Source organism: Pseudomonas cuatrocienegasensis (genome assembly GCF_900110925.1).
GTDB lineage: Bacteria > Pseudomonadota > Gammaproteobacteria > Pseudomonadales > Pseudomonadaceae > Aquipseudomonas > Aquipseudomonas cuatrocienegasensis.
Map to the genome: position 1 here is coordinate 275197 of NZ_FOFP01000004.1, position 57252 is coordinate 332448.

General features: G+C 63.6%; 51 protein-coding genes (2 of these 51 cut by a window edge). 31 read left to right on the top strand and 20 right to left on the bottom strand.

The features are described 5' to 3' along the window. From BMW49_RS08220 to BMW49_RS08245, 6 genes are all read right to left on the bottom strand, one after another. A protein-coding gene (locus BMW49_RS08220; RefSeq protein WP_069520756.1) for a DUF6279 family lipoprotein crosses the window boundary here: on the bottom strand, positions 1-89 show its 5' portion. Its footprint begins 808 nt before the window's first position; 89 of the gene's 897 nt are visible here — the first part of the coding sequence; it begins with the start codon at positions 87-89; the stop codon falls past the left edge of the window. A gap of 235 nt (positions 90-324) precedes the next feature. After that, positions 325-1344, bottom strand: coding sequence for an AbrB family transcriptional regulator (locus tag BMW49_RS08225; protein WP_069520755.1), 1020 nt, complete (start codon positions 1342-1344; stop codon positions 325-327). Then, on the bottom strand, positions 1337-2845 hold the full coding sequence (locus tag BMW49_RS08230) for a tripartite tricarboxylate transporter permease (RefSeq protein ID WP_069520753.1): 1509 nt from the start codon (positions 2843-2845) through the stop codon (positions 1337-1339). The genes BMW49_RS08225 and BMW49_RS08230 overlap by 8 nt, the downstream gene beginning before the upstream one ends. A 1-nt stretch (position 2846) precedes the next feature. After that, positions 2847-3290, bottom strand: a complete 444-nt coding sequence (locus BMW49_RS08235; RefSeq protein ID WP_069520751.1) for a tripartite tricarboxylate transporter TctB family protein — start codon at positions 3288-3290, stop codon at positions 2847-2849. Positions 3291-3380: 90 nt separating this feature from the next. Then, the gene (locus BMW49_RS08240) at positions 3381-4361 is read right to left on the bottom strand and encodes a Bug family tripartite tricarboxylate transporter substrate binding protein (protein WP_069520748.1); all 981 of its coding nucleotides are present in this window, start codon (positions 4359-4361) and stop codon (positions 3381-3383) included. Positions 4362-4390: 29 nt separating this feature from the next. Next, positions 4391-5656: an OprD family porin gene (locus BMW49_RS08245; RefSeq protein WP_069520746.1), complete on the bottom strand. Its 1266-nt coding sequence runs from the start codon at positions 5654-5656 to the stop codon at positions 4391-4393. Positions 5657-5907: 251 nt separating this feature from the next. Between BMW49_RS08245 and BMW49_RS08250 the strand changes: the two genes are divergently transcribed. Beyond that, complete coding sequence (locus BMW49_RS08250) at positions 5908-6576, top strand: response regulator (protein WP_069520744.1); 669 nt, start codon at positions 5908-5910, stop codon at positions 6574-6576. Then, positions 6569-7975 (top strand): sensor histidine kinase, encoded by a 1407-nt coding sequence (locus BMW49_RS08255; RefSeq protein ID WP_069520742.1) that lies wholly within the window; start codon positions 6569-6571, stop codon positions 7973-7975. Before BMW49_RS08250 ends, BMW49_RS08255 begins: the two co-directional genes overlap by 8 nt. Positions 7976-8004: 29 nt before the next feature. Here BMW49_RS08255 and BMW49_RS08260 read toward each other — a convergent pair whose 3' ends face one another. Continuing rightward, the gene (locus tag BMW49_RS08260) at positions 8005-8841 is read right to left on the bottom strand and encodes an HDOD domain-containing protein (protein WP_069520740.1); all 837 of its coding nucleotides are present in this window, start codon (positions 8839-8841) and stop codon (positions 8005-8007) included. Positions 8842-8877: 36 nt separating this feature from the next. Next, on the bottom strand, positions 8878-9819 hold the full coding sequence (ygfZ, locus tag BMW49_RS08265; protein ID WP_069520737.1) for a CAF17-like 4Fe-4S cluster assembly/insertion protein YgfZ: 942 nt from the start codon (positions 9817-9819) through the stop codon (positions 8878-8880). Between the two features lie 144 nt (positions 9820-9963). Here ygfZ and BMW49_RS08270 point away from each other — a divergent pair, with 144 nt between their 5' ends. Then, positions 9964-10227, top strand: a complete 264-nt coding sequence (locus BMW49_RS08270; protein ID WP_069520735.1) for an FAD assembly factor SdhE — start codon at positions 9964-9966, stop codon at positions 10225-10227. Then, complete coding sequence (locus BMW49_RS08275) at positions 10211-10663, top strand: protein YgfX (RefSeq protein ID WP_069520733.1); 453 nt, start codon at positions 10211-10213, stop codon at positions 10661-10663. Before BMW49_RS08270 ends, BMW49_RS08275 begins: the two co-directional genes overlap by 17 nt. On the opposite strand, the gene nadB is transcribed toward BMW49_RS08275, so the two are convergent. After that, positions 10632-12248 carry an L-aspartate oxidase gene (nadB, locus tag BMW49_RS08280; protein ID WP_069520730.1) on the bottom strand — a complete coding sequence of 539 codons (1617 nt, stop codon included), beginning with the start codon at positions 12246-12248 and terminating at the stop codon, positions 10632-10634. The genes BMW49_RS08275 and nadB overlap by 32 nt on opposite strands. A gap of 374 nt (positions 12249-12622) precedes the next feature. Between nadB and rpoE the strand changes: the two genes are divergently transcribed. The 12 genes from rpoE (at position 12623) to pdxJ (ending at position 23136) form a co-directional block, all read left to right on the top strand. Continuing rightward, positions 12623-13204, top strand: a complete 582-nt coding sequence (gene rpoE / locus BMW49_RS08285; protein ID WP_069520728.1) for an RNA polymerase sigma factor RpoE/AlgU — start codon at positions 12623-12625, stop codon at positions 13202-13204. Positions 13205-13239: 35 nt separating this feature from the next. Next, on the top strand, positions 13240-13821 hold the full coding sequence (locus tag BMW49_RS08290; RefSeq protein WP_069520726.1) for a sigma-E factor negative regulatory protein: 582 nt from the start codon (positions 13240-13242) through the stop codon (positions 13819-13821). Positions 13822-13854: 33 nt separating this feature from the next. Continuing rightward, positions 13855-14811 (top strand): MucB/RseB C-terminal domain-containing protein, encoded by a 957-nt coding sequence (locus tag BMW49_RS08295; protein WP_069520724.1) that lies wholly within the window; start codon positions 13855-13857, stop codon positions 14809-14811. Continuing rightward, entirely contained in the window at positions 14808-15263 is a 456-nt protein-coding gene (locus tag BMW49_RS08300) for a SoxR reducing system RseC family protein (protein WP_069520722.1), read from the top strand. The genes BMW49_RS08295 and BMW49_RS08300 overlap by 4 nt, the downstream gene beginning before the upstream one ends. An 80-nt stretch (positions 15264-15343) precedes the next feature. Further along, positions 15344-16726, top strand: a complete 1383-nt coding sequence (locus tag BMW49_RS08305) for a DegQ family serine endoprotease (protein WP_371850890.1) — start codon at positions 15344-15346, stop codon at positions 16724-16726. A gap of 194 nt (positions 16727-16920) precedes the next feature. Continuing rightward, positions 16921-18720: a translation elongation factor 4 gene (gene lepA, locus BMW49_RS08310; RefSeq protein WP_069520717.1), complete on the top strand. Its 1800-nt coding sequence runs from the start codon at positions 16921-16923 to the stop codon at positions 18718-18720. Between the two features lie 5 nt (positions 18721-18725). Further along, on the top strand, positions 18726-19580 hold the full coding sequence (gene lepB, locus BMW49_RS08315) for a signal peptidase I (RefSeq protein WP_069520715.1): 855 nt from the start codon (positions 18726-18728) through the stop codon (positions 19578-19580). Positions 19581-19690: 110 nt separating this feature from the next. Beyond that, positions 19691-20068: a DUF4845 domain-containing protein gene (locus BMW49_RS08320; protein ID WP_069520713.1), complete on the top strand. Its 378-nt coding sequence runs from the start codon at positions 19691-19693 to the stop codon at positions 20066-20068. After that, positions 20065-20754, top strand: coding sequence for a ribonuclease III (gene rnc, locus BMW49_RS08325; protein ID WP_069520711.1), 690 nt, complete (start codon positions 20065-20067; stop codon positions 20752-20754). Before BMW49_RS08320 ends, rnc begins: the two co-directional genes overlap by 4 nt. Then, on the top strand, positions 20747-21649 hold the full coding sequence (gene era, locus BMW49_RS08330) for a GTPase Era (protein WP_069520709.1): 903 nt from the start codon (positions 20747-20749) through the stop codon (positions 21647-21649). Before rnc ends, era begins: the two co-directional genes overlap by 8 nt. Before the next feature lie 55 nt (positions 21650-21704). Further along, entirely contained in the window at positions 21705-22397 is a 693-nt protein-coding gene (recO, locus tag BMW49_RS08335) for a DNA repair protein RecO (RefSeq protein WP_069520707.1), read from the top strand. Beyond that, positions 22390-23136: a pyridoxine 5'-phosphate synthase gene (pdxJ, locus tag BMW49_RS08340; protein WP_069520705.1), complete on the top strand. Its 747-nt coding sequence runs from the start codon at positions 22390-22392 to the stop codon at positions 23134-23136. Before recO ends, pdxJ begins: the two co-directional genes overlap by 8 nt. Positions 23137-23187: 51 nt before the next feature. On the opposite strand, the gene BMW49_RS08345 is transcribed toward pdxJ, so the two are convergent. Further along, entirely contained in the window at positions 23188-24078 is an 891-nt protein-coding gene (locus BMW49_RS08345) for a LysR substrate-binding domain-containing protein (protein ID WP_069520703.1), read from the bottom strand. Positions 24079-24194: 116 nt separating this feature from the next. On the opposite strand from BMW49_RS08345, the gene BMW49_RS08350 reads away from it, so the two are divergent. Beyond that, positions 24195-24458 (top strand): hypothetical protein, encoded by a 264-nt coding sequence (locus BMW49_RS08350; protein WP_069520701.1) that lies wholly within the window; start codon positions 24195-24197, stop codon positions 24456-24458. A 61-nt stretch (positions 24459-24519) separates the two neighbouring features. Here BMW49_RS08350 and cmoB read toward each other — a convergent pair whose 3' ends face one another. The 4 genes from cmoB to lon all read right to left on the bottom strand — a co-directional run bounded on the left by cmoB (position 24520) and on the right by lon (position 29381). Further along, positions 24520-25488, bottom strand: coding sequence for a tRNA 5-methoxyuridine(34)/uridine 5-oxyacetic acid(34) synthase CmoB (cmoB, locus tag BMW49_RS08355; RefSeq protein WP_069520699.1), 969 nt, complete (start codon positions 25486-25488; stop codon positions 24520-24522). Beyond that, entirely contained in the window at positions 25485-26261 is a 777-nt protein-coding gene (gene cmoA, locus BMW49_RS08360; RefSeq protein ID WP_069520697.1) for a carboxy-S-adenosyl-L-methionine synthase CmoA, read from the bottom strand. Before cmoA ends, cmoB begins: the two co-directional genes overlap by 4 nt. A 229-nt stretch (positions 26262-26490) precedes the next feature. Further along, complete coding sequence (locus BMW49_RS08365; protein ID WP_069520695.1) at positions 26491-26883, bottom strand: protease inhibitor I42 family protein; 393 nt, start codon at positions 26881-26883, stop codon at positions 26491-26493. 101 nt (positions 26884-26984) lie between these two features. After that, positions 26985-29381, bottom strand: coding sequence for an endopeptidase La (gene lon, locus BMW49_RS08370; RefSeq protein WP_069520693.1), 2397 nt, complete (start codon positions 29379-29381; stop codon positions 26985-26987). Positions 29382-29569: 188 nt separating this feature from the next. Between lon and BMW49_RS08375 the strand changes: the two genes are divergently transcribed. From BMW49_RS08375 to BMW49_RS08395, 5 genes are all read left to right on the top strand, one after another. Next, the gene (locus BMW49_RS08375) at positions 29570-30322 is read left to right on the top strand and encodes a helix-turn-helix domain-containing protein (protein ID WP_069520691.1); all 753 of its coding nucleotides are present in this window, start codon (positions 29570-29572) and stop codon (positions 30320-30322) included. 162 nt (positions 30323-30484) lie between these two features. Further along, on the top strand, positions 30485-31168 hold the full coding sequence (locus BMW49_RS08380) for a methylamine utilization protein (protein ID WP_069520689.1): 684 nt from the start codon (positions 30485-30487) through the stop codon (positions 31166-31168). Further along, positions 31158-33497, top strand: a complete 2340-nt coding sequence (locus tag BMW49_RS08385) for a putative bifunctional diguanylate cyclase/phosphodiesterase (protein WP_244168320.1) — start codon at positions 31158-31160, stop codon at positions 33495-33497. The genes BMW49_RS08380 and BMW49_RS08385 overlap by 11 nt, the downstream gene beginning before the upstream one ends. Positions 33498-33500: 3 nt before the next feature. Next, positions 33501-34361 carry a DUF3034 family protein gene (locus BMW49_RS08390; protein WP_069520685.1) on the top strand — a complete coding sequence of 287 codons (861 nt, stop codon included), beginning with the start codon at positions 33501-33503 and terminating at the stop codon, positions 34359-34361. Position 34362: 1 nt separating this feature from the next. Beyond that, the gene (locus BMW49_RS08395) at positions 34363-34782 is read left to right on the top strand and encodes a group I truncated hemoglobin (RefSeq protein WP_069520683.1); all 420 of its coding nucleotides are present in this window, start codon (positions 34363-34365) and stop codon (positions 34780-34782) included. A 1-nt stretch (position 34783) separates the two neighbouring features. Here the strand turns inward: BMW49_RS08395 and BMW49_RS08400 are convergent, their stop codons facing one another. Beyond that, positions 34784-36694, bottom strand: a complete 1911-nt coding sequence (locus BMW49_RS08400; protein WP_069520681.1) for a DEAD/DEAH box helicase — start codon at positions 36692-36694, stop codon at positions 34784-34786. A gap of 199 nt (positions 36695-36893) precedes the next feature. Between BMW49_RS08400 and BMW49_RS08405 the strand changes: the two genes are divergently transcribed. From BMW49_RS08405 to BMW49_RS08440, 8 genes are all read left to right on the top strand, one after another. After that, complete coding sequence (locus BMW49_RS08405; RefSeq protein ID WP_069520679.1) at positions 36894-37559, top strand: ABC transporter ATP-binding protein; 666 nt, start codon at positions 36894-36896, stop codon at positions 37557-37559. Further along, the gene (locus BMW49_RS08410; RefSeq protein ID WP_069520677.1) at positions 37559-40018 is read left to right on the top strand and encodes an ABC transporter permease; all 2460 of its coding nucleotides are present in this window, start codon (positions 37559-37561) and stop codon (positions 40016-40018) included. Before BMW49_RS08405 ends, BMW49_RS08410 begins: the two co-directional genes overlap by 1 nt. Then, the gene (locus BMW49_RS08415) at positions 40008-41078 is read left to right on the top strand and encodes a lipocalin-like domain-containing protein (RefSeq protein ID WP_069520675.1); all 1071 of its coding nucleotides are present in this window, start codon (positions 40008-40010) and stop codon (positions 41076-41078) included. Before BMW49_RS08410 ends, BMW49_RS08415 begins: the two co-directional genes overlap by 11 nt. 276 nt (positions 41079-41354) lie before the next feature. After that, a complete protein-coding gene (locus tag BMW49_RS08420; RefSeq protein ID WP_069520673.1) occupies positions 41355-42305 on the top strand; it encodes a class I SAM-dependent methyltransferase in 951 nt (316 codons plus the stop codon). A gap of 450 nt (positions 42306-42755) precedes the next feature. Beyond that, complete coding sequence (gene putA / locus BMW49_RS08425) at positions 42756-45935, top strand: bifunctional proline dehydrogenase/L-glutamate gamma-semialdehyde dehydrogenase PutA (protein ID WP_069520762.1); 3180 nt, start codon at positions 42756-42758, stop codon at positions 45933-45935. A gap of 238 nt (positions 45936-46173) precedes the next feature. Further along, positions 46174-47661: a sodium/proline symporter PutP gene (putP, locus tag BMW49_RS08430; RefSeq protein ID WP_069520671.1), complete on the top strand. Its 1488-nt coding sequence runs from the start codon at positions 46174-46176 to the stop codon at positions 47659-47661. A gap of 437 nt (positions 47662-48098) precedes the next feature. Continuing rightward, the gene (locus BMW49_RS08435; protein ID WP_069520669.1) at positions 48099-48317 is read left to right on the top strand and encodes a VF530 family protein; all 219 of its coding nucleotides are present in this window, start codon (positions 48099-48101) and stop codon (positions 48315-48317) included. A gap of 58 nt (positions 48318-48375) precedes the next feature. Then, the gene (locus BMW49_RS08440; RefSeq protein ID WP_069520667.1) at positions 48376-49197 is read left to right on the top strand and encodes an aldo/keto reductase; all 822 of its coding nucleotides are present in this window, start codon (positions 48376-48378) and stop codon (positions 49195-49197) included. Positions 49198-49380: 183 nt separating this feature from the next. Here the strand turns inward: BMW49_RS08440 and BMW49_RS08445 are convergent, their stop codons facing one another. The 5 genes from BMW49_RS08445 to metR form a co-directional block, all read right to left on the bottom strand. After that, positions 49381-49710 (bottom strand): DHCW motif cupin fold protein, encoded by a 330-nt coding sequence (locus BMW49_RS08445; protein WP_069520665.1) that lies wholly within the window; start codon positions 49708-49710, stop codon positions 49381-49383. 2 nt (positions 49711-49712) lie between these two features. Beyond that, a complete protein-coding gene (locus tag BMW49_RS08450; RefSeq protein ID WP_069520663.1) occupies positions 49713-52856 on the bottom strand; it encodes an efflux RND transporter permease subunit in 3144 nt (1047 codons plus the stop codon). A 1-nt stretch (position 52857) separates the two neighbouring features. Next, on the bottom strand, positions 52858-53940 hold the full coding sequence (locus BMW49_RS08455) for an efflux RND transporter periplasmic adaptor subunit (RefSeq protein ID WP_069520660.1): 1083 nt from the start codon (positions 53938-53940) through the stop codon (positions 52858-52860). 6 nt (positions 53941-53946) lie between these two features. After that, positions 53947-54603, bottom strand: coding sequence for a TetR/AcrR family transcriptional regulator (locus tag BMW49_RS08460; RefSeq protein ID WP_069520658.1), 657 nt, complete (start codon positions 54601-54603; stop codon positions 53947-53949). A 138-nt stretch (positions 54604-54741) separates the two neighbouring features. Continuing rightward, the gene (gene metR / locus BMW49_RS08465) at positions 54742-55659 is read right to left on the bottom strand and encodes a transcriptional regulator MetR (RefSeq protein ID WP_069520656.1); all 918 of its coding nucleotides are present in this window, start codon (positions 55657-55659) and stop codon (positions 54742-54744) included. A gap of 150 nt (positions 55660-55809) precedes the next feature. Here metR and metE point away from each other — a divergent pair, with 150 nt between their 5' ends. Continuing rightward, a protein-coding gene (gene metE / locus BMW49_RS08470; RefSeq protein WP_069520654.1) for a 5-methyltetrahydropteroyltriglutamate--homocysteine S-methyltransferase crosses the window boundary here: on the top strand, positions 55810-57252 show its 5' portion. 849 nt of this gene lie beyond the right edge of the window; only the first 1443 of its 2292 coding nucleotides appear in the window; the start codon lies at positions 55810-55812; the stop codon falls past the right edge of the window.

The window sequence follows — 57252 nt, forward strand, 5'->3', positions numbered from 1 at the left end:
CTGACGAGCACTGGCAGCAACACCAGCAGTGCCAGGCTGCGTAGGCGCAAGCAGGCGGCGAGACAATCCAGGTGGCGTAACAACCTCATGACATGCACCTCTGCACAATAGAGTGCCGAGGGTACGCCAGCCCCGTCGGTCTGCGGGGCGGTGGACACATTTGCTAAAAATCACATGAGTGTTGCATGGGGCAAGCGCCACTGCTTAGCAAGTAGGGTGCGCCGCGCGCACCAAGTGTCTGCAGCCAGCGCTGTCCATGTCAGGTTCCCAGAGACAAAAAAAGACCCGCACAGGGCGGGCCAAAAGTTGCCGTAATGAGTCTGCTCAGCCGCGCTGTATCCATAGCCGGAACAGCGGTTCGGCGAGGAACATCACCATAAACAGGCGCAGCACCTGCAGTGCCGTGACCAGCGCCACCGACAGGTGCAGGGCCTCGGCGGTCAGGCACAGTTCGGTGATGCCGCCGGGCATCATGCCGAGCATCAGCGAGGTCTGGTCTTCGCCGGCGAGCCAGCCGAGACCGCTTGCCAGGAGCGCTGCCGCCAACATGGCGAGCAGGGTGAACAGCAGAATGCGCGCGAGAAACCCCGGTGCACTACGAAAGAACGCCCTGTCGAAATGACAGCCCAGGGCACAGCCGATCAGCCACTGACCCACCTGGCCGAGGCCATTCGGCAAGCCGATGTGCAAATCGAAGGTGACGCTGGCGATGGCGCAGGCCGTGAGCGGCCCTAGCATCCACGGGTTGGGTTGCCCAAGGCGGCGCCAGAGCAAGGCCAGCAGGGCGCCGGCAGGCAGCAGCAGCGCCAGCCACAACCAGTCGACCTGGGCAGGTGTGGGGGCTGGCCGGTCCGGCAGGCCCCAGGTGAACAGTGCCGGCACGATCAGCACCACCGACAGCAGGCGCAGGCTGTGCGCAGCTGCGACACGGGCCACCTGGGCATCGTGGCGCTGCGCCAGATTGACCATTTCGCTGGCACCACCGGGCATGCTGGAGAAGAACGCCGTGGCCCGGTCCACACCGCTACGGCGCAGAACCAGGATGCCGATCAGGCTGAGCAGCAGGGTGCCGAAAGCACCTGCCAGGATGACGCCGAAATGGCTGATCAGTTGCGCCATGACTTCGCTGGTGAAGTGCAGACCGATGGCGCTGGAAACGATCCACTGACCGGTTTGCCGGCCAGCAGGGATCTCGCCGATGGTCCAACCGCTGCAACGTACCGCGATGACGGCCAGCAGCGAACCGATGATCCAGGGCAGGGGCCAGCCGATCAGGCTGGCCAGAGCGCCGCCGGCCAGGCCGACCAGCGGAGTGGCCCACCAGCTGCGCCAGTGGTTAGGCACCGGTAACCTGGGCTTTGCGGCGTGCGCGCATCCAGCGGATGCCTGGCAGGGCCAGCATCAGAAATGCCAGGGCCCACAGTATCAGCGTGATCGGGCTGCCCCAGAGGATGCCCAGGTCGCCGGCCGAGATCGACAGGGCGCGGCGCAGGTTGTCTTCCATCATTTCACCGAGGACGAAGCCCAGGATCACTGCAGACAACGGGAAGTCCAGCTTGCGCAGGATATAGCCGAACACGCCGAGACCGATCATCAACACCAGGTCGAAGGTGGTGCTGTGCACCGCATAGACGCCGACCATGCTGATCACGGTGATCGCGGGTACCAGCACCCAGTTCGGCACGCTGAGCATGCGCGAGAACAGGCCGACCAGCGGGATGTTCATCACCAGCAGGATCACGTTACCGATAAACAGCGAGGCGATCAGGCCCCAGACCACGTCCGGTTGCTGCTCGAACAACAACGGACCGGGGGTGATGTTGTACAGCGTCAGGGCGCCGATCATCACAGCGGTGGTACCCGAACCCGGTACACCGAGGGTCAGCATCGGGATCAGCGAGCCGCAGGCCGAGGCATTGTTGGCCGACTCGGGAGCGGCCAAGCCGCGCAGGTCGCCTTCACCGAACTTGCCACTGTCACCGGCCAGACGTTTTTCAGTCATGTAGGTCATGGCACTGGCAATGGTCGCGCCGGCGCCCGGCAGTACGCCGATGATGAAACCGGCGATCGAGCTGCGAATCATGGTCCAGAAGGTGAAGCAGTATTCCTTGAAGTTGAACAGCACGCGGCCGCTGGCCTTGACTGCCTTCTGCCCGTTGTGAGTGTTTTCCAGCATCAGGAGGATTTCGCTGACACTGAAGAAACCGATCACCACGATGACGAACTGGATGCCATCAGACAGGCTGACGCTGTCGAACGTGAAGCGGTAAACCCCGGTGGTGGAGTCGACCCCAACGGTAGCCAGGGCCAGGCCGATCAGCGCCGAGAGCAGGGTCTTGACCGGTTTGTCACCGACCATGCCACCCAGGCAGGCAATCGCGAAAACCATCAGCACGAAGTATTCGGCAGGGCCGAAGGCCACCGCCCATTTCGCCAGGATCGGCGCGAACAGCACTACGCCGCAGGTGGCGATCATGCTGCCGGTGAAGGAACTGACTGCCGACAACGACAGGGCGATGCCTGCTTTGCCCTGGCGGGCCAGCGGGTAGCCGTCGAGGGTGGTCATGACCGCAGCGGCATCACCGGGGACGTTGAGCAGAATGGCGGAAATACGCCCGCCGTACTCGCAGCCCAGGTATACGGCAGCGAGCAGAATCAGCGCGGTTTCCGGCGGCAGGCCAAGGGCGAAGGCCAGCGGCAGCAGCAGAGCAACGCCGTTGATTGGGCCCAGACCCGGCAGCAAACCGACGATGGTGCCGACGAAGGCACCGAACAGCGCGACCAGCAGGTTGGTTGGCCGGGTGGCAACGTCAAAGCCCTGCATCAGAAAATGTAAAGTTTCCATCTCAGCTCTCCACCAACGCTTCGAACACGCCCAAAGGCAGTGGTACGTCGAGCGCATAATCGAACAGGGCATACAGCAGCACGCCCATCAGTACACCGCTGACCAGGCAAGGCAGCACGCGGCCAGTGAACAGCAGGCCGAGAACGAAGGTCGCCAGCGCAGTGCTCAGAATGAAGCCCAGAGGCTCGAACAGTACGGCGTAGGCCAGCAGGGTGAGAATGCACAGGCCTGCACGCTGCAGCGCGCGGCGGCTGAGCATTTCCACAGCCTCACCGGGCTTGAAGACCAACCAGGCGGAGCCAACTGCCATCAGTGCGAGCAGCAGCAGCGGGTAAGCCCGTGGGCCGACCGGGTCATAGGCGAAGGGAGCTTGGAACCCCCAGGCGATGACTGCGAGGCAGGCGCAAAACAGCAGCCAGATCGCAGCGAACAGGCGAACGTACATAGCAATGGTCTCTTGCGTAGGGACAGGGTCGAGCGGCAGGCCGCCCGCAGGGCAGGTCAGACGTCGAGTGACGACTGACCTGCGATGCACTTATTGCTGCATCAGGCCAAATTCTGCGGCCAGGGTCTTGTACTCAGCGACCTGCTTAAACACCAGGGCATTGAGGTCATCACCGGTGACTGACAATGGCAGCAGGTCACGTTGCTCACGCATCTTGGCGAAATCCTCGCTGGCCAGCATCGTGTCGAACTGCTGCTTCCACCAGTTGAACTGCTCGTCGCTGACTTCCGGGCCCATATAGAAACCGCGGATCACCGGCCAGTTGATGTCGTAACCCTGTTCCTTGGCAGTGGGGATTTCTGCCAGTTTGCCGGGCAGCCGCTCCTCGGAAAGTACGGCGAGGATGCGTACTTTTTTTGCTTCCAGTTGCGGGGTGACTTCGCCCAGACCGCTGCTGGTGACCTGTACGTGGCCGCCGAGCATGGCGGTGAGGGTTTCGCCGCCGCCTTCAAAGGCGACATAACGCAGGTTTTTCGGGTCGATACCGGCGAGGCGGGCGATCAGCGCGGTCTGCATCCAGTCCTGACCGCCGATGGTGGCGCCAGCGCCGAAGACGATGCTCGACGGGTCTTTCTTCAGCGCCTGGATCAGGTCGTCGAGGTTCTGGTACGGCGAGTCGGCACGCACGGTAATCGCGCCGTAGTCGGTACCCACGGCGGCCAGCCAGCGTACGGCGTTTTCGTCGTAGCGGCCGAACTTGCCCTGGGCCAGGTTCAGCAGTGAGCCGCTGGAGAACGCGGTGATGGTGCCCGGGTCATCTGCGCGCTGGGCGACCACGGCGTTGTAGGCCACTGCGCCGACACCGCCGGGCATGTAGGTGACGCGCATCGGGGCTTTGAGCAGGCCTTCATCTTTCAGGCCGCTCTGGGCCAGTTTGCAGGTCAGGTCGAAGCCACCGCCTGGCTTGGCCGGGGCGATGCATTCGGGACGCTTGGGCTCGGCTGCCAGCAACTGACCCGCGAAGGCGAGGCAGGCAGTAGCCAGGGCTATACGGCTGAAAGCAATGTGCATGGTTGATTCCTCTGGGTTCTTATTGTGGGTTACCAGATCGCCAGGCTGTAGCCGACGATGACGCGGTTTTCGTCCGCATCGCGGGCGAAGTCGGAGCGCAGGCTGGCGTTACGTAGACGCACGTACACATCTTTGAGCGGGCCGCTCTGTACCACGTACTTGACCTCAATGTTGCGTTCCCATTCACCGCCGGTGCGCGTGCTGTTGGCAATTTCAGCGTCGTCACCGCGGATATAGCGGGTCATGAAGCTCAAGCCGGGCACACCGACCTTGGCAAAGTCGAAGTCGTAACGCGCCTGCCAGGAGCGCTCGTCGGCGTTGGCGAAGTCGTTGATCTGCACGAAGTTGACCAGGAACGGGTCGCTGCCGTCGATGTAGGCATAGCCGGTATCACCGCTCATGCGCTGGTAGCCCAGGCCGAATTTGTGCCCGCTGATGGCATAGCTGACCATGCCGTTGAGGGCGCGGTTGTCGATCTTGCCGGCATTGGCTGCGCCGCTGTCATTGCTGATCATCAGGCGCAGGTCGGAGGACAGGGTACCGGCGCCCAGAGCGTGGCTGGTTTGCAGGCCGAAGAAATGCTGGCGGTAGATATCGTCCAGATCGGCGAAGTAGTAGCGCCCGGTCAGGCCCTTGGCAATCTTGTAGTCGAAGCCTGCCAGGTCGAGGTGGTCGGCTGTGATACCGCCTGCGAAGCGACCATTCTTACTGTTGAGCACGAGGTCTTCGGAGTTGGTCGAGGCGCGGTCGATTACCTTGTCCAGGCGTCCGCCAGTCAAGGTAAGACCTTCCAGCTCGGCGGAGCTCAGCAGCCCGCCCTCGAATACTTGCGGCATAAGACGGCTGTCGCTGGCTTTGACGACCGGCAGCTCGGGTACGTGCGAGCCATAACGCAGTTCGGTATTGGAAACCTTGACCTTGGCGGTCATGCCCAGGCGACTGAACTCGTCGGCGGAGCGATCATCATCCTGCACGGGCAGCAGGTCAGTGCCTGTGCGACCCTTGCCCGAGTCGAGCTTGAGACCGAGCATGCCCATGGCATCGAGGCCGAAACCGACGGTGCCTTCGGTGTAGCCGGATTTAAGGTCGAGCAGAAAACCCTGACCCCATTCTTCGCGCTTGTTCTGGCCGTCGAACTGACGAAAGTCGCGATTGAGGTAGATATTGGTGGCAGTCAGGTTGGCCGAGCTGTCTTCGATGAAGGCGGCGTGTGCCGAGGGTGCGAGCAGGGCAGTCGATACAGCGAGGCTGAGCAGGTGAGCAGGCGACAGCGCCTGACGAGATGCGATAGGCATCGTGTGGTCTCCAATTGTTGTTTTTGTCACGGCTGCACACCACTGTACGAGCCGTTTTGGTGGATGGATCGAGCCATCCTGTTGAGGATGCTAGAGGGGCAAGCTTTCGCCAAGCTTTCAGGTGGTGAAAGTTTTTACAGCGCCCTGCAGCAATATCAGCGCATCTGCCTGGCTCGCTGTAAACTTCCCCGCGCGCAGCATGGGCGGCGCCTGGGGCCTGATCCGGTCCCGCTGTTCAAGTGGAGGTGGCAGTGCGAGTTCTGCTGGTCGAAGATCATCCGCAACTGGCGGAAAGTGTGGCGCAAGCCTTGCGCGCGTCGGGCCTGACGGTCGATGTGCTGCACGATGGAGTGGCCGCGGATCTGGCCTTGAGTAGCGAGGAGTACGCCCTGGCCGTTCTCGATATCGGCCTGCCGCGCATGGATGGTTTCCAGGTGTTGGCGCGGCTGCGTGAGCGTGGCAAGACTCTCCCGGTGTTGATGCTCACCGCCCGCGGCGAGGTCAAGGACCGTGTGCATGGCCTTAACCTGGGGGCCGACGATTACCTGGCCAAACCCTTCGAACTGAGTGAGCTGGAAGCGCGGGTCAAGGCGTTGCTGCGGCGCAGTGTGCTGGGCGGTGAGCAGCAACAGCGCTGTGGTCCGTTGGTTTATGACCTGGGTACGCGACGCTTCAGCCTGGACGGCGAAGCGCTCAACCTGACCTCGCGCGAGCAGGCAGTGCTGGAGGCGATGATCGCCCGGCCTGGGCGCGTGATGAGCAAGGAGCAACTGGCCGCTCAGGTATTCGGCCTTGATGAGAATGCCAGCTCCGACGCCATCGAAATCTATATTCACCGCCTGCGCAAGAAGCTCGAAGGGGGTGTGCGCATCGTCACCTTCCGCGGCCTGGGTTATCTGTTGGAAGCCAGCGATGGCTGAGCCGGGCAGCCTGCGCGGACGCCTGCTGCGGCGCCTGGCACTGTTGTTGACGGTGATTCTGGTGGTCAGCAGTCTCAGCGCTTACTGGAGCGCGCGCCGCGCCGCCGATACCGCTTACGATCGAACCCTGTTGGCGTCCGCACGGGCCATTGCCGATGGCCTCTATGCCACGGGCGAGCGGCTGAGCGCCAACGTGCCTTATGTGGCCCTCGATACCTTCGCCTATGACAGTGCCGGGCGCATCTACTACCAGGTGCTGGATCTCAAGGGCGCGCTGGTGTCCGGCTATGAAGACCTGCCCGCACCCCCACCCGATACGCCGCGCACCAATGATTACCCGGCGCTGGCGCATTTTTACGATGCCGAGTACCGCGATCAGGGCGTGCGAGTGGTCAACCTGCTGCAGCCGGTCAGCGAGCCGCAGCTCAATGGCATCGCGCAGATTCGCGTGGCCGAAACCCAGGGCGCTCGTGAGCGCATGGCGCGTGAGCTATTGCTGGGTACGCTGTGGCGCATGGGCTTTCTTTCGCTCAGTGCGCTTGGCTTGGTGTGGCTGGCAGTCAGCGCTGGCTTGCGACCACTGGAGCGCCTGCGCCGCAGTGTGGTCGAGCGCACCAGTGATGATCTGCAGCCATTGCCCGACGAAGGCCTGCCGCGCGAATTGCGCCCGCTGGTGGACGCCTTGAATCAGTTCAATGCGCGCTTGCGACGCCTGTTCGAGCGGCAGTCGCAATTTATTGCCGATGCCTCCCATGAGCTGCGCACGCCCCTGGCTGCGCTCAAGGCGCGGATAGAATTGGGGCGGCGCGATCAGCAACCGGCGGTCTGGCTCAGCACCCTGGAAAGCGCGGCCCAGCAGACCGATCGACTGACTCATCTGGCCAATCAGTTGCTTTCGCTGGCGCGTATCGAGAGTGGAGCACGGGCAATTGCCGAGGGCGGAGCGCAACCGCTGGACCTCAGCCAATTGGCGCGGGAGTTGGGGCTGGCGCTGGCGCCTCTGGCCCATGCCCGTGGTATCGCCCTGGCCCTGGAAGCCGATGCGCCGGTGTGGCTGCATGGCGAACCGACGCTGCTCAACGAGCTGCTGTGCAACCTGCTGGACAATGCTTTGGCGCATACCCCAGCGGGGGGCAATGTGGTGCTGAGGGTGCTCGCACCGGCGGTGCTCGAGGTGCAGGACGACGGCCCCGGCATTCCGCTGGAGGATCATGAGAAGGTTTTCGAGCGCTTTTATCGGCGCAGTGCCCAGGGCAACGGCGCGGGGCTGGGGCTGGCCATCGTCGGCGAGATCTGCCGTGCCCATCAGGCGCTGATCACCCTGCACCAGCCCGTGCCCAGTGGACTGCTGGTGCGGGTGGCGTTTACTGCACTGGACAGGCCGGCCGCGCTGCCCTGAGCCGGTCGCCCTCAGGCGTCTACGTGCGGTTACTGCAGCATATTCATGGCCGCTTCCATGGCGCTGGACAGGTCTTCATCGGCCTGCATGTCCACGTTCGGGTCCAGGCCCAGTTTGCTGAACGCCGGGATGCTCGACCAGTCCAGCTGGGTATAGGGGTGTTCGCTGCCGAGGAAGCTCTGCAGTGTGGCGACCTGGACGATATCCACGTAGTCGACCTTGGCGCTGTCGCGCTGGAAGTCGAGGTACTGGCTCGGCACTATGGCGATCAGTTCGGGGAATTCCCAGGCGCGCAGAATTCGATCGCCGATGATCGGGTGAATCTGCTCGATCACGTGGTTGAGGCTGATCGAGTCGGCCAGTAACTCGTTGTGCTCTTCGGCGTAAGTCAGGATCGGCAACACGCCAATCTGGTGCACCAGGCCGGCGAGGGTGGCCTGGTCGGGCATCAGGCGGGTGTAGTGCTTGCACAGGACGTGGCAGATGCCAGCGATTTCCGTGCTCTTGTTCCACACTTCACGCATCTTGCGATCCACTACATCGCTGGTGGCCTGGAACATCTGCTCCATGGCCAGGCCAGTGGCCAGGTTGCAGGTGTAGTTGATGCCCAGACGGGCAACGGCCATCTGCAAATCGGTGATTTCCTTGTTGGTGCGCAGCAGTGGGCTGTTGACCACCTTGATGATGCGCGCGGTCAGGGCGGCGTCGTTGCCGATCACTTTGCTGATCTGGGGAATGCCGATATCCGGGTCTTCCGCCGCTTCGCGGACCCGCAACGCCACTTCGGGCAGCGTTGGCAGCACCAGGTCATCGTTTTCGATAGCCTGGATCAGTTCCTGTTGGACTTTTTCGGCAAGCTTGCTCATTGGGCTTCTCTGCTGAGGTGCGTGCGTTGAGTGTAGTCAGCGCTGAATTTCACGGTTGGAGTCGAGGGTGTAGGGCAGGTCAAGCAGGCTCAGGCTCGGACCGTCGAGCGTGCTCAGGTGCAAGCGGCCGTCATTGACGGCATCTTCCTGGAGGACGGCCAGCAGTTCGACCGTGTTTCCAGCTTGGGCTGCCAGCACCACTTCGCCGACCGCGCTGCCATGTACCGGCGAGTATAGGGGCGTGCCGGGCGTCGGGCATATCTCGGCCGCCAGGTGCAGGCGGTAGAGGCGGCGCTTGAGTTTGCCCAGGTACTGCATGCGCGCGACGATTTCCTGGCCGGTGTAGCAGCCTTTCTTGAAGCTGACCCCATCCAATGCCTGCAAATTGAGCATTTGCGGGATGAACAGCTCGCGGGTCGGCTCGAATACTTGACCGACCCCGGCGCGAACCTGGGCCAGTAGCCAATCGTTGAGCGGGTCTTGCTTGAGCAGGCTGGCCAGTTGCGTTTGCACGGCTGCACCGCGTTCGGCAGCTACCCAAAGCTCGCAGCGACCATCGTCCAGGCGTATGGCGCGTATGCCGTCGGCCAGCACCACGCTCCCCGTCGCCTGGGGCAATGGCAGACCCAGGGTTGCCAGCGCTTCATCGGCCTGGTTCAGGCCAAAGCGCACATAGTCGGCACTGGCGTCGGTCAAGGTGGACTTGGAGAACACCGCGTATTTCTTCAGGTCTGCCAACTGGCTGGCCACAAGCCCGGCATCCATGGCCAGCAGGTAGCCATCCTCTATCGCGACGATACGAAAGCTCGACTGCATGCGGCCCTTGGGCGTGCAGCGGGCGCCCAGGCTGCTGTAGCTGGCGCTCAAGTAATTGAGGTTGCAGGTCACCTGACCCTGGAGGAATTTGCTCGCATCGACGCCGCGGACGGCAAGGATGCCCTCGTGGCTGAGGGGGCAGAAAAAGGCGCTATCGACCATGGCAGTGCGGTTTACCGGAGGAAAGTCAGGCGCCCATCATAGAGCCCGGCTCCCTGCTTGTCAGCGCCGCTGTGTTCGCGCAGGCAGAAGTCAACAGGGACGCTGTTCGCCGCTATACTGGCGGCCCTTTCGCAGGAGCCGGTCATGGTCGATAACGTCGAAACAACAGAACTCAATCGCCTTTTCTGGCACAGCCGTCGCGGCATGCTGGAACTGGACGTGCTTTTGGTGCCCTTCGTCCGTGAGGTCTACCCGACCCTGGATGCCGAGGACCGTGAACGCTACCGCAAGCTGCTCGAGTGTGAAGACCAGGACATGTTCGGCTGGTTCATGCAGCGCGATGAGCCTGAGGATGCCGATCTAAAACGCATGGTTCGCATGATTTTGGACCGTGTCCAGCCCAAGTAAGCCGTTCGAGTGTCGCTGGCGGCCGTCAGTCATTCTCTTGGTGCTTTACCTGACTGCCCTGGGGTTGGCGTTGCTGAGTGTGGCGCTCATCGATATTGCGCCAGGCTGGCGTCTTATGGCGTGGGCGGCGTGCTTCGCTCATGCGCTTTGGGTGCTGCCGCGCTACGTGCTGCTCAGCCATCACCAGGCCTTTCTCGGTCTGCGTCGCAATGAGGCGGGCTGGGCGCTCTGGCGTCAGGGAGAGGGTTGGCTAGCGGTGCAACTGCGTCCCGACAGCCTGGCACTGCCCTGGGTTGTGGTGCTGCGCTTTCGTATTCCCGGTGAGCGCTTTAGTCGTGGCCTGTGCATCGCACGCGATGCCTTGCCGGCCGAGCAGCACCGGCGCTTGCGCGTGCAGCTGAAGTTCAGTCGCCGAAGGTGGGCGGCAGCAGAATAGTGTCGAGCGCCTCGGGCAGCATGTCCGGATAATCCAGGGTGTAATGCAGGCCGCGGCTTTCGCGGCGCAGCATGGCTGAGCGAATCATCAGCTCGGCAACCTGGGCCAGGTTGCGCAGCTCGATCAGGTCACGGCTGACACGGTAGTTGCTGTAGAACTCATCGATTTCGTCCAGCAGCAGGCGCACGCGGTGTTCGGCGCGCTGCAGGCGCTTGTTGGTGCGCACGATGCCCACGTAGTCCCACATGAAGCGCCGTAACTCATCCCAATTGTGCGCGATGATCACATCCTCGTCGGAGTCGGTCACCTGGCTGGCGTCCCAGACGGGCAGGTCAGTCGGCACCTGGATCTGCTCTAATTGCGCGACGATGTCGGCAGCCGCCGAGCGGGCGTAGACGAAGCATTCAAGCAGGGAATTGCTGGCCATACGGTTGGCGCCATGCAGGCCGGTGAAACTGGTCTCGCCGATCGCATAGAGGCCCGGCACATCGGTGTGACCGTTCTGATCGACGACCACGCCGCCGCAGGTGTAGTGCGCAGCTGGCACCACGGGTATGGGTTGGCGGGTGATGTCGATGCCGAAGTCGAGGCAGCGTTCATAAACCGTGGGGAAGTGGCCTTTGACGAAGTCGGCCGGCTTGTGGCTGATGTCCAGGTAGACGCAGTCGATCCCCAGGCGTTTCATCTCGTGGTCGATGGCACGGGCGACGATATCGCGCGGTGCCAGCTCTGCACGGCTGTCGAAGCGCGGCATAAAGCGCTCGCCGTTGGGTAGCTTGAGTAGGGCGCCTTCGCCGCGCAGGGCTTCGGTCACCAGGAAGCTTTTGGCCTGCGGGTGATACAGGCATGTTGGGTGGAACTGGTTGAACTCCAGGTTGCCCACCCGGCATCCGGCGCGCCAGGCCATGGCGATGCCGTCACCGCAGGCACCGTCGGGGTTGCTGGTGTACAGGTACACTTTGGCGGCGCCCCCGGTGGCGAGAATCACGAAGCGCGCGGCGTAGGTGTCGACCTCGCCGCTGTTGCGGTTCAAGACGTACGCGCCCAGACAGCGCTGGCCGTCGAGGCCCAGCTTGCGCTCGGTGATCAGGTCGACTGCAACGCACTGCTCAAGCAGTTCGATGTTGCTGCGCTGTTGCGCCTGTTCGAGCAGTGTGCGAAAAATCGCGGCCCCGGTGGCGTCCGCTGCATGAATGATGCGGCGGTGGCTATGACCGCCTTCGCGGGTCAGGTGAAACTCGAAGCCGCCATCTTCCCGGCTGGTCTGGTCGTCACGGGTGAAAGGCACGCCCTGATCGATCAGCCACTGGATCGCTTCGCGGCTGTGCTCAACAGTAAAACGCACGGCATCTTCACGGCACAGACCGCCCCCTGCATTAAGGGTGTCTTCGACGTGGGATTCAATCGTGTCGGTGTCGTCCAGCACCGCCGCCACGCCGCCCTGGGCCCAGTAGGTCGAGCCGTTGGCCAGGGTGCCCTTGCTCAGTACGGCGATACGCAGGTGCGTGGGCAGGGTGAGCGCCAGGGTCAGGCCGGCAGCACCGCTGCCGATCACCAGGACATCGTATTGAAACTGTTGGCTCATTTCCGGATTCCGCTTAAATGCGGCCACTAGTATATAGAGGGGCCGAGCGGCACAATAGCGTGCTTATGACCTGCTTGGATCATCCGGAACTTTCTTAGTCTGCCGGGTTCCATAGAAGGTTGCCCAAGATAGGGACGAGGCTCGCATGCCGTCCGCTTTGTCGGTTTTCCGGCAGGGGCAGGCAAGCGGGCAATCTAATGACGATAGGCGCAGCAGGCGATATGCGATTGCTGCGTCATTTCCGTGCGAAGCGAAAAGACGCTTTGTGGGAAGTTTGCTTGGAGGGTAGAACTTTTGCGCAACGCCCGAGTCTATGTTGGCAAGCCGATTCACTGGCTGGCGCAATGCTCCTCCAGGCTCTACGAGGAGTGTCCATGCTAACCCAGGAAGAAGATCAGCAGCTGGTCGAGCGCGTACAGCGTGGTGACAAGCGAGCATTCGATCTATTGGTACTGAAGTATCAACACAAGATTCTCGGGTTGATCGTGCGTTTTGTGCACGACACTCACGAGGCTCAGGATGTCGCTCAGGAGGCCTTTGTGAAGGCTTACCGAGCGCTCGGGAATTTTCGCGGTGATAGTGCGTTCTATACGTGGCTATACCGAATCGCCATCAACACGGCAAAGAATTATCTGGTGTCGCGAGGTCGGCGGCCGCCAGACAACGATGTAAGCGCTGAGGATGCAGAATTCTACGATGGCGATCATGCCCTCAAGGATATCGAGTCACCAGAGCGAGCGTTGTTGCGGGATGAGATCGAGGCCACCGTGCATCGCTGCATCCAGCAACTGCCAGAAGATTTACGAACGGCGCTAACGTTACGTGAATTTGATGGTCTGAGTTATGAGGACATTGCGAGCGTCATGCAGTGCCCCGTTGGTACCGTGCGTTCCCGGATCTTTCGGGCTCGTGAGGCCATTGATAAATCCCTGCAGCCCTTGTTGCAGGATGCCTAGCTAAGACAGCGGCGACAGCCAAGAGAGGAACCGCCATGAGTCGTGAAGCCCTGCAGGAATCGCTGTCCGCGGTGATGGATAACGAAGCGGATGAACTTGAACTACGACGTGTGCTCGGTGCGAGCGATGCGACTGAGATGCGTGCCACCTGGGCGCGTTATCAGGTAGCACGTGCAGCGATGCACAAAGAGTTGCTTGAGCCGCGTCTGGACATCGCTGCGGCCGTTTCTGCCGCATTGGCCGATGAAGCGACTCCGGTTGCCGACAAGGTCGTACGTGGCCCATGGAAGATGGTTGGACGTTTTGCCGTTGCTGCTTCGGTCACGGTAGCGGTTCTCGCCGGTGTGCGCCTCTACAACCAGGACGAAGTGACAGGTGCGCAGATGGCGCAGCAGTCGCCTCAGCCTTCATTGGTAACCCCGCAGTTGCAGGGCCCGGCTATGCTGGCTGGCTTCAATGCTTCCGGCGAGCAGGAAACTGCACCGCAAAAGGCTGAGCCGACCTGGCACGAGCAGCGTCTGCCAGACTACCTGCGTCAGCATGCTCAGCAAGCGACCATGAACACTGAAGGGGCGCTGCCGTATGCTCGCTCTGCAAGTATGGAAGAAGATCGTTAAGTCTTTGCGTTCATGTTAAGGAGCAGGAGGCGCATGCGTTTTATTCCCTTGGCCTCCGTCGTACTCGGCAGCTGGCTGGCGCTGCCGGTCGCGGCTGCCGATGCGCAGCCATGGCTGCAGCGTCTTGCTGCAGCGGAGCAGTCGCAAAGCTTTCAAGGCCATTTCGTTTACGAGCGTAATGGCAGTTTCTCCACCCACCGTATCTGGCATCAGGTTGGCGCTGATGGCGTCGTCCGTGAGCGTCTATTGCAGCTTGACGGTCCAGTGCAGGAAGTTGTTCGCGTTGGTGGTCAGGTGCAGTGCTCCAGCAGTGCGTTTGCCGATCAAGCCGCCGATACCCAGATTTGGCCGGTGCGGCCTCTGAATATTGCGCAAGTTGGCGAGTCCTATGATGTGCGTGTGGTTGGCGCTTCGCGTGTAGCCGGGCGTGAAGCTGTGGTCCTGGGTTTGATCCCGCGTGATCAGCATCGCTATGCGGTGGAAATGCACCTCGACGAGGCGACTGCGCTGCCGCTCAAATCGCTGTTGCTCAATGCCGAGGGGCAGTTGCTGGAGCGCCTTCAGTTTTCCGATCTGCAATTGGTTGAGAGCGCCGAAGCTGATTTGCATGCCAGTGGCGAATGCAAACCCATGCAGGTCGTGGAGGCCAGGTCGTCTGTGGCTGACGCCTGGCGAGCAGACTGGTTGCCGGCAGGTTTCGTGCTAAAGGCTGTCACCGTTCGGCCCAGCTCCATCTCTGCTGAGTCGGTCGCCAGCCTGGTGTATGGCGATGGATTGGCCAGCTTTTCCGTATTCCTCGAGCCTTTGGGCGGCGCTGCTGTTGAAGAGGCGCGCAGCCAGTTGGGCCCTACCGTAGCCGTTTCGCGGCGGTTGTCCACGGTCGAAGGGGATGTGATGGTCACGGTCGTGGGCGAGGTTCCTCTAGGCACTGCCGAGCGTGTAGCCCTTTCTATCCGCAGTACAGTGGGTGAGGCGAGCGCAGTTCAATGATCGAAGAGTCGGGGCGGGTGGTAGCGGTCGAGCCCGGCGCGGTCTGGGTTGAAACGCTGCGTAAAAGCACTTGTTCCTCTTGTTCTGCACGTGCCGGTTGTGGTCAGGGGTTGCTCGGCGAATTAGGCCTGGGGCAGCGTCGCGGCCACATGCGCGCGCTGTCTGATCTTTCTCTTTGCATAGGTGATGCTGTGGTCATCGGGGTTCGTGAAGACCTGTTGGTGCGCGGCTCGCTGTTGGTTTATCTCATGCCCTTGCTTGGCTTGTTCGCCGGCGCTCTGCTGATGCAGAGTACCGGTGCTGCCGAGCCGTGGGTGATAGTCAGTGGTTTTGCCGGGATGCTCCTGGCTTGGTACGGTGTACGCAGGCGCAGTGCTCTCACGGCGCATGATCCGGCCTTGCAGCCGGTTGTGGTGCGCAGGGTGCAGGCGGCTGCAATCGCTGCAGTTTGAGTCTTTGCCTTATCTGGATGGGGAGTCGTATGTCTTTGCCTAGCCTGAAATTATCGTTAACCGCCTTGTTGGGCGTCTTGATGCTGGGGCAGGCCGCTATTGCCAGCGCCGAGCTTCCGGACTTCACTGATCTGGTCGAGCAGGCCTCGCCTGCCGTGGTCAATATCAGCACGCGCCAGCATCTGCCCGAGCGTGCCGTGGCTGGCAGTGGTCAGCCGAATATGCCGGATCTCGAAGGTTTGCCGCCGATGTTTCGCGAGTTTTTCGAGCGCAGCATTCCGCAGGCTCCTCGAGCGCCAGGCGGGCGTCAGCGTGAAGCGCAGTCGCTGGGGTCGGGTTTCATCATTTCCGCAGACGGCTATGTGCTGACTAACAACCACGTTGTGGCCGATGCCGATGAAATCATCGTGCGCCTGTCCGATCGCAGCGAGTTGGAAGCCAAGCTGATTGGCGCCGATCCGCGCAGCGATGTGGCATTGCTGAAGGTCGAGGGCGAGAACCTGCCGACCGTCAAGCTGGGCAAGTCCGAAGACCTCAAGGTGGGTGAGTGGGTGTTGGCCATCGGCTCGCCATTCGGTTTTGACCATTCGGTGACCGCCGGCATCGTCAGCGCCAAGGGGCGCAGCTTGCCGAACGAGAGCTATGTGCCCTTTATCCAGACCGATGTGGCGATCAACCCGGGCAACTCCGGCGGGCCGCTGTTCAACCTGGCGGGCGAGGTTGTGGGCATAAACTCGCAGATTTTCACGCGTTCCGGTGGCTTTATGGGCCTGTCCTTCGCCATCCCGATGAGTGTGGCGATGGATGTTGCTGACCAGCTCAAGGCCACTGGCAAGGTTAGCCGCGGCTGGTTGGGTGTGGTGATTCAGGAAGTGAACAAGGATCTGGCGGAGTCTTTTGGCCTGGATCGTCCTGCCGGTGCCCTGGTGGCGCAAGTGCTTGACGATGGCCCGGCAGCCAAGGGTGGTCTGCAGGTGGGCGACGTGATCCTCAGCCTCAATGGTCAGCCGATCGTCATGTCGGCGGACTTGCCACACCTGGTCGGTACGCTCAAGGCGGGCAGCAAGGCCGAACTCGATGTTGTGCGTGAAGGTGCCCGGCGCAAGCTGTCGTTGACCATTGGTGCTTTGCCGGAAGATGGTGATGAAGTGGCCAGTGCCGGCTCGTCTGGTGCAGAGCGCAGCAGCAACCGCTTGGGTGTAAAAGTGGCCGAGCTGACCGCTGAACAGAAGAAGAATCTCGATCTGCGCGGTGGTGTGGTGATTTCCGAAGTGCAGGGCGGTCCGGCGGCGCTGATTGGCCTGCGTCCTGGCGATGTCGTGACTCACCTGAACAACCAGGCGATTGATTCGGCCAAGACTTTCACCCAGGTGGCAGAGTCGCTGCCGAAGAATCGTTCGGTCTCGATGCGTGTGCTGCGTCAGGGGCGTGCGAGCTTCATCACGTTCAAGCTGGCTGAGTAAGTTTGGCTGGCCAGGCCTGAACACGTAGCTCAGGCCTATTTGGCAGAGGTTGTTGCACTGAAAAGGGGCGATCAAGATCGCCCCTTTTCATGTCCGGCTATCCTGCTCAGGCGTGACGGGTGCGCCGCCGATCAGGTACACTTTGCGGCTATTTTCGGCGGGCAGTCGCCTGCGACTTTTTAGAGTGTTGTCCTGTGAGTGACCTGAGTCATATCCGCAATTTCTCCATCATTGCCCACATCGATCACGGCAAATCCACCCTGGCTGATCGGTTTATTCAGATGTGTGGCGGCCTGGCCGATCGTGAAATGGAAGCCCAGGTTCTGGACTCCATGGATCTTGAGCGTGAGCGCGGGATTACCATCAAGGCTCATAGCGTGACCCTGTATTACAAGGCGCGCGACGGCAAGACCTACCAGTTGAATTTCATCGATACCCCTGGGCACGTCGACTTCACCTATGAAGTCAGTCGCTCCCTGGCGGCCTGTGAAGGCGCGCTGCTGGTGGTCGATGCGGGTCAGGGCGTCGAGGCGCAATCGGTCGCCAACTGCTACACCGCCATCGAGCAAGGCCTCGAGGTCATGCCGGTACTCAACAAGATCGACCTGCCCCAGGCCGATCCGGACCGGGTCAAGGAAGAAATCGAGAAAATCATCGGTATCGATGCTACTGACGCCGTCACCTGCAGTGCCAAGACTGGCCTGGGTGTCGACGAAGTGCTCGAGCGTCTGGTGCACACCATTCCTGCGCCGACCGGCGATATCGAGGCGCCTTTGCAGGCGTTGATCATCGACTCCTGGTTTGACAACTACCTGGGCGTGGTTTCCCTGGTCCGTGTGCGTCATGGACGGATCAAGAAGGGTGACAAGGTGCTGGTGAAATCCACCGGCAAGATTCACCTGGTCGACAGCGTCGGCGTGTTCAACCCGAAGCACAGCGCTACGGTTGATCTTAAAGCGGGCGAAGTGGGCTTTATCATCGCCGGCATCAAGGATATTCACGGTGCGCCAGTGGGTGACACCCTGACCCTGAGCTCGACCCCCGATGTTGATGTGCTGCCAGGTTTCAAGCGCATCCAGCCGCAGGTCTATGCCGGTCTGTTCCCGGTGAGTTCCGATGACTTCGAAGACTTCCGCGAAGCCCTGCAGAAGCTCACGCTGAATGACTCATCCTTGCAGTACACCCCGGAAAGCTCCGATGCCCTGGGCTTTGGTTTCCGCTGTGGCTTCCTCGGCATGCTGCACATGGAGATCATTCAGGAGCGCCTGGAGCGCGAATACGACCTGGATCTGATCACCACCGCACCGACAGTAATTTTCGAGTTGCTGCTCAAGACAGGTGAAACGATTTACGTCGATAACCCGTCAAAGCTGCCGGATTTGTCGTCGATTGAAGACATGCGCGAGCCCATCGTACGCGCCAATATCCTGGTGCCGCAGGAGCATCTGGGTAACGTGATTACCCTGTGCATCGAGAAGCGTGGCGTGCAGCACGACATGCTGTTCCTCGGTTCGCAGGTTCAGGTTACCTACGACCTGCCGATGAATGAGGTGGTCCTGGATTTCTTCGACCGCTTGAAGTCGACCAGCCGCGGTTATGCGTCGCTGGACTATCATTTTGATCGTTACCAGTCGGCCAACCTGGTCAAGCTGGACGTATTGATCAACAGTGAGAAAGTCGACGCCCTGGCGTTGATCGTGCATCGCGACAACGCGCACTACAAAGGCCGTGCGTTGACCGAGAAGATGAAAGAGCTGATTCCGCGACAGATGTTCGATGTGGCAATCCAGGCCGCCATTGGCGGGCAGATTGTGGCGCGCACCACTGTCAAGGCGCTGAGAAAGAACGTACTGGCCAAGTGTTACGGCGGCGATGTAAGCCGTAAGCGCAAACTGCTGGAGAAGCAGAAGGCCGGTAAGAAACGCATGAAGCAGGTCGGTAACGTGGAAATTCCACAAGAAGCCTTCCTCGCTGTGCTCAGGTTGGATAGTTAGGTCCTATGTCGCTAAATTTCCCGCTGTTGCTGGTAATCGCTGTCGCCGTCTGTGGTGCGCTGGCGCTGTTCGATCTGGTCTTTTTGGCACCGCGCCGGCGCGCGGCTATTGCCAACTACCATGGCCAGGTCAACCAGCCTGACGAAGCGGTGGTCGAGCGCCTGAACAAAGAGCCCTTGCTGGTTGAGTACGGCAAGTCGTTCTTTCCGGTGCTGGCGATTGTCCTGGTGCTGCGCTCGTTTCTGGTCGAGCCGTTCCAGATTCCGTCGGGGTCGATGAAGCCGACGCTGGAAGTGGGCGACTTCATTCTGGTCAACAAGTTTGCCTATGGCATTCGCCTGCCGGTGCTGGATACCAAGGTGATCGACGTGGGTGATCCGGCGCGTGGCGATGTGATGGTGTTCCGCTACCCGAGCGACCCGAACATCAACTACATCAAGCGTGTGGTTGGCCTGGCCGGCGACCATATCCGCTACACCAGCGACAAGCAGCTGTTTATCAATGATCAGCCGGTGGCTCAGCAACTGCTGGGCGAAGAACCAGGCAGCCTGGGCAGCGTCACCCTCTACAACGAAAAACTGGGTGAAGTGGAGCACCAGATCCGCAAGGAAATGAATCGCTACCGCGTCGAGCCGGGCAAGGAGTGGGTGGTGCCGCAAGGCTACTACTTCATGATGGGCGACAACCGCGACAACTCCAACGACAGCCGCTATTGGAATGACCCTGCCATCCCCAAAGCTCTGCATGGCATGGTTCCCGACCAGAATATCGTCGGCAAGGCCTTTGCAGTTTGGATGAGCTGGCCGGACCCGAAAGTACGCAATCTGCCTAATTTTTCTCGTGTTGGTCTGATTCACTGAGGCAAAACGGGCACCCTGGCACTGTGTAACTCAGTGCCATGGGCTATAACGAGTCGGGTCAGGCCGCAGGCCGACGACGACACAACAACATTGCATGCTGGGGTTCTCCAATGACATTCGCGCGTTCGCAAAAGGGCTTGTCGATACTGAGCTGGTTGGTGGTGTTGGCCGTGGTGGCGTTTCTCGCCAGTACCGCGTTCAAGGTCATCCCGCATTACCTCGACTATATGTCGATGGAAAAAATCATCACCTCGGTCGAGACCGACCGCGCACTGCAGGTGCGTACCGTGGGTGACTTCTATGGGCACGTCAGCAAAGGCATGCAGGTCAACAGCATCCGTGAACTGAACATGCGCGATGCGCTGACCGTGACCGTGGAAAACAATGAGTTTCTCGCCCACCTCAAGTACGAGAAGCGCGAGCCGCTGATCGAGAACCTCGACCTTGTGGTGCATTTCGACAAAGAATTCCGTGTGCGTATGCCGTGACTGCTTCGTTATCCCGCCTCGAGCGTCAGCTCGGTTACACCTTCAAAGACCAGGACCTGATGGTCCTGGCGCTCACCCACCGCAGCTTCGCCGGTCGTAACAACGAACGGCTGGAATTTCTCGGTGACGCCATCCTTAATTTTGTCGCAGGTGAGGCGCTTTTCGAGCGCTTCCCCCAGGCGCGTGAGGGCCAGCTGTCACGCCTGCGTGCGCGTCTGGTCAAGGGCGAGACATTGGCCGTGCTGGCCCGTGGTTTCGACCTCGGTGATTACCTGCGGCTGGGCTCCGGTGAGCTGAAAAGCGGCGGCTTTCGCCGCGAATCCATCCTCGCCGATGCGCTTGAAGCGCTGATCGGTGCGATCTACCTGGATGCCGGCATGGAGGCCGCGCGCACCCGCGTACTGGCCTGGCTGACCACCGAGCTGGATAGCCTGACCCTGGTCGACACCAATAAGGATCCGAAAACCCGCCTGCAGGAGTTTCTGCAGTCGCGGGCCTGTGACCTGCCGCGATACGACGTGGCGGATATTCAGGGCGATCCGCACTGCCGGACATTCGTCGTTGAGTGTCAGGTTTCTTTACTGAATGAAAAAACCCTGGGGCAGGGTGCCAGCCGGCGTATCGCCGAGCAGGTTGCGGCCGCTGCCGCGCTGATCGCCCTGGGTGTGGAGAATGGCAATGACTGATGCACCTGTTACACGCTGTGGCTATGTCGCCATCGTCGGCCGGCCCAACGTGGGCAAGTCGACGCTGCTCAACCATATCCTCGGGCAAAAACTGGCGATCACCTCGCGCAAGCCGCAGACCACTCGCCACAACATGCTCGGCATCAAGACCGAGGGCGAGGTTCAGGCGATCTACGTCGACACCCCCGGCCTGCACAAGAACAACGAGAAAGCGCTGAACCGCTACATGAACAAGAACGCCTCGTCGGCCCTCAAGGACGTCGACGTGGTGATCTTCGTGGTCGACCGCACCCGTTGGACCGACGAAGACCAGATGGTCCTTGAGCGTATTCAATACGTCGAAGGCCCGGTGATCCTGGCGATCAACAAGACCGATCGCCTGGAAGACAAAGCCGAGCTGATGCCGCACCTGGAGTGGTTGGCCACCCAATTGCCAAACGCCGAGATCGTGCCGGTATCGGCGCAGCAGGGTCACAACCTCGATGCGCTGGAAAAGCTGGTGGGCGAGCGTTTGCCGGAAGGTGTGCACTTCTTCCCGGAAGACCAGGTTACCGACCGTTCCAGCCGCTTCTTCGCTGCCGAACTGGTACGCGAGAAGATCATGCGCCAGCTCGGTGCCGAACTGCCGTACCAGATCACTGTGGAGATCGAGGAATTCAAGCGTGATGGGCGCATTCTGCACATCCACGCGCTGATCCTGGTCGAGCGTGATGGGCAGAAGAAGATCATCATCGGCGACAAGGGTGAGCGCATCAAACGCATTGGTCAGGATGCGCGCAAGGACATGGAGGTGATGTTCGACTCCAAGGTCATGCTCAACCTCTGGGTCAAGGTGAAAAGTGGTTGGTCAGACGACGAACGGGCCCTGCGTTCGCTGGGTTACGACAACATCTGATGCATCAGCGCGCCGGCTCCGGCGCGTTGCCTGATTCGCCCGCGAGTAGCCTGCCATGAGCGCTCAAGCCGCCTACGTCCTGCACAGCCGCGCTTATCGCGAGAGCAGTGCGCTGGTCGATATCTTTACCCCGGCGGGTCGCTCACGGGCTGTGTTGCGCGGCGCCCGTGGCCGTGCCGGCACCTTGGCGCGGCCGTTTATCCCGCTGGAAATCGCTTTGCGTGGGCGCGGCGAGCTGAAAACCGTGAGCCACCTGGAAGCGGTTGGCATCCCCAACCTGCTCAGCGGTGAGGCGCTGTTCAGCGGTCTCTACCTCAATGAATTGCTGATTCGTCTGCTGCCGGCCGAAGACCCGCAGCCGGCAGTGTTCGAACATTACGCCATGACTGTGCTGGCGCTGGCCCAGGGCCGAGCGATTGAGCCGCTTTTACGCTCATTTGAATGGCGCCTGCTCGATCAGCTGGGCTATGGTTTTGCCCTGGACCACGACTGCCAGGGGCAACCGGTGGCGGCCAGTGGTATCTATCGCCTGGAAGCCGAGCGTGGGCTGGTGCCGATCGGCCACCTGCAACCTGGAGTCTTTCACGGCGCCGAGCTGCTTTCCATGGCCGAAGCCGACTGGTCTGCACCTGGCGCCCTGGCTGCTGCCAAGCGCCTGATGCGCCAGGCCCTGGCCCCTCATCTGGGCGGCCGACCACTGGTCAGCCGCGAACTGTTTATGACGCTCAAGGAGCCAACGCGTGACTGATGCCAATCGTATTCTGCTGGGTGTGAACATCGACCATGTAGCGACCCTGCGCCAGGCCCGCGGGACGCGTTACCCCGACCCGGTCAAGGCGGCGCTGGACGCTGAAGAGGCGGGCGCCGACGGTATTACCGTGCACCTGCGCGAAGACCGCCGACATATCCAGGACCGCGACGTGCGCGTGCTGGCCGAGGTGCTGCAGACGCGGATGAATTTCGAGATGGGGGTGACGGATTTTATGCTCGGTTTCGCCGAGCAGATCAGCCCCGCCCATGTCTGCCTGGTGCCGGAAACCCGCCAGGAGCTGACCACCGAAGGTGGTCTGGATGTCGCCGGCCAGGAGGCCCGCATTGGTGCGGCGGTCGAGCGCCTGCGTCGTGCCGGCTGCGAGGTGTCGCTGTTTATCGACGCCGAGGAGCGGCAGATCGAAGCCGCGCGGCGCATCGGTGCCCCGGCCATTGAGCTGCACACCGGGCGCTACGCCGATGCTCATACGCCCGAAGAAGCTGCCCGCGAGCTGACGCGTATTAGCGATGGTGTGATCTGTGGTTTGCAACATGGCTTGATCGTCAACGCCGGGCACGGCCTGCACTACCACAACGTTGAGGCCGTAGCGGCGATCATGGGGATCAATGAGCTGAACATCGGCCATGCCTTGGTCGCCCACGCCCTGTTTGTCGGCTTCAAGCAGGCGGTGGCGGAGATGAAGGCGCTGATCGTGGCGGCAGCTAATCGGGGCTAGTGCCACCTCTACCGCGCTTACAGAGAGCGGCAGATGATTCGTGTTGGGACCCTAATGTTGGCTGCCAAAGGCCTGCACCATTTGCGCGGCGAGGACCTCGATGGCGTCATTGCGCTGATGGCCGTAGATCAGTTTGATGTGGTATTCGCCCAGGGCCGGCAGGCCCTGCTCTGCGCCGAGCCGGCGTAGTGGCGGCTTGACCAGGCTGCGTGGGAAGGGGGCGATGGCCAGGTCGGCGATCATCGCCGCCTCCTGGCCGGCGCACTGTTCGCAGGAGTAGGCGATGCGGTAGTCGGTGCCCTGGCGGCCCAATGCGTCGAGGGCTGTGCGGCGCCAGGCGCAACCGGAGTTGGCCAAGGCCAGTGGCAGGGGTGTGCGCTGCACCGCCAGGCCACCTTCACGGCCCGCCCACACCAGTTCCTCTGAGTAGATGATCTCCCCTCGGGAGTCGTCCATACCGTCATTGCCGGCGTTGATCAGGGTCAGGTCGAGTTCGCCGGCATCCAGCTTCGCCACCAAATCCGCACTGCGTCCAACGTTGACCTCGACCTCCACGGCCGGGTGGCTACGGGCGAACAGGGTGAGCACGCCAGGCAGTACGCGGTCGCCAATGTCGTTCGGTGTGCCGAAACGTACCTTGCCGGTCAGGGTCGGCGCCAGAAAGTGCGCCACCGCTTCTTCGTTGAGCCTGAGCAGGCGCCGCGCGTAACCCAGCAGCAATTCACCTTCGGCGGTCAGTTCCACGCGCCGGGCTTCGCGGCGAAACAGCCGCTGGCCGAGGATTTCTTCCAGGCGTTTGATCTGCAGGCTGACGGCGGCTGTGGTGCGGTGAACCTGGCTGGCAGTGCGCGTGAAGCTGCCGCTCTCGGCGATGCCGACAAAGGTGCGCAGCACATCGCTTTCAAGCAATGGCAAGGCGGAGGAAGGGGCTGAAATGTGCATTTATCGTTAAATATTACTTAATCGGTTATTGAGTATTTGTCGTTTGTTTGAACGATAGGCGCCCTTCATCCTCAACGCAAGCCGATAAACAGTCGGTCAAGCAAGGAGAAGATGCGATGCCTCGTACCCAGCGTGATGACCGGCCCCGTCCGCCAATGCCTGCGTTCTATATGCCGGCGATGTGGCCGCTGGATCTGCAGAACGCCATCGTTGACTGGCTGGGCGCCTGGTGGTGGCGCCGGCGCATGCGCCGTCTGCTGCGCCAGGACGCACTGGGGGTGATCCGCCTGGGCAGCGCCCGCGGCGTGGTGGCCCAGGGCGCCAGCGAGCCGCTGCGGCTGATTGCGCAGCGACGCGCGTGCTGGTTACGTCGTCAGTAGTGGCTAGCGCATCGGCTTGAGGGTTGGGCGGTGCGCATGGCGCACCCTACAGTGGCGTGTTTTAAGGCTTGCGCGCCACCAGTACGGCGCGGCTGGGCGCTGGCAGGCCTTCGAGCGTGCGGCTGTGGTCGGCTGGGTCGAGGAACTCGGGTAGGGACTGGAAGCGCATCCACTCGGTGGCGCGCTGCTCCTCCAGTGAGGTGGTGTTGACGTCCACACAGCGCACATCCTCGAAGCCGGCGCGGCGCAGCCAGAGCTCCAGGGCCGGCACCGAGGGCAAAAACCAGACATTGCGCATCTGCGCGTAGCGGTCTTCCGGCACCAGCACCTGCTGGGCATCGCCTTCGACCACCAGGGTTTCCAGCACCAGCTCGCCGCCCTTGACCAGGCAATCCTTGAGGTCGAGCAGGTGGTCAATGGGTGAGCGGCGGTGGTAGAGCACACCCATGGAAAATACCGTATCGAAGCCCTGCAGCTTGCCGGGCAGCTCCTCGAACGCCAGCGGCAGGTGCCAGGCCGGTAGCTCCGGCAGGTAGTTTTTCATCGCCAGGAACTGGCAGAGAAACAGCCAGTTGGGGTCGATACCGACCACGCTGTCGGCGCCGGCGCCGAGCATGCGCCACATGTAGTAGCCGTTGCCGCAGCCGACATCCAGCACGCGCTTGCCGCGCAGGTCGAGGTGCGGTGCGACGCGCTGCCATTTCCAGTCCGAACGCCATTCGGTATCGATGTGCACGCCGAATAGATGAAACGGCCCCTTGCGCCATGGGATCAGGCCGCGCAGGGCGCTGTCCAGTGCGCTACGGCTCGCCTCGTCAGTGTGCCCGTCGAGGGTAAAACTGTGCAGCAGCTCGACCTGGCTGGCCGTGAGGGGCGGCAGAGCTTCGACGGCGCCGTACCAGCGCGGCAGGTCGCCGTGGCCGATGGCCAGTTTGCGGTCGATCTGCGCCGGCAGGTCGGCGCTCCAGTCCTGCAGCGGGGTGCCGGCCAGCTGTGCCTGCAGGGCGTCGAGGTCCAGGCGGTGGATCATGGCAGGGCCACCAGCGAGGCGAAATTCAGGCACTGGAACCAGGGCACCACTTGGCTGAAACCCGCTTCAAGCAAGCGCTCGCGGTGCTGCTCAAGGCTGTCGGGGAGCATGACTTTTTCGATGGCGCTGCGCTTCTGCGCGATCTCCAGTTCGCTGTAGCCGTTGGCCCGCTTGAAGGCGATATGCAACTCGTTGAGCAAGTTGTGCTGCGCTTGATCGGCAAAGCGCAGCTTCTCCGAGAGAATCAGCGCACCACCCGGCAGCAGGGCCTGGCGGATGCGCGTGAGCAAAGTCAGGCGCTGTTCCGGCTGGATGAACTGCAGGGTGAAGTTCAGCGCCACCAGCGAGGTGGGCTGCAGGTCGAGGCTGAGAATGTCGGCCTCGATCACCTCAACCGGCAGCAACTCCTGGAACATCGAGTCCTGGGCATGCAGGTACTCGCGGCTGCGCTCGACCATGGCAGGCGAGTTGTCTACGGCGATCACCCGGCAATCGGCAATCTGTACATGGCGGCGCAGGGCCTGGGTCACCGCGCCGAGGGAGCTGCCCAGGTCGTAGAGGATGCTGTGTGGCTGGGCGAACTGCCCGGCCAGTACGCCGATGTTCTCGACGATGGTGGGGTAGCCGGGTACCGACCGTTTGATCATGTCCGGGAAGACCCGCACCACGTCTTCGTTGAAGACGAAATCCGGGACCTGGGCCAGGGGCTGGGCGAAAAGACGATCGGCTTGCTTGCTCACGGCGTTCTCGGCGGGGCGGGTAAAGCCCGGCATTCTAGCCAAGTGCGAGGGATGGCAAAACAGGCTGCGCGTATTCAGGCCTTTATTGGGAGTATGTAACCTTTCTCAGGCCACACCGCCGCACCCGGGCTACAGCGATACCCCCGTAGGAGCGCCGCCTCGGGGCGAAGCGATTGCAGTCAGGTATGTACAGCATTCGTCGCGGGGCGCGACTCCTACGCAAAACATCGGCGCGGTGCGACACACTGCTGGGACAGAGCCTTTATTTGACCGTCAGGGCGCATTCGAAAACCTCGGCCGGGGCCACGCCGGTTTCCCAAGGACGTTCGTAAGTCAGACGCAGGCGGCCGCTGCCCGCCTCAGTGGCCTGATAGCGCCAGGTCGAGATGCCGCCGCTGCCGATCAGCCCGGCGTCTTCGGGGTTGCTGTAGACCTCGGGGCCGAGGCTTTGCAGATGGCCGGGCGCGGCTTCACGGGTAATCCAGCGAAAGCCGGTGGTGGGGTTGCTGGGGAGGCTGAGAATCAAGGTTTGCCCGGCGTGCAGCGCCAGTGGGCACTGTGACTGTTTTTGCAGGCTGAAGCTGTCGGCCTTGTGCGCACAGCCGGCAAGCAACAGCAGGGCGCAGGGCAGCAGCAAACGGTGGGCGGCGAACATGGCGAAGCTCCGGCATGGAAAGGTTGGGCTCAGCATACCGGCATGGGCGCTGTGCACGGAACCCGCACGCGAGTGGACATCGCGTGCGGGCAGCCGTGTTGTCAGGCGAACAGCACCCTGGCTACATCGCTGTAGCGTTTGGCGAAGTGCACGGTCAGGCCATCCTTCAGGTAGTCCGGCAGTTCTTCGTACGAGCCGCGGTTGGCTTCCGGCAGGATCAGCTCGAAAATCTTCTGCCGACGGGCGGCGATGACTTTCTCGCGCACGCCGCCGATCGGCAGCACCTGACCGGTGAGGGTCAGTTCGCCGGTCATGGCCACGCCCTTTTTCGGCGCCTGGTTGCGCGCCAACGAGAGCAGCGCGCTGGCCATGGTCACGCCGGCGCTGGGGCCGTCCTTGGGCGTGGCGCCTTCCGGAACGTGCAGGTGGATAAAGGCCTGGTCGAAGTACTTCGCCTCGCCGCCGTGCTGCTTGAGGTGCGAGCTGATGTAGCTGTGGGCGATTTCCGCCGACTCCTTCATCACCTCGCCCAGTTGCCCGGTGAGCTTGAAGCCGCGGCTCAGGGTGTGGGTGCGTGAAGCCTCGATCGGCAGTGTGGCGCCGCCCATGCTGGTCCAGGCCAGGCCGGTGATGATGCCGATGCCAGACAGCAGCTGCTCGCGGCGGAACACTGGCATGCCAAGATAGGTTTCCAGGTCTTTGGGGCCGATCTTCACCTTGCTGGCCGGGTCGTCGAGCAGCTTGACCACCGCCTTGCGCACCAGCTTGCCCAGCTGCTTTTCCAGCTGCCGCACGCCGGCTTCGCGGGCATAGCCGTCGATCAGCCCACGCAGGGCCGCGTCGCTGATGCTCAGGCGGTTTTTCGGCACCCCGGCTTTATCCAGCTGCTTGGGCCACAGGTGGCGCTTGGCGATGGCCAGTTTCTCTTCGGCGATATAGCCGGACAGGCGGATCACTTCCATGCGGTCCAATAGCGGGCCGGGGATCGAGTCCAGGGTGTTGGCGGTGCAGATAAACAGCACCTTGGACAGGTCCAGGCGCAGGTCCAGGTAATGGTCGAGGAATTCCGCGTTCTGCTCCGGGTCGAGGGTTTCCAGCAGCGCGGAGGCCGGGTCGCCCTGGTAGCTGGCGCCGAGCTTGTCGATCTCGTCGAGCATGATCACCGGGTTCATCACCTCGACATCCTTGAGCGCCTGCACCAATTTGCCGGGCAGGGCGCCGATGTAGGTGCGGCGGTGGCCCTTGATCTCCGCCTCATCGCGCATGCCGCCAACGCTGAAACGGTAGAACGGCCGACCCAGGGATTCGGCGATGGATTTGCCTATGCTGGTCTTGCCCACGCCCGGCGGGCCGACCAGCAGGACGATGGAGCCGGCGATCTCACCCTTGAAGGCGCCCACGGCGAGGAACTCGGTGATGCGCTCCTTGATGTCATCCATGCCGGCATGGTGGGCGTCGAGCACCTGGCGCGCGTGCTTGAGGTCGAGTTTGTCCTTGCCGAGCAGGCCCCAGGGCACCGAGGTCGCCCAGTCCAGGTAATTGCGGGTGACCGCATATTCCGGCGAGCCGGTTTCGAGGAATGACAGCTTGTTCAGCTCATCGTCGATGCGTTTGCGCGCCTGCTCGGGCAGGGTCTTGCCGGCCAGGCGCTGCTCGAACTGCTCGATGTCGGCGCTGCGGTCGTCCTTGGTGATGCCCAGCTCCTGCTGGATCACCTTGAGCTGCTCCTTGAGGAAGAACTCACGCTGGTGCTCGCCGATCTTGCGGTTGACCTCGGCCGACAGCTCGTTCTGCAGGCGCGCCACCTCGACTTCCTTGCGCAGCAGCGGCAGGACTTTCTCCATGCGCTTGAGGATCGGCACGGTATCCAGCACCTCCTGCAGCACCGGGCCGGTGGCAGTGGTCAGGGCGGCGGCGAAGTCGGTCAGGGGCGACGGCTGGTTGGGGCTGAAACGGTTCAGGTAGTTCTTCAGCTCCTCGTTGTACAGCGGGTTGAGTGGCAGCAGCTCCTTGATCACGTTGATCAGCGCCATGCCGTAGGCCTTGACCTCGTCACGGGTGTCGAGGCTGTTCTGTGGGTACTCCACCTCGGCCAGGTAGGGCGGGCGATGGTGCTTGAGCCAGCCGCGCACACGTACCCGGTTGAGGCCCTGGGCGACGAACTGGATCTTGCCGTCATCGCGGGTGATGTGGTGGATGCGCACCACGGTGCCGTGCTCTGGCAGGCTGGCGGTATCGAAGTGGCGTGGGTCGGTCACCGGCTCATCGACGAAAAACAGCGCCAGGCAGCGATGGTCAGTCTTGGCCACCAGCTCCAGGGTTTGCGCCCAGGGCTCTTCGTTAACGATGACCGGCAGCACCTGAGCGGGAAAGAAGGGGCGATTGTGGATCGGGATCACGTACAGCTTGTCCGGCAACTGCTGGCCCGGCAAGGCGAGGCTGTGACCGGGCGAAGCTGTCGATTCGGCAGCGATTTCGATGTCGTGATGATCGTTCATGCAGCACCTGTGATGACGTGATGAGAGGAACATGGGGCCGGCCACAGGTTTTTCAATCACCTGCTCGCCCGCTCGTGTTACTGGGTTTGTGTGGTCAGACGACTGGTCATCGCGCTTATCGTGCGGGGTGCCGTTTTGCCGTGCGGCGAGTTACAGTGCGTGGTCGAACACACTTTGTGGCTGTCACCATGCTCAACGCCCGTCTGCTGCGCCTGGACGACCAGGCCCACGAACACACCCACGACCATCACCAACTGATCCTCTCGATCAACGGCCGCGCCGAGTTCGAGGTCAACGGTCGAGGTGGCGAGGTGTGCCGCATGCGCGCCTGCCTGGTGCCGGGCGATGCGGACCATCAGTTCGCCGGGGTCGGCGACAACCGCATGTTGATCATCGACCTGGATGAACAGGGCACCTCCAGCGACGACCTGGCACTGCTCACCCACTTGTTCGAGACCCCGCGCTACCCGCAGCTCGATGCTGATTTTCAGCACCTGCTCAGCTACGCCGGGGCCGAGCTTGAGCGTTATGGCAGCGACCCGCTGCTGGCGCGCGCGCTCGGGGGCGTGTTGCTGCGGGCATTGCACTTGCGCTTGTTCGGCGAGCAGGCGCAGCGTGCTCAGGGCGCGCTGAATATCGAGCGCCTCGACCGCTATATCACCGAGCACCTGGCCCGGCGCATCAGCGTGGCAGAGTTGGCCCAGGTCGCCTGCCTGAGCCCCAGCCACTTCCATGCCCAGTTCAAGGACAGCGTCGGCCTGACGCCCCACCAGTACCTGCTCAAGACCCGCCTCGACCGCGCTGCACGCATGCTGCGCGAAAGTCCGCTGCCGCTGATCCGCATTGCCGAGGAGTGCGGCTTCTCCAGCCAGAGTGCGCTGACCACCGCCATGCGCCGTTACCTGGGGCTAACGCCCAAACGCTTGCGCTGCCAGCTGTGAGGCACGCCAGCGGGCAGCCCATGAATGATGGCAATGGGCCTCAGGTGGCTGCATAAAGCGTGATTTCCCTGTTTCTCCCGGCTACTCTTGAGCGCGAGGTGCCGCTTACGTGGCGCAGGTTGGCGGCCGGCTGTACGGCGAGCCCGAGCATGAGTGATGCCGATGTCCAGTTGTTCTTTTTACATTGCGCAGGTGGCACTGCTCGTCTGCTGCCTGCAGGCTTCGAGCCTGCTTGCTGCCAGTCTGCAGGCTGAACTGGTCGATGAGCGTGGGCAAGCGCTGGAAAATGCGGTCATTTCCCTGCGCGGCCCGCTCGATGAAGCCGCATCAGCCGCCCCGGCGGTGATGGATCAGCTCGCTCAGCAGTTCGTACCCAATGTTCTGGCCGTGCGCACAGGCGCTGCGGTGAGCTTTCCCAATAGCGACAATATTCGCCATCACGTCTACTCGTTTTCGCCAGCCAAGCGTTTCGAGTTGCGCCTGTACCAAGGCACGCCCAGTGAACCGGTGGTGTTCGACAAGCCCGGCGTAGTGGTGCTGGGCTGCAATATCCATGACTGGATGGTTGGCTATGTGTACATCACGGACGACCCCCGTTTTGCTGTCAGTGACGCGCAGGGCGTTGCGACGTTGGCGTCTTTGCCGGCGGGGCGTTACGCGGTAACCCTGTGGCACCCGCAAACTCCGCAGATGCTGCCGCAGGAGGCTGCACCGTTAACCGTCGGCACCGAGCCGATCCAGCAGCGCTACAGCCTCGCGTTGCAGGGCACTCAAGCCCCTGCGGCGACACCGCCAGCCAGCGCTTTTGGCGATGCTTTCAAGAAAGCGCTACGTGATGCGCAATAGTTTCCAGGCGCGGATTGCCGCAGTGTTGATCATGCTGCTGTTGGCGGTGATCGGTGCCCTGTACCTGGCCGTAGAAGCGGCCACCTCGGTGGCGGTGCGCAACCAGGCGCGCGAACAGTTGGATGTTGGCGCACGGGTATTCGAGCAACTGCTTGATATGCGCGGCCGTCAGCTGCATGACGCCGCGCAGGTGCTGGCCGCCGATTTCGGTTTCAAGGATGCGGTCGGCAGCGGGGATGCTGCGACCATTCGCTCGGCCCTGGCCAACCACGGCGCCCGCATCAATGCCGGCATCATGCTGTTGTTCAACCTCGATGGCGGGGTTGCCGTGAGTAGCGAGGCGCACGTCGCCGGTGTGCTGGCCGAGCGCCTGAGCGCCCAGATGACGCGCTTGCACAACGACGGCGCACAGGTATTCATGCTGCCGATCCATGATCAGATCTACCTGCTGGTGCAGGCCACCGTCGTCGCCCCGCTACCGATTGCGCGGCTGGTGCTGGGCTTTCCCATCGATCAGTCGTTCGCCCGTGAGCTGCAGCAGCTCACCCACCTGGACCTCACGCTGCTCGGCGAGCAGGACGCGCGTGCGGATATTTGGGTGAGCACCCTGGAGGCCGGCGACCAGGATGAAATGAGGCGTGAAGCCGCCCAGGAAATGTTCGCCCCGGACTCCCTGCTGAGCCTATATGGGGAAACCTACCTGGTGCAGCGTCTGGTGCTCAGCGAGGGCGAGGGGTTTCAAGTGCAGGCGCTGCTGCACCGCTCCTTGACCCGTGCCGAGGCGGCGTTTGCCCCGCTTGGCCAGCACACCCTGCTGATCAGTCTGGTCGCGTTGCTGGCCTCGCTGGGCGGTGCCCTGTTGCTGGCGCGCAGCATTTCCCAGCCGGTCCGGCAACTGGCGCGCATGGCCGAGCGGGTGGGCCAGGGCGACTATGACGGGCAGATCGACCTGCAGCGCCGCGATGAGCTGGGCAGCCTGGCCAATGCCTTCGTGGCGATGCAGAGTGGCCTGGCCGAACGCGAGCGACAGTTGGCGCACAACGCCCTGCATGATCCGCTCACCGGCCTGCCCAATCGTCACCTGGCCCTCGAACGGCTCGGTAGCGCGATCACCGCCGAGCGGCCTACGGCCCTGCTGTACCTGGGTATTGGCAACCTGCGGCTGATCAGCGAAAGCTGTGGTCCGGGTGGCGCCGACCTGGCGATCCAGCAGATGACCGCTCGCTTGCAACCTCTGCTACGCCCGGGTGACAGCATTGCGCGAATCATTGCCGACGAATTCCTGTTGTTGCTGGAAAACACCGACAGTGACAATGCCGTGGCGATTGCCGACCAGGTCCAGCAACTGTTGATCAAACCGTTGCAGATCGGCATCGCGGATATCGCCATGGACTGCAGTCTTGGCATCGCCGTGTACCCGGATAACGGCACCTCTGCCGACGAATTGCTGCGCCGTGCCAGCATCGCCATGGGCGATGCGGCAAAACTGCCCGGGCGCCTGCAGCTTTACCAGCGTGGCCGCGATGTTGCCCATGAGCGGCAGGTGCGGCTGATCCGTGACCTGCGCCGCGCCACCGCCCATGGCGAACTGTTGCTGAATTTCCAGCCCAAGCTGAGCCTCAGCGGTTGCGCTACGCATCAGGCCGAAGCGCTGTTGCGCTGGCAGCACCCGCAGTTGGGGATGATCTCGCCGGGCGAATTCATCCCCCTGGCCGAAAGTACCGGCAGCATCCAGGCGCTCACGGCCTGGGTTATCGAAGAGGCGATGCGCCAGTTGCGCGAGTGGCATGACCGTGGCCTGCTGGTGCAACTGTCGCTGAATATCTCGACTCAGGACCTGGTCGACCCAGACCTGCCCGCTCGGGTTCGCGAGCTTTTGGTCAAGTACCAGCTAGCGGCGGACCAACTGACCTTCGAGATTACCGAAAGCGGGGTGATGCTTAACCCGGCCGTTGCCCTGGAGGTCCTGCACGGCCTGCGTGCGTGCGGTATCAGCTTGTCGGTGGACGATTTCGGCACGGGGTATTCGTCGCTGGCGCAGCTCAAACGCATGCCGGTGCAGGAGTTGAAGATCGACCAATCGTTTATCCGCGACCTGAGTGACACCAGCGAAGACGCGGTGATCGTGCGTTCGACCATCGAGATGAGCCACAGCCTGGGGCTTACCGTGGTGGCCGAAGGGGTCGAGCTGGAAAGTAGCCTGCGCTTACTGCAGCGTTGGCATTGCGACACGGCCCAGGGCTACTTCATCAGCCGGCCACTTAGCGCAAGTGCGTTCGAGGCCTGGGTCGCCAGCCCCCCTGTTTTCCCAGCGACTACGGTGTCCTGAGCTATGCGTAGCCTGTTTGTTCTCGGTAGCCTGTTCTGTGGCCTGTGGTCCGCCGCAGCATTGGCCGCTGAAGGCCGCTTGCTCGCCACGGGCGGCGCGACCAGCCTGGAGGGTGCGGCCGGCGGCGGTATCACGCCCTGGGCGGTGCTCGCCGGCTACGGTGAGCGTGGTGAGTGGGGCGCTGATGTATTCGCCACACGTGTGGAAACCGGCGATTACCGGCTGGATGCGGGCGGAGTTGCCGTCGCCTACGACAACCGGGTAGAGCTGTCTTACGCCCGTCAGCGCTTCGACCTGGGCAACCTGGCGCGCGGGCTCAACCTGCCGGAGAACAGCCTGAGCCAGGATATCTTCGGGCTCAAGGTACGGCTGTTTGGCGACCTTATCTACGACCGTCTGCCCCAGGTGTCGCTGGGGCTGCAACACAAGCGGCAAAAGGATTTTCTGATCCCTAGCCTGGTCGGTGCCCAGCGTAGCGAAGACAGCGAAGGTTACCTGACCGCCAGCCGGCTGATCCTGGGTGGCGCCTTTGGCTACAACCTGCTGCTCAATGGCGGGCTGCGTTACAGCCGGGCCAATGAGCTGGGGTTGCTGGGCTTCGGAGGGGATCGCCGGGATCGCCATTCCGTGCTCAAGGAAGGCTCGGTGGCCGTGTTGCTCGACCGCTACTGGGCGGTGGGCGTGGAGTACCGGGAAAAGCCCGACAACCTCAGTTTTGCCGGGGAGAGCGACTGGGCCGATCTGTTCGTTGGCTATTTCCCGAACAAGAACCTCGCCCTGGTGCTTGCCTATGCGCGGCTGGGCGAGATCGCCACATTGGATAAGCAGAATGGTGTCTACCTGTCCGTACAGGGGAGCTTCTGAGATGCGCCGGTTGCTGCTGCTCGCCCTGATCGCTCTGGCCGGCTGCGCCCAGCAGCCGCCCAAGGATGACCAGCTCTACCGCGACCTGGGCGAGCAGGCGGGTATCACCCGGATCGTCGAAGGCATGCTGCTGAACATCGCCCAGGACCCGCGCATCGTGCGGCACTTCGAGAACATCGACATCGTGCGCCTGCGCGACAAGCTGGTCGAGCAGCTCTGCGTCGAGGTAGGCGGGCCTTGCACCTACACCGGCGACAGCATGGAAGAAAGCCACACCGGCCAGCACCTGACCCCCAGCGACTTCAACGCCCTGGTGGAAAATCTGCAGGACGCCATGGACGCCGAAGGCGTGCCAACCCCGGCACAGAACCGCCTGCTGGCGCGCCTGGCGCCGATGCGGGCGCAGGTGATTGATCGCTGACTCAGGGCTGCGCCAGCACCTTGGGCGCGCCCTGCAGCGTGCGCGTGTACCAGAACACCCGGCTCACTCCGCGGGTGATGGCGACGTAGGCGAGGCGCAGGCTTTCGTCCTGCATGGCCTCGTCGTAGCTGATGCGAAAGAAGCCGCTGTGGGCGTAGAGCGCGTTGCGCAACGGGTGCGGCGGGATCGCCTGGCTGTCGTCGATGATCACCGCCACTTCGGCCTGCAGGCCCTTGGCCCGGTGGATGCTGCAGGCTTTGACCGGCAGGCGTTTGTCGAGGGCGGCTTGCACCCGGCGCAGGCTTTCGTTGCGCCGACTCAGCAACAGCACGGGCGTGCGGTCGGCATCCGGACGGGCGCTGACTTCGGCGCATAGGGTTTGCAGGTGCGTGAGCAACTGCGGCAACTGGCTATTCAGGTCGAAGCCGCTGATCACCCGTACGCCATGTTCGCCCTTGCCGGTGGCGCGGAAGGCCTCGCAGGTCTTGGCCTGCATCTGCTGCACCGCGCGCAGCACCCGTTCGCCATCGCGGATGATCGGCTCGATGCTGCGGTAGTTGGTGGTCAGCATCAGGCAGGCGCTAGGGCGGCGTTTGCCGGGTGTGGGGAAGTGCCGGTCGAAGTCGACGAACAGCTCGGGTGAACTGCCACGCCAGCCGTAGATCGACTGCCAGTCGTCGCCGATGGCCATCAGCGAACTGCCGCGTTTGCCCTGGGCCAGCGCCTGGCGCACGGCTTGTAGCCACTGCACAATTTGCGGCGATATGTCTTGAAATTCATCGATCAGCAGGTGTTCCAGCGGCGCCACGGCCTCGGGCTGCACTTCGCCTGCGGCCAGATGCTCGGTCAGGCGCTGGAAGGCGCTGTTGAAGGTCATCAGGCCCTGGGCCTGCAGGTGGGTGTCGAAGGCTTGGCGAAACAGCACCAGTGCCTGGATAAACACCCGTTCGCGCGGGGCGGCGGGTACGGCTTGGGCATTCAGCCGGTCCAGGCGCAGGCCGATGCTCTCGATAAAGTCCGCCTGGGCATGGAACACCTCGTACAGCGGCGCGGCGCTGAATTCGCCGGCCAGGGTGTAGGGCGTCATGGGCGCATTGGGCAAGGGCCGCTCGTCAGCCGTGTCGACCGGTGGCAAGTTGAGCAGCTCATGCACCCGCGAGCGGAACGCCGGCTGCTCGGCATAACACTGGGCGTAGACCTGGCGCAGCAGCTGTTGCTGCGGCGTGCGCAGGCGCGCGCCCAGCGGCGTGTCGGGTTCATCGTCGCCCTTGCCGGGCGCGCCGAGTTGCTCGAACCAGCGCGCCGCGGGCAGCAGAATACGCGCCTGCTGCGCCATCGCGGCGTGGAAGGTGCGTACGCATTGACGTGCCTGACTGGCATCGAAGGGGTACTGCCAGTGGGCGAGGACTTTACGCAGTTGTTCGCGCAACTGTGCGCAGGAGGCGTTGGTGAAGGAGATCACCGTCAAGCGGCCCGGTTCGATACCCAGGTGGCAGAGCATAAACACCACACGCAGTACCAGGGTCGTCGATTTACCCGAGCCGGCACCAGCGAAGATGCGCGTCAGCGGGTCGGGGGCGAGGATCATCGCCCATTGCTCGTCCGAGGGCGGGCTGACCACACCTGCCGCTACAGCCGCCGCTACCCGCTCACGCATGGCTGTGCGCTGGGTGTCGCTGATGCGCGGGAGTGCGCTGGCTGTGCGCGCCTTTTTACCCGGGGGCTGCGCGCCTGCGGCACCGTTGTTTGCTTTAGCACGGCTGCGTGGCGCTTTTGCCTGGGCGGGTTTGGCTGATGCAGCACCCTGCGGATGGCGTAAGCCAGCCTCGCTGAGGTAGGCGGCGGTACGCGGGAAATAGCGCATCAGCACGCCCCTGAGGCGCTGCCGATACTGCGCGAGCTTGGCAAACATCGAATACCCTGAATCTATGCCAGGCCGTTGAATGCCAAGCACTTTTTTGGAGGTCGCGAAGCTTAGCAGGGCGCTCGTCGAGTAGGGCGTTTTTCGGCCTGACGGTGCTGTGTGCGATGCCGCTTTGGTGCTCTCATGCTTACCTGTATGGTGCCTGCATCCGGATAAAACCGGCCGATAAGTGAACCGAGGCATTGCCATGCTGGTGGTTGAAAACCTGCACAAGAGCTTTGTCACCGCCCAGGGCCATCTGGCGGTGTTGCGCGGTATCGACCTGACCCTGGAGGCGGGCGTCAGCCTGGCGCTGATGGGCGAGTCCGGCAGCGGCAAGAGCACGCTGTTGCATTTGCTCGCCGGCCTGGAGCGCGCCGACAGCGGGCGCATTCTGGTCGAGGGCGTGGCCCTGGCCGACCGCCGTGAAGCCGACCTGGCACGCTGGCGGCGTGAAGGCATCGGCCTGGTGTTTCAGCAGTACAACCTGATCAGCAGCCTGGACGTGGCCGCCAACCTGGCCTTCCAGGCGCGCCTGGCCGGGCGCTACGACCCTGCCTGGGTCACGCACCTGGCCGAGCGCCTGGGCTTGCAGGCGTTGCTGACGCGCTACCCCGAGCAACTTTCGGGCGGCCAGCAACAGCGCGTGGCGATTGGTCGGGCGCTGGCCTCGCGGCCGCCGTTGCTGCTGGCCGACGAACCCACCGGCAGCCTGGATGAGGCGAGCAGCGAAGCGGTGCTGGCGCTGCTTCTGCAACTGGTCGGCGAGCTGGGCTGCAGCCTGTTGATGGTCACCCACAGTGAGCGCCTGGCAGCACGCCTGGACCGCCGGCTGGTACTGCACCACGGCCGCGTGGCGGCGGTCAGCGAGTGATGCGCCTGTGCCTGCTGGCGTTGCTCAGCCACTGGCGGCGCCACCCGCTGCAGGGCGCGAGCATCCTCACCGGCCTATGGCTGGCCACCGCGCTGTGGACCGGCGTGCAGGCGCTCAACAGCCAGGCGCGGGCCGATTACGCACGGGCCAGCGCGGTGCTCGCCACCCCGGCCCAGGCGCAGGTGTTGCCGCGCCAAGGCCAGTACCTGGCACAAGCGGATTACGTCACCTTGCGCCGCGCCGGCTGGGCGGTCACCCCGCTGCTGGAGGGACGCCTGCGCCTGCCGGGCGAGGCGGGTGGCACCTTGCAGGTCATCGGTATCGAACCGTTGAGCTTGCCGGCCGGCAGCCAGGTGGCCGGACAGCCGGGAGAGGGTGTCGATCTGCTGGCGTTTATCGGCAAGCCTGGCCAGGCCTGGATCGCCCCGGACACCCGTCAGCGCCTTGGCTTGCCCCTAGGGGAGACAATGCCGCTGAGCGAGGGCCTGCAGTTGCCGCCGCTGGTCGAGCAGGCGCAACTGGCCCCTGGCGTGGTGGTGGTCGATATCGCCCAGGCCCAGGCGTTGTTGCAGGTGCCGGAGCAGATGTCGCGTTTGCTGCTGGCGGGTACGGCTGAACCGACACTGCCGGCCGAATTGGCCGATCGCTTGCGTGTGCAGCCGGCTGAGGGCGCCGATGACCTGCAACGCCTGACCGACAGCTTCCACCTTAACCTCACGGCCCTGGGGCTGCTGGCGTTTATCGTCGGCCTGTTTATCGTGCATGCCGCCATCGGCCTGGCCCTGGAACAACGCCGTGCGCTGCTGCGCACCCTGCGCGCCTGTGGTGTGGGCCTGGCGACGCTGTTGGCGGCGCTGACCCTGGAGCTGGGTCTGTTCGCCGTGCTCAGCGGTGTGCTGGGTGTGGCCAGCGGTTACCTGATTGCCAGCCTGCTGCTTGCCGATGTGTCCGCCAGCCTGCGCGGTTTGTATGGCGCCGAAGTCGCCGGTCAGCTCAGTTTGCCGGCCATCTGGTGGCTTGCCGGGGTCGCCATCAGTCTGCTCGGCGCCTTGCTGGCGGGGCTTAGCAGCCTGGTGCGCGCCGCGCGTTTGCCGCTGCTGGCCTTGGCCCAGCCTCAAGCCTGGCGCCAGGCGCAGAGCCGCTGGCTGCGTGGGCAAGCGCTGCTGGCGCTGGGGTTGCTGGTTTTAGCGGCGATTTGCTGGGGTTTGGGCGACAGCCTGGTCAGCGCCTTTGTGTTGATGGCCAGCCTGTTGTTGGCCGCCGCGCTGCTGCTGCCGGCCTTGCTCGATGGCGCGTTGGCCCTGCTGGCGCGGCGTTGCCGGGGGCCGTTGAGCGAGTGGTTTATCGCCGACAGCCGCCAGCAATTGCCGGCGTTGTCCCTGGCCTTGATGGCGTTGTTGCTGGCGTTGGCGGCGAGTGTTGGGGTGGGCAGCATGACCCAGGGCTTTCGGCTGACGTTCAGTGGCTGGCTGGACCAGCGCCTGGCTGCTGATCTCTATGTCTCGGCGCCGAATACCACACAGACCCAGCTCGTGATGGATGCCCTGGCGGCGCAGCCGGGCGTCGAGGCGCTGTTGCCGAACTGGACCCTCGACACCCGTCTGCAAGGCTGGCCGGTGCAACTGCAGGGCATCGTCGATGACCCGCACTACCGCGAAGGCTGGCCCCTGCTGGAGCAGCAGGCCGATGCCTGGGCGCAACTGGCCGCCGGGCAAGGGGTGATGCTCAGCGAGCAACTGGCTCGACGCCTGAACCTGCGGTTGGGCGAGCGCTTGACCCTGCCAGCGCCCAGCGGTGAGCAGGCGTTGCCCGTGGTGGCACTGTATGCCGACTACGGCAACCCCAAGGGCCAGGCGCTGGTGGCCGCCGATTGGCTGCGCCGCGCCTGGCCCGAGGCGACCCTTGGCAGCCTGGCGGTGCACCTGGCGCCGTCGCGCGGTGAGGCGGTTCAGGCCTGGCTGGAGGCCGCGTATGCCGATGCCGGGGTGCGGGTGATCGATCAGGCCGGGCTCAAGGCCTGGTCGAATCAGGTGTTCGAACGCACCTTTGCCGCTACCGCCGCGCTCAACAGCCTGACCCTGGGTGTGGCCGGCATCGCCCTTTTTATCAGCCTGCTGACCCTGGGCCACAGCCGCCTCGGCCAACTGGCGCCGCTCTGGGCGCTGGGCTTGGGGCGGCGTCAATTGGCCGGCCTGAGCCTGGGCCAGACCTTGCTGCTGGCCGGCTTGACCGTGCTGCTGGCGATGCCGCTGGGCGTGCTGCTGGCGTACTGCCTGGTGGCGGTGGTGAATGTCCAGGCGTTTGGCTGGCGCTTGCCGCTGTATATATTTCCCGGTCAGTTGCTCAACCTCGCCGCCCTCGGCCTGTGCAGCAGCCTGTTGGCCGCCAGCGGCCCGCTCTGGCAACTGGCGCGGCGCCAACCGGCGGATTTGCTGAGGACCTTTGCCCATGAGCGCTAGCCGACTGATTCTGGTCATGCTCGCCTGCCTGCTGGCGGCCTGTGAACAGGCGCCGGCGCCGAGTAACGGCTTTGCCGGGCTGGGCCAGGATGCGGCGGATTTCGCCCAGGTCGAGCGCGGCCGGCCGCTGGTGTTTCCGCTGGATGAAGGCGCACATGATGGCTATCGCATCGAGTGGTGGTACGTCACCGCGAACCTGACCGATGCCCAGGGCCGCGAGTGGGGCGTGCAATGGACGCTGTTTCGCTCGGCGCTACGCCCCGGCCCGGAGCAGGTGGGGTGGCAAAGTCCCAACCTGTGGATGGGCCACGCCGGGCTGACCAGCCCCTTTGGCCATCAGCATGCCGAACGCCTGGCCCGGGGCGGCATCGGCCAGGCCGGGGTGGTGGCCGAGCCGTTCAGTGCCTGGATCGATGACTGGTCGCTGCGCGCCGAGTCGGGTACGCAGCCGCTGCTGCGCATGCAGGCGCATGGCGAGGCGTTCAGCTACGACCTGCGCCTGCACAGCGAGGGGCCACGGGTACTGCATGGCGACCAGGGTTACAGCGAGAAATCCGGTAAGGGCCAGGCCTCGTACTACTACAGCCTGCCGTTTTTGCGCGTGGAAGGGCAGGTCGAAGTGGATGGCCAGCGTTACCCGGTGCACGGCCAGGCCTGGCTCGACCGCGAGTGGAGCAGCCAGCCTCTGGCCGCGGATCAACAGGGCTGGGACTGGTTTTCCCTGCACCTGGCCGACGGCGCCAAGCTGATGCTGTTCCAGGTGCGCCAGGCCGATGGCGCGCATTACCGCGCCGGCACCTGGATCAGCGCCACTGGCCAGGCGCAGGCCTTGCGCGGCGAGCAGATCAGCCTGCAACCTCTGGCCCACACCCGCCAGGCCGGCGGCCAGCAGGTGCCTACCCGCTGGCGCGTGCAGGTGGCCGAGCACGGCGTCGATGTCGAGGTCGACGCCATCGAACCCAACGCCTGGATGGGCACCGCCTTCCCCTATTGGGAAGGCCCTGTGCGCCTGCACGGCCAGCCGGGCGGGCGTGGCTATCTGGAGATGACTGGCTACTGAGCAACCCTGTAATGGGCGATACCCGAATGGCTGTTGTAGGAGCGAATTTATTCGCGATGGTGTCGCGAGCTTCGTGAATAAGGGCTTGCGTCGCGTCGACCATGAAATGTTGGTGCGTGGCAGTGGCTGGGCGGTGCTGCGCTTTAGTCGCGACACCTTCAGCGTTATCAAGGTCAATCGCGAATAAATTCGCTCCTACACAAGCCGATTTGAGGTTGCAACACGGTTTGGGGACATAGACCTTACAATCCCTCGTTTTTTGCCGGCAGATACCCGATGACCCCGACCGCCCTTGCCGCCTTGCAGCAGCACCTGCTGCAGGCTCTCGATCCTGCGCCAACCGAGCTGCGCCGCCTGCTGCACGGGCGCGGGCGTTGCTGGCCGGGGTTGGAACAGCTGTCCGTGGACTGGCTGCAGGGCGTGTTGCTGGTGACCCTGTTTCGCGCGCCTGAGCCGGCCGAGCAGGCCGGCCTGGAAACCGTATTGCGCCAGGTGGCGGCCAGCGCTGCCTGGCAGCAGGCGGCGGGTCAGGCAATCTTGATTCAGCACCGTTACCAGGCGGATGCGCCGGCCCAGTGGCTGCTGGGCGAGCCGCGCGACGGTTGTGTGGTCACAGAAGATGGCCTGCGCTACCAGCTCGACCTGGGCCGCAAGCAGAACAGCGGGCTGTTTCTCGACATGCGTTACGGTCGTCGCTGGGTCCGCGAGCAGGCCGCCGGGCAACGGGTGCTCAACCTGTTCGCCTACACCTGCGGCTTCTCGGTCGCCGCCTTGGCTGGTGGTGCAGCGCGGGTGGTCAACCTGGACATGGCCAGCGCCGCGCTCAGCCGGGGTCGCGATAACCACCGGCTTAATGGCCATGACCTGAGCAAAGTCGGCTTTCTGCCCCACGAGCTGTTCAAGTCCTGGGGCAAGGTGAAGAAACTCGGCCCCTATGACCTGGTGATCATCGACCCGCCGACCTTCCAGAAGGGCAGCTTCATCCTCACTCAGGATTACGCCCGTGTGTTGCGCCGTCTGCCGGAGCTGGTCGCGGCGGGCGGGCAGGTGCTGGCCTGCTGCAATGATCCCGGCATCGGCGCCGATTTCCTGCTCGCTGGCATGGCTGCCGAGGCGCCGGCGCTGCAGTTTGTCGAGCGCCTGGCCAACCCGCCGGAATTCCCCGATGCCGAGCCGGGTGGCGGCCTCAAGGCCCTGGTGTTCCGCCATGTCGCGACGGCTGAGTGAGTGCGCTGTTATTAGGTGGTGCCTGGGCCTAAGGCAATGTGGCAGTTGCAGCCGCACGCAGGTCATAAGGCAACGTCTCTAGGAGCGCCCCCCCGGCGCGAAGCTTGCGGGGCGATCTGTGATAGCGCTGAATGGCCGCTATTCGCCGCGAGGCGCGGCTCCTACGAGAAGCCTCGACGCCGCGCAACAAATACGTACCGGGAACATAGCCCTCCCTACGCCTGGAGTTTTCTGTAAAAACTCCAGAGCTTTGCGCAAGAAGTTGTCATGCCCGTGCCACTAGATTGGCTTAACCACTCGCCCGGTGTATCGGCGTGTGTCCGGTATTCACCTGGGCACCACGGCGGCATTGGGTGTGGAGCCTGTCGGGTCGTGGCGCCGCAGAGCAGCGCAGCGCCCAACAGGCTCCTATACCTATAACAATCTGTCTCCACCATGAGGATGGGCGTGATGTTTAAAGCCAGTCACGTCTTGCAGGCCGAGTTCCTTGACCGGATCTCCGCCGCCAAGGCCGCCGATTTTTTCCCTGTCATCAGCGCCAACTACAGCGTTGACGAGGCAGCCTATCTCAACGAACTGCTGCAGCTCGCCGACCCTGGTGAAGCCGGTATCGCGAGCATTCGCCAAGGCGCGCGCGCGCTGATCGAGGATGTGCGCAGCCGTGACAATGCGGTCGATACCCTCGATGCCCTGCTGCGCCAGTACAGCCTCGACACCCAGGAAGGGCTGATGCTTATGTGCCTGGCCGAAGCGCTGCTGCGCGTGCCGGATGCCGCCACCGCCGATGCGCTGATCCGCGACAAACTCAGTGCCGCCGAGTGGGAACGCCACCTGGGCAAGAGCGACAGCGTGCTGGTCAACTTCGCCGCTTGGGGCCTGGTGATGACCGGTAAGGTGGTCGACCCGCAAACCACCGACGGCCGGCCGAAGAACATTCTTGGCAAGCTGATCCAGCGTTCCGGCGAGCCGGTGATCCGCGCCGCGATGAACCAGGCCATGAAGTTGATGGGCAAGCAGTTCGTGCTCGGCCGCAACATCAGCGAGGCGTTGAAGAACGGTCGCGGCGAGCGCGAGAAGGGCTACACCTATTCCTTCGACATGCTCGGCGAAGCGGCACTCACCGCCGCCGACGCCGATAAGTACCTGGCCGATTACCGCAAGGCCATCGAGACCGTGGGCGCCGAGCCCCAGGTCGGGCCGGGGCCGCGCCCGTCGATCTCGATCAAACTGTCGGCGCTGCACCCGCGTTATGAAGTGGCCCAGCGCGAGCGCGTGCTCAGCGAGCTGTTCGCCACCGTGCGTGAGCTGGCGGTGCTGGCGCGCAGCTTGAACGTCGGCATCTCGGTGGACGCCGAGGAAGCTGACCGCCTGGAGCTGTCGCTGGAGCTGTACGAAAAGCTGATGCGCGACCCGGCCCTGCAAGGCTGGGGTGAGTTCGGCCTGGTGATCCAGGCGTACTCCAAGCGCTGCCTGCCGGTGCTGGTATGGCTGACCCTGCTGGGCAAGGAGCTGGGCGAGAAGATGCCGTTGCGCCTGGTCAAGGGCGCTTACTGGGACACCGAGATCAAACAGAGCCAGGTCCAGGGCCTGGACGGCTACCCGGTGTTCACCCGCAAGGAAGCCACCGATACCTCTTACCTGGCCTGCGCGCGCTTCTTGCTCTCGGACTTCACCCGCGGGGTGATCTACCCGCAGTTTGCCAGCCACAACGCGCAGACCGTGAGCTGCATCCTGGCGCTGGCCGCCGAGCAGTCGTCGCCGCGTGAGTTCGAGTTCCAGCGCCTGCACGGCATGGGCGATGCGCTCTATGACACGGTGCTGGAGAAGCACGGCAAAACCGTGCGCATCTATGCCCCGGTGGGCGCGCACAAAGACCTGCTGCCCTACCTGGTGCGGCGCCTGCTGGAAAACGGCGCCAACTCCTCGTTCGTGCACCAGTTGGTTGACCCTGCCACGCCGATCGAGTCCCTGCTCGAACACCCGGTGACGCAGCTGCGCGAGTTCGCCAGCCTCAGCAACGACAAAATTCCACTGCCGCCTGCGCTGTTTGGCAGTGCGCGAAAAAACTCCCAAGGCCTGAACATGAACATCCAGCAAACCTGGGCTGAGCTTGAGCTCGCCTACCAGCCGCACCTGTCCCGCCAGTGGTCCGCCGCACCGGTTATCAACGGCCAGCGCCTGAGTGGCAGCGCCCAGTCGGTGACCTGCCCGTTCGAGCTGAGCAAGGTTGTTGGCAGCGTGCAGTACGCCAGTGCAGAACAGGCCGTTGAGGCGATGAACAGCCTGGCCGCTGCCTGGCCACGTTGGAACGCCACCGCCATCGACAGCCGCGCCAGTGTGCTCGAGCGCCTGGCCGATCTGCTGGAAAGCCACCGCGCCGAGCTGATGGCGCTGTGCACCCTGGAAGCCGGTAAGACCTTGCAGGACGGCATCGACGAAGTGCGCGAAGCCGTGGACTTCTGCCGTTACTACGCGCAGCAGGCGCGTCTGCGTCTGGGCCGCGAAGAGCTGGTCGGGCCGACCGGCGAGCGCAACGAGCTGTTCCACGAAGGCCGCGGCATCTTCGCTTGCGTCAGCCCGTGGAACTTCCCGCTGGCCATCTACCTGGGGCAGATCGTCGCCGCCCTGGTGGCCGGTAACTGCGTATTGGCCAAGCCGGCCGAGCAGACCAGCCTGATCGCCGCCCGCGCCCTGGAGCTGATGTTCGAAGCCGGCCTGCCGCAGGACGTGATCGCCTTCCTGCCCGGTGACGGTGCCACCCTGGGTGGCGTGTTCTGCCGCGATGCGCGTCTGGCCGGGGTGTGCTTCACCGGTTCGACCGACACCGCGCGCATCATCAACCGCCAACTGGCCGAGAAAGATGGCCCGATTGCCGCACTGATCGCCGAGACCGGCGGGCAGAACGCGATGATCGTCGACTCCACCGCACTGCCCGAGCAGGTGATCAAGGATGCCGTCGGTTCGGCCTTCACCAGTGCCGGTCAGCGTTGCTCGGCCCTGCGCGTGCTCTATGTGCAGCGCGACATTGCCGATCGGGTCATCGACCTGCTCAAGGGCGCCATGGCCGAACTGAAAATCGGCCCGACTCATGTGCGCGAAAACGACATCGGCCCGGTGATCGACAGTGAGGCCCGTGCTGGCCTGCTGGCGCATATCGAGAAACTCAAGGGCGAGGGCAAGCTGATTGCCGAAGCGGCCCTGCCGGCGGATCTGGACGGGCATTTCATCGCCCCGGTGGCGTTCCAGATCGGTGGCATCCACGAGCTGAATAAAGAGCACTTCGGCCCCATCCTGCACCTGGTCACCTTCGAAGCCAGCGAGCTGGAGCAGGTGGTCGCAGCGATCAACGCCACCGGCTATGGCCTGACCCTGGGTGTGCACACGCGCAACGAAGAAACCGCCAAACGCATCGAAGCGCTGGCGCGGGTCGGCAACCTGTATGTCAACCGCAACCAGATCGGTGCGGTGGTCGGTGTGCAGCCGTTTGGCGGTTGTGGCCTCTCCGGCACCGGGCCGAAGGCGGGCGGGCAGAGCTACCTGTTGCGCTTTGCCAACGAGCGCACCACCTCGGTGAATACCACCGCCGTGGGTGGTAATGCCTCGCTGTTGTCGCTGGCCGACGCAGACTGAGTTGAACCCAACGGGCGGTTGTCGCAAGGCAGCCGCCCGTTGTTGCTTTGGGGTGTTTATAGCCCCGTGTGTGGAGGCAACATCGGTCACCAATGGGCAGTCTGGCACTGCACTCAATGGGATCGGCGCTGTATGCTCCGCCGCCAGCGTCCGTCACAAGCGGGCGTGATCTGCCACGCAGGGCACGGGCCCATCCCCGTTGCCTATTAAAAAAACAATCGAGAGGGGAGCTCCCCAGATGACTGCAAATACCCCAATGCTTGTCACCTTCGTGGTGTACATCGCACTCATGGTGCTGATCGGCCTGTTCGCCTACATGCGCACCAAAAACCTGTCCGACTACATCTTAGGTGGCCGCAGCCTCGGCAGCTTCGTCACCGCGTTGTCGGCTGGGGCCTCTGACATGAGCGGCTGGCTGCTGATGGGCCTGCCAGGCGCTGTCTACCTGTCCGGTCTGTCCGAGGGCTGGATCGCCATCGGCCTGATCGTCGGTGCCTACCTCAACTGGCTGTTTGTCGCCGGTCGTCTGCGCGTGCAGACCGAGCACAACGGCAACGCCCTGACCCTGCCGGATTACTTCACCCACCGCTTTGAAGACAGCAGCCGCGTGCTGCGCATCTTCTCCGCCCTGGTGATTCTGGTGTTCTTCACCATCTACTGTGCCTCGGGCGTGGTGGCCGGTGCGCGGCTGTTCGAAAGCACCTTCGGCATGTCCTACAGCACCGCGCTGTGGGCCGGTGCGGCAGCGACCATCGTTTACACCTTTATCGGTGGCTTTCTGGCCGTGAGCTGGACCGACACCGTGCAAGCGACGCTGATGATCTTCGCCCTGATCCTCACGCCGGTCGTGGTGATGATCGCCACCGGCGGTGCAGACGCGACCTTCGCCGCCATCGAGCTGCAGGACGCGACCAACTTCGACATGCTCAAGGGCGTGACCTTCGTCGGCGTGATCTCGCTGCTGGCCTGGGGCCTGGGCTACTTCGGCCAGCCGCACATCCTCGCGCGCTTTATGGCGGCGGATTCGGCCAAGTCGATCCCGGCTGCACGGCGTATCTCCATGACCTGGATGATCCTCACCCTGGCGGGTGCTGTAGCGGTTGGTTTCTTCGGTATCGCCTACTTCGCGGCGCACCCGGAAGTCGCCGGGCCGGTAACCGAGAACCCGGAGCGGGTATTTATCGAACTGGCCAAGCTGCTGTTCAACCCGTGGATCGCCGGCATCCTGCTGTCCGCTATCCTGGCGGCGGTGATGAGCACCCTGAGCTGCCAGTTGCTGGTCTGCTCCAGCGCCCTGACCGAGGACTTCTACAAGGCCTTCCTGCGTAAGGACGCCTCGCAGTCCGAGCTGGTGTGGGTCGGTCGCGCCATGGTCCTGCTGATTGCCGTGGTGGCGATTCTGCTGGCTGCCAACCCGGAAAACCGCGTACTGGGCCTGGTGTCCTACGCCTGGGCAGGCTTCGGTGCTGCCTTCGGGCCGGTGGTAATCCTCTCGCTGGTGTGGAAGCAGATGACCCGCAACGGCGCCCTGGCCGGCATGCTGGTCGGTGCCTTCACCGTGATCCTGTGGAAGAACTTCCTCGGCCACCTGGGCCTGTACGAAATCATCCCGGGCTTTATCTTCGCCACCATCGCCATCCTGGTGTTCAGCCGCATCGGCAATGGCCCATCGGCGAGCATGATCAAACGCTTCGAAACCGCCGAGAAGGAATACCAGGCCATCTGATGGCCTGACGTTTCTCCAGAAACGCGGTAACACCGAGCCGGCCCACTGCAAGTGGGCCGGCTTTTTTATGCCTGTGTCCCGGCAGTGTGTTGCATGGGCGACAAAGGAGTAGGGTGCGCCGCGCGCACCGCCTTTTGAGCCACGCGATTTACTGGTGCGCACGGCCTAGGCGGCCCCGCGCGCCCTACACCAGGCTCCACCGCTAAGCCCCAGCGTCACTGCCTCTCGTAGGAGCCGCGCCTCGCGGCGAATAGCGGCCATTCAGAGGTCTATCAGAGCGTCCAAAAGCTTCGCGCCGGGGCGGCGCTCCTACAAAAGCCAAAGCAAAACTCCAGGCGCGCCCAAGGATGCGCGCAGAACCTGCGCTGCGCGCTTTATCCGCGCGCTCGGCTGCACTAAGCTGCCGCGCTATTCACTGATTACGCGCGGTATCCGCCATGACCCAAACCCCTGCCAACCCACTGCACGGCGTGACCCTCGAAGCCATCGTCACCGCGCTGGTCGACACCCTCGGCTGGGAAGAAATGGCCCGGCGCATCGACATTCGCTGCTTCAAGAGCGATCCCAGCATCAAGTCCAGCCTGACCTTCCTGCGCAAGACGCCCTGGGCGCGGGAGAAGGTCGAGGCGTTATATGTGCGTACCTGCGTACGCTAGGAACCTTTGCCCACCAGCGCTGCCAACCGCACGACTATTCCCCAAGTGAGGCGCGATCATGAAAACCCTTGAACTCTGTGGCCAGGCGTTACCGGTAATCGGCCAGGGCACCTGGCGCATGGGCGAGGATCCGGTGCAGCGTGCGCGCGAGGTACGTGCCCTGCGTGAAGGGCTGGAGCTGGGGCTGCGTCTGATCGACACGGCCGAGATGTATGGCGAAGGCGGCGCCGAGCAGGTGGTTGGCGAGGCGATTGCAGGGCGCCGCGAGCAGGTGTTTCTGGTCAGCAAGGTCTACCCGCACAACGCCAGCGAGAGCGGAGTGATTGCCGCCTGTGAGCGCAGCCTGCAGCGGCTGAAGACCGAGATGATCGACTTGTACCTGCTGCACTGGCGCGGCGACTATCCGCTGGCGGAAACCCTGAGCGGTTTCGAGCGGCTGCGTGAGCAGGGCAAGATCCGTCACTGGGGCGTGTCCAATTTCGACCTGGCGGACATGCAGGAGCTGTCGGCCCCGGCTTGCGCCACAAACCAGGTGCTGTACAACCCCGAAGCGCGTGGTATCGAGTTCGATCTGCTGCCCTGGCAGCAGGCCCAGGGCGTGCCGCTGATGGCTTATTGTCCGATTGGCCAGGGCGGTGCCTTGCTGGCTGCTCCGGCTTTACGTGATATCGCGGCGCGCCATGGCGTAACGCCGGCTCAGGTTGCCCTGGCCTGGGTGTTGCGCCAGCCGGGGGTGATGGCAATCCCCAAGGCGGTCGATTCGCAGCACCTGCGCCTGAATGCCGAGGCCGCCAGCCTGCGTCTGAGCGCCGAGGACCTGACGCTGATCGATGCGGCCTACCCAGCGCCAACAGGTGCCCGGCCGTTGCAGATGGTGTAGTTGGCGCGCTCGTGGTGGATGGGCTGTGGGAGGGGCTTTAGCCGCGACTGACCTTGAAGGCGCTGAACGTCTTGCGACTAAAGCGGAGCACCATCCGACCCCTGCCATAAACCGACATTTCATGGTCGGTCCGACCCTACGGGCTCCGATGGGTGAAACCTCAGCTACGCGCCCTGATCCCTGTCAATCAACGATAAACAACCGCGCGCCAGTGGATGTTGAGGAACGGTGGGCTTCGGCCTGATCGGCGACCTGGTAGCTCATCCCGGCGGTCATCACGAAGCGCCGACCATCTTCCAGTTCGGTGTGCAGTTCACCCTCCAGGCACAGCAAAATGTGTCCTTTGCTGCACCAGTGATCAGCCAGGTAACCGGCGCTGTACTCGACCATGCGCACACGCAGGGCACCGAACTGCTGGGTGCGCCAGTAGGCCGTGCCGGTTGCGCCGGGGTGGGTGGTGGCGTCGAGCTGGCTCCAGTCGGTGGTGCCAAAAGGTATGTCGCGAATGTCCATGCTTATCCTTGGTGGGCGTCGGGGCGCGGTGCGCGCAGGTGGTCGGGCAGGTCGTCGAGATCATCGTCATGGGCGGTCAAGGGCGCTGGGCGTCGCTCGAAGCGTGCGCCGAGCACCAGCAGGCACGGCGTCAGCAGCAAGGTCAGCACGGTCGCAAAGCTCAGGCCGCCGGCAATCGCGCTGGACAGCTGAGTCCACCACTGGGTCGAAGGCGCGCCTATACCCAGGCTTGGGGTGAGCAGATCCACGTTGATGCTCAGCACCATCGGCACCAGACCCAATACGGTCGTCACCGCAGTGAGCAGCACCGGACGCAGGCGCAGGCAGCCGGTTTCCAGTGCTGCTTCGTGGGGCGGCAGACCCTGGCGGCGCAGCTGGTTGTAGGTGTCGATGAGGATGATGTTGTTGTTCACCACGATCCCGGCCAGGGCGATCAGGCCCATGCCGACCATGACGATGCCAAAGGACTGGCCGTTGACCAGCAGCCCCATCAGCACGCCTGCGGTAGACAAGACGATGGCCGAGAGCACCAGCAGCGCCTGGTAGATGCTGTTGAACTGGGTCACCAGAATCAGCGCCATGAGGAAGATCGCCACCACGAAGGCAGTGGCCAGAAAGGTCGCCGCCTCGCGCTGGTCGGCGTCTTCCCCGGCGAAGGTGATGCGCACATCGGTCGGCACTTCGCCCATGGCGTCGCGCAGGGCCTTGAGGCGCTCATCCAGGCGCGCATCAGGCAGCAGGTCGGCCTGCAGGGTGATGGTGCGGTTGCCGTCGACCCGGCGCAGGGTGCCGACCTTGGGCCCCGGTTGCAGGTCAACGAAGTTGGACAGCGGTACCTGGCCGCTGCTGGTATTGAGGGTCAGGCGGCCGAGTTGGTCGAGCGAGCGCCAGTCCCCCGGCAGGCGCACGCGGATATCCACCTCGTCGGTGGCATCTTCCGGGCGGTAAGTCGCCAGTTTCAGGCCGTTGGTCACCAGTTGCACGGCATTGCCCACGCTCAGCACATCGGCGCCGAAACGCGCCGCCGCTTCTCGGTCAACGCGCAGGCGCCACTCCACGCCGGGCAGGGCGCGGTCATCCTCAATGTCCTTGAAGCCGCCAAGACGCTGCATGGTTGCCCGCAGTTGTTCGACCCACTGATCGCTCTTGGCAGGGTCGAGGCTACTGACCTGCAGCTTGACCGGCTTACCGCTGCTCGGCCCCTGTTCCTGCTCGCGAAACTCCAGCACCACGCCGGGGATATCGGCGCTGCGCTGGCGCATCTCGTCGAGAATCTGCCGCGCCGGGCGGCGCTGGTGCCAGTCGACGAACTGGAACTGCAGGGTGCCGATCACATCGGTGCCCAGTTGCCCCTGCTGGCCTTCGGGTTGGGCGATGGAGCGGGCATACAGCGCCTTGACCTCGGCCATGCCGAGCAGGCGCGCTTCCAGTTGTTGCAGCAGTGCGTCCTTCTCCTCGATCGACAGATCACCGCGGGCGCGCAGCCAGATCTGCGCATTTTCCGGCTCCACCTCGGGGAAGAACTCGACGCCATGGTTGTAGCGCCCATAACCGACGTAAATCAGCGCGACCAGGCCAAGCATGCCCAGCAGCGTCAGGCCTGGCCGGCGTAGCAGGCGTTCGAGCAAACCACGATAGGCGCGGGCGCCAGGGGCAGGGCGGTCGTTGAGCGGTTTGGCTGCACTACCGGTCACTGCGCCAAGCACCGGCAGAAAGATCAGGGCCATGGCCAGTGACGCCAGCAGGCAGAGGATCACCGTGGCTGGCAGGTATTTCATAAACTGGCCGACCACCCCGGGCCAGAACAGCAGCGGCAGGAACACCACCAGGGTGGTGGCGGTGGAGGAAATCACCGGCCAGGCCATGCGGCTGGCGGCATTCACCCAGGCTTCACGCGGTGGTTGGCCCTGCTGCTGGTAACGGTCGGCCAGTTCGGAGACGACGATGGCGCCGTCGACCAGCATGCCGGCCACCAGAATCAGGCTGAACAGCACAACGATATTCAGGGTAAAGCCGAGCATCCAGATCAGCAGGATGCCGGTCAGGAAGGCGCCGGGAATGGTCAGCCCGACCAGCAGCGCCGAGCGCATGCCCATGCTCGCCACCACCAGGATCAACACCAGGACGATGGCGGTCATTACGTTGTTGAGCAGGTCGCCGAGCATGGTCTCGACTTCCTGGGACTGGTCCATGATGTAGCTGACCTGCAGCCCCTCGGGCAGCAGCGGCGCGGCCTGGGCCATCAGCGCCTTGACCTGCTCGATGGTGGCGATGATGTTGGCGCCGCTGCGTTTGGCCACTTCCAGAACGATGGCCGGCTGGCCATTGATCCGCGCGTACCCGGTCGGGTCCTTGAAGGTACGGCGAATGGTGGCCACGTCGGCGAAGGTGACCACACTGCTGCCTTCGACCTTGACCGGCATGGATAGCACGTCTTCGAGGTTCTCGATCACCCCGGGCACTTTCATGGTCAGGCGCCCGGCACCGTTGTCCAGGCTGCCGGCCGCGACCAGGCGGTTGTTACGGCTGACCAGGTTGAACAGGTCGGTGTAGTCGATGCCGTAGCTGTCGAGCACCTGCGGGTCGACGACGATTTCCAGCAGGTCTTCGCGGTCGCCACCGATCTCCACCGAGAGCACTTCGGCGATGCCTTCGATGTTCTCCTTCAACTGCCGCGCCACGTACACCAGTTGCTGCTCGTCGAGCGGGCCGGAGAGGCCGATCGACAACACCGGGAACAGCGCCACGTTGACCTCGGTGACCACCGGCTCCTCGGCTTCTTCGGGCAACTTGCTGCGTGCGGTGTCGACCTTCTCGCGCACATCCGCCAGGGCCACCTTGGCGTTGAAGCCGGCATCGAACTCCAGGGTTACCGAGGCATGTCCTTCGCTGGACATCGAGCGCATTTCCTTGACCCCTTCGAGGCTGCGCAGCTCTTGCTCCAGTGGCCGTACCAGCAGGCGCTCGGCGTCCTCCGGGCTGATGCCTTCGAGCACCACCGAGACGTAGATGATGGGAATGCTGACGTCGGGGTTGGCCTCCTTGGGGATGGCTACATAGGCGGCGTAACCGCCGAGCATAAGGAACAGCAGCAACAACAGACTGGTGCGGCTGCGGTCGAGGGCGGCGGCGATCAGCGCACGCATCTCAGCGCACCTCGCCGGCAAGGCGCGTCTGCACCTGCTGGCCCGGCTCGACGAAACCCTGGCCGAGGGTGATCAGCGCCACGCGCGGCGGCAGGCCGGCAACCCAGGCACCGTCAGTGTCGACGCTGAGCAGCTCGACCGGGCTGAATACCACCCGTTGCTGCTCATCGACCCACTTGACGCCGTTGCGCCCGGCCGCATCGAGGCTGAGCAGGGCAGGTGAGAGGCGGTGCGCCAGGGTTTCGCCGGTCTGGATCTGCAGGGTTGCGCTGGCACCGGCCAGGCGCTGGCTTTCGGGGTTGGGCACGCGCACCTCAATGCGGAAACTGCGCGAGCCAGGGTCGGCGGCCGCCGCGATAAAGTGCAGGTCGCCCTCAAGCTCCCGGCCATCGAGCAGTTGCACGCGCACCGGTTGGCCCAGACGTAGTTGGGTGACCTGCTGCTGGGCGATCTGCGCGCTGACCTTGAGCTGGGCGATGTCGACCAGGGTCAGCAGGCTTTGCCCCGGCTGGACGAAATCGCCCAGTTCCACCGCACGGGCATCGTAGACCCCGGCAAAGGGCGCGGTGATCTGCGTGTAGCGCATTTGCAGGCGCGCGCTGTCGAGTTCGGCGCGGGCCTTGGCCAGCTCGCTGTCCAGGCGCAGCAGCTCGTTGGCCGAGAACAGGTTGCGCTCACGCAGGCGCTTGGCCGCACTGACATCGGTTTCACGCTGGCGCACGTCGGCCTCGCTGCGCGCCACCTGGGTGGCGCGGTCATCGGCGGAGAGGCTGAGCAGGCGTTCGCCGGCCGCCACCGGGCTGCCTTTGTCGCGGTCCAGGCGGATTACGCTGGCGCTGATCTGCGCGCGCAACTCGACCCGGCGCCAGGGCTCGATCTGCCCCTGCACCACATGCTGACGCTGCATCGGCTCGGCTTCCAGCCACTGCACTTCGACCCGCGGCAGGCCTTGCTCCGGCGCTGGCAGGTCGGCGGTCGGGGTGTCGCGCGCCTCCAGCAGGGCACCGCTGAACAGCCAGAGGGCGAGGGCCAAGGTCAGGGCGACTGCGATCAGCCAGGGGCGTTTGGACAGGGCAGAGAGCATGGCGGGTTACTCGTGAGAGGCGGCGGTGGCGCGCAGTGCATTGGCCTGGCCACAGAGCCCGGCGATGATGAAATCGGTCACGCAATCAAAGTAGTCGTGCAAGGCGACGGGCTCGGCCCAGTGGCTGAAACCACCCGCGGCGATACGCGCCATGACACCGTTGAAGCAGGCCTCAACGCCCCACAGCAACTGCATGCACTCATCGTCGTTGAGATTCAGGTGGCTCAGGCTGTCGCGCAGCAGGTCCTGGAAGAACAGGGTGTAGGCGCCCTCGATCTGCTGAAACTGCTCGCGAAAGGCCGGCTCCAGACGCTCCTGAAACTCCGGGCGGTCGCAGTGGTGCGACAGTTGGGCCAGCAGGGGGGTGTTGAGCATGTGCTCGAAAGCCAGGCGGGTCACCGGGCGCAAGGCCTGGCCCGCGGGCTGGGCGGCTTTGGTCGCGTGCAGGGCGGCCAGGTGGTCCTGGGCCAGGCGGGCGGCGAGCTGCGTGTAGAGCGCCTCCTTGCTGGGGAAATGCTTGTACACCGTGCCCTTGCCGATACCGGCCGCGATGGCGACCTGGGCGATGGTCACGCGGTCCCAGGGCTGTTCGCTGAACAGCTGGAGGGCAGCGTCGAGAATGGCGCTTTCGCGCTGCTGGAAGAGCTGATCCTGATAACGCATGGCGACTGAACCCAATGGTAGTGACCGGCGGTCATGCTATGACTGTCGGTCACGATCGGCAAGCGGGGAGTTGTAACAAGGCGCATGGCAGCTGTGCATGCTGCTTGACTCGATACTTTTATAGGGGGCCGACTGCCCTTAGCGCGCCACGCTGACGCCTTCCAGATTGGCGAAGGAGGTGTCTTTGGCGGTCAGCAGGAAATCGCGCATAAAGGGCGAGTCGAGCATGTCGGTGCGGATACCGGCGTACAGGGTGGCGAACAGGCCCTTGTCGCCGAGGCGCTTGGCGGTCACGTAGCCGCGCGAGCTGTATTCGTGCAGCGCCCAGTTGGGCAGACCGCAGACACCGCGGCCGCTGGCCACCAGTTGCATCATCATCACCGTCAATTCCGAGGTGCGCACCTGGGCCGGTTCGACCTCGGCCGGCTCCAGAAAGCGCGTGAAAATATCCAGGCGGTCGCGTTCGACGGGGTAGGTGATCAGGGTCTCGCCGGCCAGGTCTTCCGGGCGAATCACCGACTTGCTCGCCAGCGGGTGCTGGTTGGCCACCGCCAGCATGGCTTCGTAGGTGAACAGCGGCACATAGGTGATGCCGGCCAGTTCCAGCGGGTCCGAGGTCACCACCAGATCGAGGTCGCCGCGGGCCAGGGCCGGCAGCGGAGCGAAGGAGAAGCCCGAGGCCAGGTCCAGCTCGACTTCCGGCCAGGCATCGCGGAACTGGTCAATAGTCGGCATCAGCCACTGGAAGCAGCTGTGGCACTCGATGGCCATGTGCAGCCGGCCAGCCGTGCCCCCGGCCAGGCGCGCCAGGTCACGCTCGGCGCCACGCAGCAGCGGCAGCACCGCATCGCACAGCTGCAGCAGGCGCAGGCCGGCGCTGGTGAAGCGCACCGGCTTGGTCTTGCGCACGAACAGCTGCATGCCCAGGCGTTCTTCAAGCTCCTTGAACTGATGGGACAGCGCCGACTGGGTCAGGTGCAGGCGCTCGGCTGCGTCCACCAGGCTGTCGCTTTCGCGCAGGGCGTGCAGGGTTTTCAGGTGGCGGACTTCGAGCATGGCGGGCCCCGGGCAAGTGCTGGATGGATAAGACGCCATTTACCCTACATGAATGAAACTGTAGTTCAAAGCGAATAGGTTGAGTTTGTCTCACTCGCAGGCTGTGTCGAGAATAGTCGCCATCATCTTGATCTGTTGGAGCGTTCTGCCATGGCCCTGTCCCATTCCCTCGGTTTCCCGCGTATCGGCCGCGACCGTGAATTGAAAAAAGCCCTGGAGGCCTATTGGCAGGGCGAGATGGATGAAGCCGGTTTGCGCCGCGTCGGCCAGCGCCTGCGTGCCGAGCATTGGCAACTGCAAAAAGAGGCGGGTATCGAACTGCTGCCGGTGGGTGACTTTGCCTGGTACGACCAGGTGCTGACCCACTCGCTGACCTTCGGCGTGATTCCCGAGCGCTTCCGCCCGCACACGGGCAAACCGACGCTGGATACCTTGTTTGGTATGGCACGGGGCGTCAGCCACCACGGCTGTTGCGGCGCGGGCCATGCCCAGGAGCTGACCAAGTGGTTCGACACCAACTACCACTACCTGGTCCCCGAATTCACCGCTGAGCAGCAGTTCCAGTTGAGCTGGACCCAGTTGTTCGATGAGGTCGACGAAGCTCAGGCTCTGGGGCACGCCGTCAAACCGGTGCTGATCGGCCCGCTGACTTACCTGTGGCTGGGCAAAGCCAAAGGCAGTGAGTTTGACCGCCTCGACCTGTTGGAGCGGCTGCTGCCGGTCTATGGCGAAATCCTCCAGCGCCTGGCCGCTCAGGGCGTGGAGTGGGTGCAGATCGACGAGCCGATCCTGGCGATCGACCTGCCACAAGCCTGGAAGAATGCCTTCGAGCGTGCCTACAACCTGTTGCAGCGCGAGCCAGGCAAGAAGCTGATCGCCACTTATTTTGGCGGCCTGGAAGACAACCTTGGCCTGGCCGCCAATCTGCCGGTGGATGGCCTGCATATCGACCTGGTGCGCGCACCGGAACAGTTCCCGAGCATTCTCGACCGCTTGCCAGCCTATAAGGTGTTGTCCCTGGGCGTGGTCAACGGTCGCAATGTCTGGCGCAGCGATCTGCGCAAGACTCTGCTTATCCTGCAGCAAGCCCAGGAACGGCTGGGCGAGCGCCTGTGGGTGGCGCCCAGTTGTTCGTTGCTGCACAGTCCGGTTGACCTTGATCGGGAGGACAAGCTGGATGCCGAGCTGAAAAGCTGGCTGGCCTTTGCCGTGCAGAAGTGTGAGGAAGTTGCCTTACTGACCACCGCCCTGAATGACCCGCACAATGCCCAGGTGCAGGCTGCGTTGGCGGCAAGCGATGCGGTACAGGCCAGCCGCACACAATCGCCGCGTATCCACAAGCCGGCGGTGCAGGCGCGTCTGGCAGCCATTACCGCCAGCGATAGCCAGCGTCGGTCGCCGTTTGCCCAGCGCATTGAGCAGCAGCGTGCACGTCTGCAACTGCCGGCGTTCCCGACCACCACCATCGGCTCCTTCCCGCAGACCGCGTCGATCCGTCTGGCGCGTCAGGCATTCAAGGCCGGAAAACTGTCGGCAGCGGATTACACCGAGGCCATGTACAGCGAGATTCGCCACGCCGTCGAGGTGCAGGAA

Coding starts and splice junctions, on each gene's coding strand:
- BMW49_RS08390 (WP_069520685.1), top strand. CDS start 33,501: ATGCGTAGCCTGTTTGTTCTCGGTAGCCTGTTCTGTGGCCTGTGGTCC.
- BMW49_RS08320 (WP_069520713.1), top strand. CDS start 19,691: ATGACATTCGCGCGTTCGCAAAAGGGCTTGTCGATACTGAGCTGGTTG.
- BMW49_RS08260 (WP_069520740.1), bottom strand. CDS start 8,841: ATGAGCAAGCTTGCCGAAAAAGTCCAACAGGAACTGATCCAGGCTATC.
- BMW49_RS08300 (WP_069520722.1), top strand. CDS start 14,808: ATGATCGAAGAGTCGGGGCGGGTGGTAGCGGTCGAGCCCGGCGCGGTC.
- BMW49_RS08375 (WP_069520691.1), top strand. CDS start 29,570: ATGCTCAACGCCCGTCTGCTGCGCCTGGACGACCAGGCCCACGAACAC.
- BMW49_RS08270 (WP_069520735.1), top strand. CDS start 9,964: ATGGTCGATAACGTCGAAACAACAGAACTCAATCGCCTTTTCTGGCAC.
- BMW49_RS08400 (WP_069520681.1), bottom strand. CDS start 36,694: ATGTTTGCCAAGCTCGCGCAGTATCGGCAGCGCCTCAGGGGCGTGCTG.
- lepB (WP_069520715.1), top strand. CDS start 18,726: ATGTCGCTAAATTTCCCGCTGTTGCTGGTAATCGCTGTCGCCGTCTGT.
- BMW49_RS08365 (WP_069520695.1), bottom strand. CDS start 26,883: ATGTTCGCCGCCCACCGTTTGCTGCTGCCCTGCGCCCTGCTGTTGCTT.
- BMW49_RS08420 (WP_069520673.1), top strand. CDS start 41,355: ATGACCCCGACCGCCCTTGCCGCCTTGCAGCAGCACCTGCTGCAGGCT.
- BMW49_RS08415 (WP_069520675.1), top strand. CDS start 40,008: ATGAGCGCTAGCCGACTGATTCTGGTCATGCTCGCCTGCCTGCTGGCG.
- ygfZ (WP_069520737.1), bottom strand. CDS start 9,819: ATGGTCGATAGCGCCTTTTTCTGCCCCCTCAGCCACGAGGGCATCCTT.
- nadB (WP_069520730.1), bottom strand. CDS start 12,248: ATGAGCCAACAGTTTCAATACGATGTCCTGGTGATCGGCAGCGGTGCT.
- BMW49_RS08385 (WP_244168320.1), top strand. CDS start 31,158: ATGCGCAATAGTTTCCAGGCGCGGATTGCCGCAGTGTTGATCATGCTG.
- era (WP_069520709.1), top strand. CDS start 20,747: ATGACTGATGCACCTGTTACACGCTGTGGCTATGTCGCCATCGTCGGC.
- BMW49_RS08460 (WP_069520658.1), bottom strand. CDS start 54,603: ATGCGTTATCAGGATCAGCTCTTCCAGCAGCGCGAAAGCGCCATTCTC.
- cmoB (WP_069520699.1), bottom strand. CDS start 25,488: ATGATCCACCGCCTGGACCTCGACGCCCTGCAGGCACAGCTGGCCGGC.
- BMW49_RS08380 (WP_069520689.1), top strand. CDS start 30,485: ATGTCCAGTTGTTCTTTTTACATTGCGCAGGTGGCACTGCTCGTCTGC.
- recO (WP_069520707.1), top strand. CDS start 21,705: ATGAGCGCTCAAGCCGCCTACGTCCTGCACAGCCGCGCTTATCGCGAG.
- BMW49_RS08230 (WP_069520753.1), bottom strand. CDS start 2,845: ATGGAAACTTTACATTTTCTGATGCAGGGCTTTGACGTTGCCACCCGG.
- BMW49_RS08350 (WP_069520701.1), top strand. CDS start 24,195: ATGCCTCGTACCCAGCGTGATGACCGGCCCCGTCCGCCAATGCCTGCG.
- putA (WP_069520762.1), top strand. CDS start 42,756: ATGTTTAAAGCCAGTCACGTCTTGCAGGCCGAGTTCCTTGACCGGATC.
- BMW49_RS08440 (WP_069520667.1), top strand. CDS start 48,376: ATGAAAACCCTTGAACTCTGTGGCCAGGCGTTACCGGTAATCGGCCAG.
- cmoA (WP_069520697.1), bottom strand. CDS start 26,261: ATGCCGGGCTTTACCCGCCCCGCCGAGAACGCCGTGAGCAAGCAAGCC.
- BMW49_RS08245 (WP_069520746.1), bottom strand. CDS start 5,656: ATGCCTATCGCATCTCGTCAGGCGCTGTCGCCTGCTCACCTGCTCAGC.
- BMW49_RS08395 (WP_069520683.1), top strand. CDS start 34,363: ATGCGCCGGTTGCTGCTGCTCGCCCTGATCGCTCTGGCCGGCTGCGCC.
- BMW49_RS08435 (WP_069520669.1), top strand. CDS start 48,099: ATGACCCAAACCCCTGCCAACCCACTGCACGGCGTGACCCTCGAAGCC.
- BMW49_RS08455 (WP_069520660.1), bottom strand. CDS start 53,940: ATGCTCTCTGCCCTGTCCAAACGCCCCTGGCTGATCGCAGTCGCCCTG.
- BMW49_RS08240 (WP_069520748.1), bottom strand. CDS start 4,361: ATGCACATTGCTTTCAGCCGTATAGCCCTGGCTACTGCCTGCCTCGCC.
- BMW49_RS08345 (WP_069520703.1), bottom strand. CDS start 24,078: ATGCACATTTCAGCCCCTTCCTCCGCCTTGCCATTGCTTGAAAGCGAT.
- rpoE (WP_069520728.1), top strand. CDS start 12,623: ATGCTAACCCAGGAAGAAGATCAGCAGCTGGTCGAGCGCGTACAGCGT.
- BMW49_RS08445 (WP_069520665.1), bottom strand. CDS start 49,710: ATGGACATTCGCGACATACCTTTTGGCACCACCGACTGGAGCCAGCTC.
- BMW49_RS08235 (WP_069520751.1), bottom strand. CDS start 3,290: ATGTACGTTCGCCTGTTCGCTGCGATCTGGCTGCTGTTTTGCGCCTGC.
- lon (WP_069520693.1), bottom strand. CDS start 29,381: ATGAACGATCATCACGACATCGAAATCGCTGCCGAATCGACAGCTTCG.
- BMW49_RS08255 (WP_069520742.1), top strand. CDS start 6,569: ATGGCTGAGCCGGGCAGCCTGCGCGGACGCCTGCTGCGGCGCCTGGCA.
- metR (WP_069520656.1), bottom strand. CDS start 55,659: ATGCTCGAAGTCCGCCACCTGAAAACCCTGCACGCCCTGCGCGAAAGC.
- BMW49_RS08410 (WP_069520677.1), top strand. CDS start 37,559: ATGCGCCTGTGCCTGCTGGCGTTGCTCAGCCACTGGCGGCGCCACCCG.
- BMW49_RS08305 (WP_371850890.1), top strand. CDS start 15,344: ATGCTGGGGCAGGCCGCTATTGCCAGCGCCGAGCTTCCGGACTTCACT.
- BMW49_RS08290 (WP_069520726.1), top strand. CDS start 13,240: ATGAGTCGTGAAGCCCTGCAGGAATCGCTGTCCGCGGTGATGGATAAC.
- BMW49_RS08295 (WP_069520724.1), top strand. CDS start 13,855: ATGCGTTTTATTCCCTTGGCCTCCGTCGTACTCGGCAGCTGGCTGGCG.
- BMW49_RS08405 (WP_069520679.1), top strand. CDS start 36,894: ATGCTGGTGGTTGAAAACCTGCACAAGAGCTTTGTCACCGCCCAGGGC.
- BMW49_RS08450 (WP_069520663.1), bottom strand. CDS start 52,856: ATGCGTGCGCTGATCGCCGCCGCCCTCGACCGCAGCCGCACCAGTCTG.
- putP (WP_069520671.1), top strand. CDS start 46,174: ATGACTGCAAATACCCCAATGCTTGTCACCTTCGTGGTGTACATCGCA.